The following is a 57,671-nucleotide window of genomic DNA, read 5'->3' on the forward strand; positions in this document are numbered from 1 at the left end:
GCATGCTTCAAACAAGGCGATTCGGTGGTGACGCCGGTGCCCAGCTTCCTCCCTGTGCAGCCTGTCGAACCGAGGGTTACCACCTATCTGAGGGCGGGGGTTTTTGCATCGAAACCGAGATCACCCCCAGGTGCGCCGCAGCAGCTTGGCGGTAAAGCCTTCATAGCGGTGCGTGACGCTGACGAAACGGCGGTTGAACCAGCCGAAGAAGCCCTTGCGCTCATGGTGGCCGGGGTCGACCGGCTTGAGCATCGTGGCGCACAGCGCCGGCGTGAGGCTCAGCGCCAGGAAGGCCGAGAACAGGATGGACACGGCCATCGACAGCGAGAACTGGCGGTAGATGTTGCCCACCGAGCCGCTGAAGAAGGCCATCGGCAGGAACACCGACACCAGCACCACGGTGATGCCGATCACGGCGCCACTGATCTGCTTCATGGCCTTGCGGGTGGCCTCCAGCGGCGACAGTCCTTCAGTCGCCATCAGGCGCTCGACGTTCTCCACGACCACGATGGCATCGTCCACCAGGATGCCGATGGCCAGCACCAGGCCGAACATGGTCAGCACGTTGATGGAGAAGCCCGCCACCAGCATCACGCCGAAGGTGCCCATCAGCGCCACCGGCACCACCAGCGTGGGAATCAGCGTGTAGCGAATGTTCTGGAGGAACAGGTACATCACCAGGAACACCAGCACCATGGCTTCGAGCAACGTGCGCACCACCTGCTCGATGGACAGCTTGACGAAGTCCGAGGTGTCATAGGGCACGGAGTAGCTCACGCCCTCAGGGAAGTAGCGCTTGAGATCATCCATACGGGCACGCACGGCCGTGGCCGCGGCCATGGCATTGCCGGAGGGCGACAGCTGCAGGCCGATGCCCAGCGCCGGCTCACCGTTCAGACGCGCGTAGGTGCCGTAGGTCTGGGCGCCCAGCTCGATGCGGGCCACGTCCTTGAGGCGCACGGTCGAGCCATCGGCCTTGGCGCGCAGCACGATGTTGCCGAACTCCTCCACCGAAGTCATCTGGCCACGCACCACCACCGTGGCGCTCATGGTCTGCTCGGGGCCGTTCGGCCGGTCACCCAGGCCACCGGCGGGGATCAGCGCGTTCTGCGCCGTGATGGCAGCATTCACCTCGGAGGCCGACATGCTGTAGGCCACCAGCTTGGCCGGGTCCAGCCACACACGCATGGCGCGCTCGGTGCCGAACATCTGGGCCTGGCCGATGCCGTTCAGGCGCTGCAGCTCGGGCAGCACGTTGCGCGACACGTAGTCGCCCAGGGCCACCGGGTCGTACTGCGGGTTCGTCGATGACAGCATCACGAACATCAGGAAGTTGCTGCGCGACTTGTCCACGCGCACGCCCTGCTGCGTCACAGCCGAGGGCAGGCGCGGCGTGGCCCGCGACAGGCGGTTCTGCACTTCCACCTGGGCCAGGTCGATGTTGGTGCCGGGCTCGAAGGTCACGGTGATCGAGCCAGTGCCGTTGGCCTGGCTGACCGATTCCATGTAGGCCAGGCCGGGCGCACCGTTGAGCTCCAGCTCAATCACGCTGATGACGGATTCGTCCAGCGTCTTGGCCGAGGCGCCAGGGTAGGTCGCGCTGATGACCACGGCGGGCGGCGCCACGTTGGGGTATTGCGCGATCGGCAGCTTGGTGATCGCGGCGCCCCCCAGCACCAGGATGAACAGGGCGATCACCCACGCAAAGATGGGGCGATCAATGAAAAACTGGGCCATGGAAGCTCTCCGGCAGGCGGGATGTCTGGGTCAGCAGGGACGACGTCGGCAGCACGCCATCACTTGGCAGCTGCGGCGGGCGCGGACGCAGAAGCCGAGGCTTGCGGGGCTGCCCCCTTGGGCGCAGGCGGTGTCCACGGCACCGCCTTCACGGGAGCGTTGGGGCGCACCTTCTGGAAGCCATCGACCATGACCTGCTCGCCGGCCTTCAGGCCATCGGTCACCAGCCACTGGCTGCCCTGGGCACCACTGAGCTTGACCGGCCGCGTGGCCACACGCCCTTCGGCATCAACCAGCATCACGGTGTCGCCCTGCGCGGCGCGGGTCACGGCCTGCTGCGGGATCAGGATGCCGCCCTGCACCTGGGCCTGCTCCAGCCGCACGCGCACGTACAGGCCAGGCAGCAGCGCGCCCTGCGGGTTGGGCAGCTCGGCACGCAGGCTGACCTGGCCGGAGGTGCTGTCCACCGTCAGGTCCGTGAACAGCAGCTTGCCAGTGAGCGGGTACGCGGTGCCGTCGTCCAGCACCACCTTGACGGTGGCGCCTTCGGCCCCGGCCTTGCCCAGCTTGCCGGCCTGCATGGCGCGCTGCAGGCGCAGCGCCTCGGTGGCCGACTGGGTGAAGTTCACGTACAGCGGGTTGATCTGCTGCACGGTGGCCAGTTGGGTGGTCTCGCCCTGCCCCACCAGCGCGCCTTCAGTCACCAGCGCCCGGCCGATGCGACCGCTGATGGGCGAGGTGACCGTGGCATAGCCCAGATTGATCTGGGCGGTCTGCACGGCGGCCTTGGCGGTGGCCACGTCGGCCTGGGCCTGACGCTGCGCGACTTGCGCGTTCAGGTACTCCTGCGGGCTGACGGCCTTGGCCTCCTGCAGGGGCTTGTAACGCTCGGCCAGGGCGGTGGCCTGGTTCAGGTTGGCCTCCGCCTTGGCCAGGGTGGCGCGGGCGCTGTCGTACGAAGCCTGGTAGGTGCTCGGGTCGATCTGGAACAGCACCTGGCCGGCCTTCACATCCGAGCCTTCGACGAAGGTGCGCTTCTGCACAACCCCGGCCACGCGGGCACGGACTTGCGCAATGCGGGAAGCTTCCAGGCGGCCGGGCAGTTCGGTCACCAACGGAACGGTCTGCGGCTTGACGGTGACCACGCCCACCTGGGGCGGCGGCGGTGTCTGGCCGGCGCCCTGCTGCGCGCCCTTGTCACCGCAGGCGCTCAGGAGCGCACCGAGGGCGACGACGCCTACCGCGACGCCACTCCAGCGCCATGCGGGGTGGGCCCGCAGGCCTGCGTGTTGTTGTTGCTGTTGTCGCATGGCCATGGAACACACCTCGTCAAAAAGGAAAATTGCTTAGTCAACCAATGAGCACGGAATATACATACATTCTTGTATGTATGCATGAATGTGCCTGACAATACCTGTGAAGCCGAGGACTTTGCCCACATCCCAAACCATGAGACGGACCAAGGAAGACGCCCAACTGACCCGCGAGAAGTTGCTGGACACCGCCGAGTTGGTGTTCGGCAACAAGGGTGTGGCGCGCACCTCCCTGCAGGACATCGCCCAAGCCGCCGGCCTGACGCGGGGCGCCATTTACTGGCACTTCCAGGACAAGGCCGCATTGTTCAGCGCGATGATGGACCGCATCGTGACACCCATGGAAGAGGCCCTCAAAGCCCTCACGGAACACCCGGGCAAGGATCCGATGGCCGACCTGCGCGAGGCCATGCTGGTGTCGCTCAGGCTCATCACCGACGACGAACGCACCCGCCGGGTGATGCAGATCGCCGTGCGCCAGGCGCCTTTTGTCGGCGAGATGGCCGGAGCGCTGGAACGCCGGCTGGAAGTGCACCTGCGTTGCCGCGGGCACATCGAGAGCGCCGTGCGATCGGCCCAGGCCCTGGGGCTGGCACAACAGGCCTTGGCGCCACGCGCCGTGGCCACGTCGATCATGGCCATCATCGCCGGCCTGATCGACCTGTGGGTGCTCGAACCCAGTCTGTTTCCACTGGTGGAGGCAGGTCAGCAGGCATTGGACGTCTACCTGGCCGGGCTCAAATCGGTGGCATGAACGAAGGGGCCGGGCGCACTGCCAGTGGTGGCGCCGTCGGTGGCTTCGTCCAGGCCCTCGCCGCCTGGCTCGTCGAGGTGGCGCGTGTCGGCCCAGCCCACCAGGCCGAAGCCTTCCGGTGAGTGGATCAGGCGGTTGATGCTGGCGTTGGCGATCTTCCAGGAGCGTGGCGCCGACATACCCACGTGCGTGGCCGCGCGGTAGAAGCAATCGAGCACGCCGCCATGGGCCACCAGGGCGATGGTCTGCCCGGGGTGGGCCAGCGCCAATCGGCGGGCCGCGCCCACGGTGCGCTCATAGAAGTCGGTCAGCGTCTCGCCACCCTCGGGGCCGTAGGCCGGATCACGCTGGCGCCAGCGGCGGCCCTCCTCGGGCCATTGCGCGACGATCTCGTCATGCGTGAACCCTTCGAAGCGGCCGAAGTGGCGCTCACGCAGGCTCGGATCGAGATGGACCGTCAGGCCGCAGGCCTCGGCGATGGCATCGGCCGTCTGGGCGGCACGCTGCAGGTCGCTGCTGTAGATGACGTCGATGCCTTCGTCGCGCAGGGCCAGGCCGGCCTGGCGGGCCTGCCATTGGCCGCGCTCGTTCAGGGGGATGTCGGTGTGGCCCTGGATGCGGGTGCCCAGGTTCCAGGCGGTTTCGCCATGGCGGACGATGACCAGGCGGGTGACGTCATGCTGCATCGCAACATGATGCCTGATTTCAGGCAGCCCCGCAGACGCACGGGCCATGCAGGCAGGTGGCTCAGACGCCCCAGACCACGGGCACGTCGGCGTCCTTCGAACGCTGGATCATCTGCACCAGCGGCCAGGCACGGGTGCGCGGGGGCACGCGGTCTTCCAGCGGTTCGTCATCGTCCGGGTCCGCCTCTTCATCGGCGCGCTTGCGCACAGGTTCGTCGGGCAGGCCTTGCAACACACTCAGGGCACGTGCCATGTCCTGCGGCTCGATGATGCCTGGCTGCGTGGCAGTCTTGCCCAGTGTCTTGAGCAGAGCTTCAGCGTGGGCGCTGACCATGACCAGATCGGCGGCGGCTTTGCTTTTGAACGTGACGGGCATGAAGACTCCTTGGCAACGGCCCATTGTGCCAAGCGCCTCCTGGCCGGCTGACGGTTCCGGCCAAAACCTCACAGCGCATGGGCCTGCGCCAGCAACCGCGCCTGGCGCAGGCCATCCTGCACCTGGGCCAGGTGGGCCTCACGCTGCTTGAGCCGTGCAGGGTGTTCGTAGGCCACCATGCAGCGATCAGCCTCGCGGCTCAGGCGCACCAGCGTGCCATCGGGCATCGGCCACACGGCCTGCTGACCACGCTGCAAGGCGCCCGGCTGGCCATACCGGCTCGACAGGCTGTCGAACAGCTCATGCCAGCGGGTCATGCTGCCTTGCGGGCCCGCATCGAATACATAGCGCATGCGCGCCAGACGCGGCAGCTGCTCTTGCGGATCCACATCGAACTGCAGATCGACCGATGCCGCGTTGATGGCATCACCAGGGGTGAGCTCGTCGCGCCACTCCCCTTCATGGTGAAGCCGGTGCCGCATGCCACGGCTTTGCAACTGCTGCAGCACTTCGGCGCGCGCGCCACAGAACAGCGGCACCTCCATCGGCTTGAGCGAGGCCTGGCCTGAGCAGCCACGCTCCAACGCCAGCGTCTGCAGGTAACGCTCTGCGGCGGCCACGCCTTGACGTTGTGCACGCTCCAGCAGCTGCTGCGCCTGCTCGACACTCCAGTGGTCCACATGGCCAGAGAGCATGAACAACGCCAGGATCAACTCTCCGCGCGCATCCCCCAGCGCCGTGGCCTTCTGCGCATGCGCCACCGCCGCATCCAGATCCTGAAGCGGCGGCGCGGCCAGCAAGGCCGCCAGCACCGCATGCGCCTGCCCGGCCAGTGCCGGATCGGCCGTGAAGCGTTGGCAGTTCTTGCGGGCCTGCTGGTACAGACGGCGCGCCGCCATGGTCTCGCACTCCTGGCGGAACAGGGCCAGCGCTTCCGCCGTTGCTTGCGCTGGCACAGGCGCAACCGTTGTCGTGGCGGCACGCCACGCTGGTGCATCCGCTGCGGGAGCCACGCGCTTGTCGCCCCACACGGACCAGCCCGCCACCGCCACGCTGCTGATCACCGCCAAGCCCAGCCACAACAGCCGCTTGCGATGACGGTACAGGCCACTGAACACAACCCCTTGGGCCGCCTTGAACTGCGCTGACATGGACACCCCTTCCCTGGTGCCCAACAGTATGGTCATGCTGTCTGACAAGGCCGTGTCCATCACCGGCACAAAGCCCGCCGTTCGGACCAGCATTGGGAACGCCTTGCAGGCATGACCCATACCGATCGGCCCATCACATAGTCCGGAAGGACCAAAGACAGCACGCCCGCGAAGCATGTGATGTCACACCCACTGCCTACAGTGGCTTATGCGGCCAATCGTGCGCCTGATACCAGAAAGATCCTATGCCTTACCCCCGGCACAAGCGGCTTCGGGCCTTCATCTTCACCCTTGCGCCAAGCCTGTATCTGGCGTCGACCGCCATCGCCCAGATCGAGCCTGTGGCGCAGATGGCTGCCCAGGCACAGGGCGATGCCCATGAGTTCAGCAGCTTCATGCGCCCAGCGCCGGAGCCCGCGCGCCTGGGCAAGCCAGACGACGCGCCCTTCACGGTGCTGCGTCAAGGCGGCCCGTGGTCAGAGGCGGATGTGGCTGCCGTGCCGGCCAACGTGAGCGCGCTGATGGCCATGGCCCGCGAAGGCCGTTGGGCCGAGGTGATCGAGCTCGTCAAGAAGGATCAACTTCCACCCGACGCGCGCGACTACGATGGCGCCACGCTGCTGACACTGGCCGCCCGCGCGGGCCACTTGCCCACCGTTCAGGAACTGCTACGCCGTGGCGCAGACCCTGATCGGCGCGGCCTGGCCGGCTACACCCCGCTGGCGGCCGCTGCCGTCGGCGGACACGACCTGGTCACGCTGGAGCTGCTGCGTGGCCAGGCCCAGGTGGACCTGCCATCGGCCAACAGCCAGACCCCGCTGCACCTGGCCGCGCGCGCAGGGCACGCCCGCGTCGTGCAACGGCTGCTCAAAGCCCATGCGGACCCGGTGCGCTGGAACCGCGATGGCCGCCACGCCCTGTCAGAGGCCGCCCTGGGCGGACACATCGCCGTGATGGACATGCTGGTGCGCTCAGGCCTGTCGGCCGACACCCCCGATCACAACGGGCTCAACGCCCTGCATGCTGCCGCGCTGGGCCGCCGCTTCGAGGCGGCGGCCTGGCTGCAGGCCCGTGGCGTACAGATCGCCCACCCCATCACCCAGGTGCTGCTGGAACGCCCGGCTGATGTGGTGATGGCCATACCCTGAGCGCCCCCGCATTCAAAGGGGGTGCACAACGGCCCGAATGATCCGAACGGACTACGCAATGGCCTGAATGCGGTCCGAACGGCGCATGCCAAACAGTCACTTGGTTCGAGATCATCCGAACGGACTAGGGCGCGCCCCGAACAAACCCTGAGGCTTGTCACATCGCCTGCCGACACTGCGGTCTGCTCTGGGCCACCATGAATGCCAGGGCTTCAAACACACGTTCCTTCCTTCCACGGAGATCCAGCAATGAAACTGCAACACATCGCCGCCGCCCTGGCACTCGTCGCCACCGGCGCCGCCAACGCCGCCGTCCAAGGCGGCACCAATGGTGACGGCTCCCTGTTCCTGATCGCCTTCGACAACCAGAACGGCACCACCACGTCGGCCTTCTTCGACCTGGGCTACACCCTGAACAGCTTCGCCAGCGCCGCTGGCAACGGCAGCTCTTCGGCCCTGGGTGTGCTGGCTGCGCCCAACACCACCGTGGTCTGGAACTTCAACACCAACACCGTCAGCCTGAACGGCGGCCAGGTCACGACCCTGGGCACCAACAGCTGGAACGCCGCCTTCACCACCCTGCTGGCCAACGCCGACCAAGGCGAGATCCAGTGGGTTGTCGGTGCCAACGACACCGTGGGCTTCGGCGCCAACAAGCGCTCGCTGATCAGCGGCAACGTCAACGCCACAGCCCAGCAGCGCGAAGCTCAGAACGCCGGCAACAACTCGAACCTGGCCCTGATCACCAACCCCCAGAACAACGACATCTTCTACCCGCTCACCAACAAGGGCACCATCGGTTCGGCTGACAACGGCGCCTATACCTTCACCGCCGCCGACGGCCCCACCACCCGCTCCAACGGCTACGTGATGGCCGGCGACGGCTTCGGCAACAACTGGCGCAACGCCAACAAGATGGGCGGCACCGTGTACGCCGGCCAAGAAAACGGCCTGTGGCTGGCTGATGGCCTGGGCAACGAGCAGTTGGTGGGCCGCCTGGTCTTCAGCGCCGAAGCCGGCACCCTGACCTTCGTCACGACCCCCGTGCCCGAGCCCTCGACCTACGCCATGGCCCTGCTGGGCCTGGGCGTGGTCGGCCTGATGGCTCGCCGCCGTCGCGCCTGAGCCCCCTCAAAGGCTCCTCCTCTTCCCACGTCTGACATGACAGGCGAGGCCCCAACCAGGGGCCTCGCCGGGCTGAGTGCCGCCTCCTGTTTTTCGCTCCACCTCTCTTTTCACCGTCCGGAGATTCCATGACCTTCACCAAGATCGCCCTGGCCGCCGCCGCTACCCTGGCCGTCGCCGCCCAAGCCCAAGCCGCCACCGTCAACCTGACGGGCGCCTCGGCCACCTCCATCGCCTACGTCAAGGCCCTGAAGGGTCTGTGCGGCGGCACCTTCACCGTGTACAAGACGGATGCCACGGCCACGGCCCTGGGCAACTTCTTCACGGCCAAGTGCAGCGCCAACTTCACGGGCCTGAGCAACGCCGGTGGCGTGGCCGTCGATGCCGTCGCCTTCAACGTGAGCGGCGGCTCCTTCACCGCCGTGTCCGGCTCGGCTGGCAACGCCTCTTTCGCGTTCGCGCCCACCACCGGCGGTACCGCCACGGCCGGTAGCGGCAACCTGGCTGGCATCTCCCTGCAAACCGGCGTGGCAGCCTCCCTGGCTGGCCAGAAGTCGCGCGGCGGCTTCCTGGACATCGAGCCCATCTCCTTCCCCGAGTCCGAACTGGTGAGCGCTGGCGTGTCGGCTTCCGACCTGGCTGCCAAGACCACGCCCGCCAGCTTCAGCCAGCTCTTCGGCGTGGCCGTGAGCAACGACCTGTACCGCGCCCTGCAGGCCGTCCAAGGCATCACCGTGCCGGCCAATGCCGACCACCGTCTGCCCGCCTACCAGCCCAGCATCAGCCGCGCCCAGTACACTTCCATCGTCTATGACGCCTTCAACTCGGCCAAGCAAGACATCAACGCCCTGCTGGGCGTCGGTGCCGCCGGCGACAAGCTGACCCTGTGCCGCCGTGTGTCCACCTCGGGCACCCAGGCTGCCTCGAACCAGTACTTCCTGAATGGCTTCATCGGTTCCGACGGTGCCAACGCCGGTGCCTACGGCGTTGCCGACCTGGCCACCTACGGTGCCGGTTCGGGCCTGGACAGCTTCGAAGTGCAAGAAGGCGGCGGCACCTCCGACGCCCGCAACTGCCTGAACGCCAATGGCTACGCTGTCGGCGTGCTCTCGCTGGAAAACAGCCCCGCCGCCACCACGACCACGGGTGAACTGGGTGGCTACCGCTTCGTCAAGCTCAACGGCGTCGCCGCCTATGACGGCTCTGGCAGCGTGGCTTCCGCCAAGAACGGCTCCTACGAGTTCTGGTACCAGTCTCAGAAGTTCGCCAACGACGCTACCGCCACCGCTGTGCTGGACGCCATCGATGCGGAGCTGACCGACCTGACCGGCATGACTGGCCTGTTCCCCAACGCGCAGAACGAGTTCACGCGCAACGGCAGCAACACCAACGCCATCACCAAGCAGTAATCGACGGGTTCACTCCCCCCTTCCAAGGGGGGAGCCCAGGGGCTGCCACGCCCCTGACACGACAGTCCCCAAACATTGGGGACTGTTCCTTTTTTGGTCCGAAGTAGATATGAAAAAAGCGCTCGCCCTCGCTCTGGGACTGTCCATGGCCCTGGGCATGTCCGTGCAGGCCCAGGTGCCAGCCACCGCCCCCCAGGCCGCGGCGGACGAGCCGACCTTCGATGTGTACGAGTACGTGATCGAAGGCAACACGATGCTGCCTGCCGCGATGGTCGAGCAGGCGGTGTCGCCTTTCATGGGCCCGGGCCGGCGCTTCGCCGATCTGGAGCAGGCACGCTCGGCCCTGGAGAAGGCCTACCAGAACGCCGGCTACCTGTCGGTACTGGTGAGCCTGCCCAACCAGCGCGTGGACGAAGGCGAAGTGCGCCTGGAGGTGGTCGAGGCCCCCCTGGAAAAGCTGAAGGTGACGGGCTCGCAATACCACCTGCCCAGCCGCATCAAGGACGCCGTGCCCAGCCTGGCCACCGGCGAGGTGCCGCACTTCCCGCAGGTGCAGAAGGAGCTGGCCGCGCTGCAGTCGGCCGACCTGCAGGTCACGCCGCTGGTGAACGCGAGCGAATCTGGCCAGGGCATCGAGGTGGACCTGAAGGTCGAGGACAAGGCCCCTTTCAGCGGCAGCATTGAGATCAACAACGGCCAGAGCTTCAACACCACACGCGGCCGCATCGCCGCATCCGTCAGCACAACCAACCTCTTCCAACTGGGCCACACCCTGGGCCTGAGCTGGCAGTACGCACCCAACCGCCCCAAGGACAGCAACTCGCTGTCGCTGATCTATGGCGTGCCGCTGAGCGGCCGAGACGATCTGCTCGCTTCGATCACCGACAGCCGCAGCGACACGCTCACGCGCGTGTCCGGCACCGGCCCGGCCTCGACGCTGACCAAGGGCACTTTCGTGGGCCTGCGCTGGTCGCGCCGCCTGGACGGGCTGAACTGGCCCATCCGCCACAGCTTCTACACGGCGCTGGACTACAAGCACAACCGCGACTTCAACACCTTCCTGGACGGCGCCATCGTGCAGCGCCCGCCCACGCGCTACCCGTTGCTGTCCGCAGGCTACAACCTCACGCACAACGGCGCGGGCGACACGCTCACCACCTTGAGCACTTCGCTCAAGGGCAGCACCCATTCGCTGGCTGGCCGCGAGGTCGATTGCAACGGCGTCCGGCTGGAGCAGTTCGACTGCAAGCGCGCCGGCTCCAGTGCCGATTTCCTGGCCTGGCAGATCGGCGTGGGCCATGGCCGCCCGATATTTGGCAACTGGCGGCTGAACGTCAGCGCCGATGCCCAATTGGCCACCGGCGCACTGCCCAGCGGCGAGCAATACAGCCTGGGTGGTGCGGCCACAGTGCGCGGCTACTTCGATTACGAGCAAACCGGTGACCAGGGCTGGAGCACCCGCGCCGAACTGGTCAGCCCAGTGTGGCTGGAAGTGGCCGGCATCCAGGCCACGGCCCTGGCTTTCTCCGACCGCGGTTTCGTCCACCTGATCAACCCGCAGCTCACGCAGGTGTCACGCACCCACATGGGCAGCTATGGCCTGGGCCTGCGCCTGGGCAACGGCGCCAGCGGCCTGCAGGCCAGCATCGACGTGGCCCGCGTGGTCTTCGACACCCTGCGCCCGGTCGACAACGGCCGCTCCGAATACGCCAGCGGCGACAAGGCTGATCGCCGCTACCGCGTGGACGTCAGCATCCGCCAATCGTTCTGACCCTGCTTGAACCCATCGCCATAGGAAGTCCATCATGAACAAGCACGTCCACCGCCTCGTGTTCGACCGTCACCGCGGCATGCGTGTGCCCGCACACGAGCACGCCCGGTCAGCCCGTAAGGCAGCGGGCGGGCAGACACGTGCGGTGGCCCTGGGGGCGCTGGCCCTGATCGCCTCCCTGGGTGATGCGCAGGCGCAGATGCGCAGTGACGGAGCGGTAAGCGGCGTGGCGGTATCCCGGGCCCAAGGCGCCATATCCGTCGCACCGGCAGCGCGGCCCGTGTCCGCCCTGGTGCGCGATGCCCTGGCCAACCCGCGCGCCAACCTGCCCACCTACTCGGCGGGCAACTGGGCGCGCAACACCGGCAACTACCAAGACCCTGCCCTGTCGCCTGACGGCAAGGTCATGACCCTGGTGCAAAAGGGCGGCACCATCGTCCTGAACTGGGACAGCTTCGACATCGGCCAGGGCTACACGATGCGCTTCGAGCAGCCCACCGGCGGGCGGGCGCTCAACCGGGTCGCGAACCTCACGCCCTCTGTGATCGATGGCGTGCTGTCGGCCAATGGCGAGGTGATGCTCGAGAACACCGCCGGCGTGATCTTCGGCAGCAACGCGCGGGTCAACACGCACAGCTTCGTGGCCACAGCCTTGAAGATCACCAGCGAGGTCTTCGAATCCGGCATCCGCGGCTTCCGCAAGGGCGAGGCCTCCTTCGGCGGCGACAACAGCGCTGTCAACGGTTTCATCTCGGTCGAGAAGGGCGCAGAGATCCGCACCATCGGCGCGGGTGGCGATGTGATACTGGTGGCTCCCCGCGTGGTCAACCAGGGTCTGATCGAAACGCCGCAGGGCCAGGCCATCATGGCCGCCGGCAAGACCGTCTACCTCTACGCACCGCTGGACGCGGCCCAGCGTGGCCTGCTGGTGTCCATCGACAACTTCGACGAGGCCGCGCTGGCCGAGGCGCCTGACTTGGGCTCGGTGGAGAACGTGCGCCTGGATGGCGATGCGCGCAGTGGCACGGTGCGCGCCGACAAGGGCACGATCAATCTGGTGGGTGCGGCGATCCGCCAGAAGGGCCAGCTCACGGCCACCACGGCCATCAAGGGGCAGAACGGCGCGATCTTTCTGACGGCAATGAAGGACACCGTGAGCGTGTCAGCCCGCAGCGTGTTCACGGGCTCGAACAACTCAGGCTACGGCTCCGACAATGTGCGCATTGCCAGCAACACCGGCACGGTGGAGCTGGGCCAGGGCAGCATCACCGAGGTTCTGCCTTCGGTCGACGGCCTGGTGCTTACCCCGGAGCAAATCGCCGCCGGCAAGATCGGCGTCAGCCCTGAGGATCTCTTGCGGGTGATGGACAAACCCGTCGCACCCAAGACGCTGTCGGCCAACGCAAGCGATGAGGAAAAGGCCGCCCGCAAGGCAGCCCAGTCCAAGTACGAGGCCGACCTGAAGGTCTACGAGAGCCTGCTGCAGCTGTCGAGCGATGTGTTCTACCGCTCGCGCATCGACATCATCGGCAAGGAGATCACCCTGCGCTCTGGCTCGGTCGTGCAGGCACCGGCCGGTGAAGTCAACATCATGGCCACCAGCAACTGGGCCAACTCGCCGCTGTACAGCGGCCAGGGCACGGTCACGCAGGATGGCAGCCGCATCGTGATGGAAGCAGGGGCCAAGGTGGATGTGTCCGGCCTGGACAACCTGATCCTGCCGGCCTCCCGCAATCAACTGCAGGGCCGCCTGTTCTCGATCGAACTGGCCGATTCGCCGCTGCAGCGCGATGGCGTGGTCTACCGCGCGGAGCTCTTCGCCGATGCGCGTCGCCGCATCACCATCGGCGATGCCAGCGGCCTGTACAACAACATCCGCTACAGCGCGGCGGAGTACTCGACAGCCGGCGGTATCGTGCGCATGCAGGCCGAGGGCGCCATGCTGCTGGACAAGGATGCACTGATCGACTTCAGCGGTGGCCAGGTGACCTACGAGAAGGGCTCGCTCAAGTCATCACTGCTGCTGCGCGACGGCACCATCACGCGCATCGAAGAGGGCAGCAAGGCGCTGCGCTATGACGGTTTGATCTCAGACCCGACGCAGGCCAGTGCAGATGAGATCGCGCGTCTGGGCCTGGCGGCCTTGAACGTCACCGCCCCACTGGTTCTTGAGGAACAGCAGGTCGGCATGAGTGCCGGCGTGGCATTCCTGGCTGCACCCGTGATGTCGCTGGGCGCCACCCTGAAGGGCCAGGTGACGATGAGCGAGGTCCAGCGCCTGTCGACCGACGTGGCAGAGCGGGATCGCGCCTTCAGCGTCGGAGGTGCATTCTCGCAGTTGAACGATGCCTCTCGTGAGGTGAACCGCCCCCTGGCCCTGGAGACCCAGCCCCATCTGTATGCATCGCTGCGCCCCACGGCCGGCTTGCTGGTGCTGGGCAACCACTATGGCACCCTATCCAACGACGTGCCGGAACAAACCGTGCAGGCCTCCATCACGGTCACGGACCAGGCCATTGCCCTGCCCACCATCGCGCAGCACTGGACCAGTGCGCGCTGGCAGCAGACGCTGGACCAGGTCGGCACCGACCTCAAGGTATCCAGCAGCCTGATCAACGCAGCAGGCCTGGCTGGCCTGAGCCTGCAGGCGGGCCAGATCACCATCGGTACAGCTTCCAGCGCCGACCTGCCCGTGATCCAGTTGGCGGCGGGCGGCAGTTTCGAAGCCAATGCATTCTCGGGCGTGCGAGTGGACGGCAGCATCCGCACAGCAGGCGGCGACATTTCGTTGCTGGCTCGCAAGGAAGGCGCCGATGTGGTGCTGGGCCGCTCAGCCTCGCTGGACGCCGCCGGAACCGTGCGCGATGAACGCGTGAGCAGCGCACCAGCCAACCAGGGCGTTGAGCGCCAGGGGGGCAGCGTGAGCTTGTCAGCCGCCCGCAGTGTGGTGGCTGAAGCAGGCAGCGAGATCAACGTGTCCGGCGCCGCATGGCGCTCGGGCAGCGGCACGCTGGTGCAGGGCACCGCGGGCAGCGTGACGATCGCCATCAACCAGCAGTACCTGGACAAGACACTGGCGCCCGCGGGCGAGCTGGTGCTCGATGGCACCCTCAGCGCCTACGATTTCAGCGCTGGCGGCACACTCACCCTGTCGGGGCTGCCTTCCGTATCGATCGGGAGCGTTCAACAAGGCGGCTTCCAGATCGCCAACACCCTGTTCGCTGATCGCGGTTTCGGCAAGCTGGACGTGAGCGCCATCGGCCACATCACCGTGGCACCAGGCACCGTGGTCCAGCCCACCTTGGTCAACATGGTTGCCACGGCCGCACGCCTGGTCAGCCCGGACACCCTGCCCTATGCATTGACAGTGCTGGAAAGTGGCCGCAGGCAGCCCTTCAGCCTGAGCCTGAGCGCCACCACCCTACCGGGCACCCCCAACAACACCACCGTCGGCCTGGCGCAGGGCGCGAACCTGAACATCGGCGAAGGCGCCCTGCTGGACATGGGCATCGGCGGGCGCATCAACCTCAGTGCCGGTGGCAGCATCGAGATGGCCGGCACGCTCAAGGCCCAGGCCGGCCAGGTGAGCCTGCGCGTGCTGGGCACCCGGGGTGCCTCTGCCACCGATCCCATCGCCATTGAAGTACTGGGCTATCAGGCCGGCCAAGGCATCTACCTGGCTGCGGGCTCGCTGATCGATGTCTCCGGCGCGGTCAAAAGCTACCGCATCAATGCTGCCATCCCAGGCATGGCAGCGCTGGACGTGGGCGAAGTGCTGGCCGGCGGCACCGTGACGCTGGGCGGCACGGACGGCACCGCAGTGCGCGGCCAGCTCGTCATGGACGAGCAAGCCACCATTGACCTGCGCGGCGCCACCGGCCAGCTCGACCGCGGTACGCTGCCGGGCAAGAGCACCCTGAGCGCCGGCGCCGGCACGCTCAACATCATGTCCACCGATGGCTTCCAATTGCTGGGCACGGTGCACGCCAGTGCCCCCAATGCGGCCGTCGCGGGCGGCACCATCAACATCGCCCTGAGCCAGGAAGGCCTGGTCGACCGGACGAACAGCAATGTGCCATCGGCCACCTACCCATCTGGCGAAGACGCTGGCCTGCGCACCATCCGCATCACCGGCACGGACAGCGAAGCGCGCCAACTGGCCGCTTCTGGCCTGAAGTTCGGCGAAGGCGTGGTGTCGGCCACGCTGCTCAATGGTTCCGGCTTCGACCGCATCCAGCTGCGCGCCGATGAAAGCGTGCAGCTCAATGCCGGCGCCCATCTGATCGCAGCTGATGGACGCACACGCCTGCAGTCCGTGGTGCTCAACACCTCGGTGGTCGATGTGGCCGATGGCGCCGCGCACATCATCCAGGCCCACCATGTCAGCATCGGCCCCAAGGCCAAGGTGGGCGACAGCCTGCCTCTGGCGCTGCCGCAGGTCACGGCCGCCAGCCAGCGCGCCACGCAAGGCCGCCTGGGTGGCAGCGGTGCGCTGGAGGTCCAGGCCGGGCTGATCGAGGTCGTCGGTGACACGGCCGTGCTCGGTGCCAACACCCTGACACTCAACGCCACGCTTTCGCCCTCGGCTTCGGCCGCCTTCGGGCGGACCAATGGCGAGATCAGATTCGCCGGGCAACCGTCGGCCAGCAGCGCCGCCCTGAAGGGACAGCTCAGCTTCACCGGCACCTTGAACATGCTGGCCGGCCAGGTCTATGCCACCACGCTGAGCAACTTCAGCGTCAAGGGCTTCGACGCACAAGGGGCTGCCATGGGCGGCATCCTGAATGTGCTCGCACCGGCCACGGGCAGCAACAGCCAGACACCTCTTTCTGCCTTGGCAGCACTGTACTTGCAGGCCGATCAGGTGAACCTGGATGGCACGGTGCGCCAGCCATTCGGCACCATCGATGTCAAGGCCAACACGCTGGCACTGACTGATCGCGCCCATCTGTCCATCTCGGGCGACGGCACCAAGGTGCCGGTGGGCACCACGGTCAATCAGAGCGGCTGGTTCTACGGCACGCAAGGCACCGTGACCGCCACGGGCCAGGCGGCCAACCTCACCCCGTCGGACAACAACACCGTGATCGACCTGAGCCAGTTGCCGGTCGACAAGCAGATCACGCTCAATGGCAAGGTGCTGACGCTGAGCAGCCAGTCATCCGTGGACGCACGCGCAGGCGGCGACATCCTGGCCTGGGAATTCAAGCCCGGCGTGGGCGGCAGCACCGACACCTACCTGCGCAAGGACGTCTTCGCGATCCTGCCCAACTACAGCTATGACTTCGCGCCACTGGACGCCGAGATCAACGCCACCACGCAGAAGGTCGGCTCCACCCTCAAGAAGGGTGACCAGGTCACCATCACCACGGACAACGGCGTGCTCAAGGCGGGCACCTACACGCTGCTGGATGCGCGCTACGGCATCCTGCCGGGCGCCGTGCTCGTCAGCGCCACCTCGCTGAACGTGACGACGGCCTTGCCCGTGGCCGTCCGCAACGACGATGGCTCGGTCATCGTGTCCGGCCACCGCACCAACACAGGCACCGCCCAGAACGGCGGGGGTGACCAGCGTCTGGCACTCATCCTCGAACCGGAACAGACCTTCCGCAAGAAGTCCGAGATCCTGCTGACATCGGGCAACGCCTACCAGCTGGCTGAATCAGCCCGCAGCGGTGACACCTTGTTCAAGCCGGGCGATGCCGGCCGCATCTCGCTGCTGTCGGACAACGCCTTCGACTGGGCCGCCCGCTTCAACCTGTCGGGCAAGGCCGAAGAAGGGCTGAGCGCCGGCCAGTTCGATCTGGCCATGCCCGACATGGTGGTGCAGAGCGACACCACGCAGGCCCTGCCCGATGGCACCCAGCGTGTGAGCCTGGCGCAGCTCAATGCCCTGGGCGCCGAGAGCATCCTGCTGGGTGGCACCCGCAAGACCAATGCAGATGGCAGCATCAGCGTGACACGTTATGCCAACAACGTGACATTCCGGGCTGACGAGGCCGGCACGGCGATGAGCACCGCCGGTGAACTCATGGCCGTGGCCCATCAGACGATCACGGTCGACAACGGCGTGACATTGGCATCGACCGGTGCAGACACCGGCGCCACCCGCAACTACCGCGTGAAAGACAATGGCGCGGTGCTGCAGGTCGGCAACCTGGCCAAGACCACGCTCAGTGTCACGGGCGCCACGGACTCGGCGCAAGGCAATCTGATCGTGGGTCAGGAAGGCGCAGCCAGCCAGGTGGTGCTCAAGGGCAACTCCGTCCAACTGGACGCCACCAACAAGCTGGCCATGGCCTCGTCCACCGAACTGGCCACCCGCTCGCTGGGCCTGGGCGGACGCCGCGTGGCCATCGGGGCGGATGACACCACCGGCCTGGACAACACCACACTGTCGATCAGCGGGAAGCTGCTCGATGCGGCCAACAAGGCTGATCGCCTGGCGCTGCGCTCCTACACCAGCATCGACTTCCACGGTTCTGTGCAACTGGGTTCGGCACAGATGAGCCAGCTCACGCTGGATGCACCTCAACTGCTCGGTCGTGGTCAGGCCACGGACACGGCACAAATCACAGCGCGCGACGTAGTGCTGGCCAACAGTTCAGGCCGCTCGGCCCCTGCACAGACAGAACGTGAAACGGGAACGTCTTCACTGCTCATCAAGGCCGCCCCGGTGCTCAAGGATGGCCACACCGGCGGACTGACCATCGCAGCCTCGGCCGCCGAGCAGCAGCAAGGCACACCGGCCGGCCAACGCCTGGGCTTCACCAGGAGCACCCTCGCAAGCACCGGCGACATCGTCTTCGAAGGCAAGGGCCAGACCACGGCCCAAGGCGACCTGACCCTGGACGCCGCCCGTGTCACTGCCACCAGCAATGCGGACCAGCAGGTAGATGCCAACGGCGCACTGGTGATCACGCGTGCGGCCGGTGGCAAGACCTTGGGCGAATCGGTAGGCGCCGGCGGCAAGCTGGGCCTGTCCGGCACAACGGTCACGCAGAACGGACTGATCGACATCGAAGCGGGCCGGCTGAACCTGCTGGGCCGTGGCTCGGCCACGCAGGCCGATACCGTGGTGTTCAGCGCGGGCTCCGAGACCCGCGTGGATGGCCGCTTGCGCAAGGTGTCAGACACCTACGCCGTGGCGTCGGGCGGCGGGCAGATCACGGCCCAGGCCCAGACCGGCCGGCTGGTGGTCGATGGGCTGCTGTCTGCCGCCGCGCCGGTGATGCCCACCGGCTACACCGGCGACAACCCCTATGCAGGTAGCATCACGCTGAAGGCCACGGGTGCACCCAGCGCCGGCTCTACCCAGGCCGGTGGCACGGTGGTGATCGGCACCCATGCCGACATCAACCTGGAAGCCGCCAGCGGCAAGGGCGGATCATTGACGGTTGACGCCCGCCGCCTGGCCCTGGACGCCGCGGCGCAAGCTGCGGCCAATGACAACGCCCAAGTGGCACAAACTGGGCTGGACAAGCTGCTGGACATCAGCCGCAACGCCAGCGGCACCGCGCACCGTGAAGTTGGCGTGCGCGTGCGAGGCGAAGACATGGCCCTGAACACCAGCGTGAAAGCGGCCATGGTGGCGCTGACCACCGATGCCGGATCACTCACCCTGGGCCAGCAAGCCAAGATCGACGCCACCGTGCCGCAAGGCGGCGTGGTGCAACTGCAGGCTCAGGGCAATCTGGTGCTGCAGACGGGCGCACAGGTGCTGGCCCAATCGACACGTGAAGGCGCCAATGGCGGCGACATCCTGCTCTCGTCCACCGAAGGCAAGGTGCAATTGGGCAAGGCCACGGTCAAGGCTGACAGCGAGGGCGACACCGCCGATGGCCGCATCGTCATCCGCGCGGGCCAGACCCGCACCCAGGCTGGCGCCTACACGGGCGACGTGAATGTCGAACTGCTGCCCGGCAATGCCAGTGATCCGGCCGATGCCCAGTTGACGCTGCAAGCCGGCCAGATCGAGATCGAAGCCGTGCGGGTCTACAAGGACAACCCTGCGGCAGCCCCCGGCACCTGGCACACCAGCCTGGTCAGCGGCGCCAGCACCAGCACGGCCTGGGGCCTGAGCACCCTGGCCAGTGACGCTGCCACCTTTGCCACAGCCACCAACAAGGCCGGAATCCTGAGCAAGCTGGGCCTCACGGGCCGCAGCGAAGCCCATGTGAAGGCAGGCGTCGAAATACAGACCCTGGGCAATCTGACCATCGGCAACGGCACGGACATCAACCTGAGCACCGTGCGCGCGGGCGGTGAGCCCCTGACGCTGACCGTCCGCTCGGCGGGTGACATCAATGTCAAGAGCACTGTGAGCGACGGCTTCACGCTCTCTGGCACCACCTTGAACATCGCAGCGGGCGATGCCACCTCCATGCGCTTCGTGTCGGGTGCGGACACCTCGTCGGCCAAGCTGTCGGCCACGCAGACCGACACGAGCAAGGGGCACTTCACGCTGGATGGCGGCAAGATCATCCGCACCACGGCGGGCTCCATCGACGTGAACGCCGCAGGCGATGTCCGCCTGATGGCGCCAACGCTGACCACCGCATCGGCTATCTACGTGGCAGGGCGTACCTCTGCGCTGGACAGCGACGAGCGATTCACGACCACACCGTTCGCCACCACCGCCTACACCAATGCCCGCTTCACCGAACGCGGCGGCCGACTGACCATCGCCGCCGGCGGCAATGTGGGCAGCTATGCCAGCGTGAGCACGGTCAACGGCGTGACGACGCTCACCCCTCAGCAGGTCACGCAGATGACCGGCAACTACTTCTACCACGGCGGCAACCCCAACGCGGCACTCGCGACCCAGCGCGTGCCCGTGGCCTGGTGGACCGGGATCAACGCCTTCCGCCAAGGCTTCGGCTCATTCGGCGGCGGCAACATCAGCGTGACGGCGGGCAACGACATCAGCAACATCGCGGTGGTGGCCCCCACCAACGCCCGTGTGGTGCAGGTGGTCAACGACGCTGGCGAAGTGGTGCAAACCAGGCTCAAAGAACTCAATGGCGGCGATATCGACGTGCTGGCCGGCCGCAATGTCGACGGCGGCGTGTACTTCCTGGGCCGCGGGCGTGGCCGCATCGCCGCGGGTGGCGCGATCAATCGCGGCGCCGATGCCGTGGCAGATGGCGATCTACCCAACAGCCTGACGGTGTACGAGCCCGGAGCCATGCTGGGGCTGATGGATGGACAGTGGGATGTCAGCGCATTGCAGGATCTGAACCTGTCCTACGTGTTCAACCCGACGGTGCTGCCCTTCCGAACCAACGGCACCAGCAACTTCAATGCAGGGTCGGTCAGCAATGCGGCATCGGGCCTCAATGCGCAAACCGGTGCGGTCTATTTCACCTATGCCGAAGATGCGGGCGTTTCACTGGCATCGACACAAGGCAACGTCAACTGGGAAAGCAATTCGCAATCGCTGAACCGCATGCACGCCACCTCGGCCACGGAGACCATGAACATCACCGGCTCGGTGCTGTCCAACGCGTCTTACCTGGCCAGCGTCGCACCGCCTGTCGTCAGTGTCGTCAGCCTGGAAGGCAATGCGACCTTCAACACGACCGGCCGTGCCATCGCCGACGGCAACAGCACCAACACACAGGCCTCCCCCCTGTATGTGCTGCCCTCCGCGCTCTCCGACTTCAACGTCTATGCGGGCAATGACGTCGTGTTGCAGGCGAATATTCAGTTGCTCGACATGGCCCAGGCTCAATTGGGACTACCTAGCATCTCGAATCCAGCCTCGATTGCTGGCAACGCAGAAACAATCCCGACAAGTTTCAACATCTCTGGGCTCAACACAAGCCTCTCACCCGCCGGCGCGGCCAGCGCGGCCAAAGCCAACGGCTTGCGCGTCTCGTCTCAGCTCGATACCTTGCAAAACACCACCATCTCGGACCTGTCTCAACAAGGCAATGACCGGGTGGTGCGTGTTCATGCAAATGGTGACATTGTCTTTGATACGGCCACCGATGACGGACTGACCGTCAGCGCCTTCCTGCGCAGCAACCGGCCCGCCGAAATCGTGGCCGGTGGTGACCTGGTCAACCCTGCCTTCATCGGCCAGAACTTCACCGAAGACGACGTGACCCGTCTTTCCGCAGGTCGGGACATCATCGGCAGCACCACCACGACGGGCCAGATCGTGATCGGCGGCCCAGGGGCGCTGCGCATTGAGGCCGGGCGCGACATCGAGCTCAACCAGTCGCTGGGCGTGGTGGCCGTTGGCAACCTGATCAACACAGCCTTGCCTGGTGAGTCTGCCAAGATCACGCTGTCAGCAGGCAACGCGCGGTCCGTGGACCTTGAGCCCCTGATGGACAAACATGGTGCTGACCCGGCCCTGCGCAACGCGGTCTACCAGGCTCTCATCGACAGCCAGTTGCCTGCGCCTGAAGGCATGGCGAACTGGCTGGACGTTGACTTCGCCACAGCTCTGGCCAGCTTCAGTCAGTTGACCAACACGCGCCAGGTCGCAACAGTCAACCGCTACCTCAACGCAGCGTTCGTCGATCGGTACTTGCCGGACCATGCAGGGCAGTCAGATGCCTACTACCGCTCCGAGGCCTTCGTACGACTCAAGTACGAGACCATGTGGCAGCAAATCGTCGCGCTGGCCGGCCAGGCGGGCGCCATTGCCACGTCCAGCAACGAGCAGGAAGAGGCACGGCGAGCCGCCCAACGCCAGGTCCTGTTCGACCAAGCCGCCCAGGTGGCTGATCTCGCGAGCCTTGGCGTGAGCTTCAAACGCGAAGGCAACATCAATCTGTCCAAGGCCAAGGTGCACAACCTGGGCCTGGGTGGCGGTGGGTCGGCGGTGGCCGACAACAGCCTGGGCGGTATCGACGTGATAGCACCGGGGCAAGTGACAGCAGGCCTGCCCAGCGCAGCCAACCAACCAGCAGGCTTCATCAACTTCCGCGGCGGCAGCTTCCGGTCCATCACCAGCGGAGACTTCCTGGCTGGCGATCAGAAGGTGATCGTGGTCGGAGGCGACAACACGAACGGCGGCAACATCTACATCTACACCACCGATGGCGATATCGACTCCGGGATCGGTTCGAACACCAGCGTGGCCAAGCCGACACCCACGCGTGTCTTCGATCCGAGCGCGGGCCGCGTCGTCTCTCTGGGCCAGCCACCTACGTCAGGCAGCGGCCTGCAGATCGTGAACTTCCCGATTGGCGTCATCGGTCTGTATACGCCGAATGGTGAGATCAGGGCCCTGGATGCCTACATCCAGGGCGGCAAGGTCGAGCTGGTCGCCAGGGCCGTGATCGGCGCCGACAACATCGCCAACGCCACCGGCACCACCCCGCCGCCACCGCCGACGGTGTCTCTGAGCCTCACACCCAAGGTGGCCGACACTGCGACCGGCGTGGCCCAGGTCGCGGCTTCGGCAGACATGCGCGGCGAAAGCACCTCCTCCGTGCTGACGGTGGAATTGCTGGGCTTCGGCGGCGAGGTGCCCGAGCCCGTGCCGATGAGCACGCCGCTCGACGCGCAAGGTGAAAGCAAGTCCGAGCAGGAACGCAAGGCCCGCAAGGACAGGAACGCCTCCTGAGCGCCTCATCACCTGTATGACGCTTTTGTGTCCCGCGCGGCGCCTGGGCATGGCCCCTTCGGCTCAGGCGCCCGCCCTACGCAGGACATATGCCCTCGAAATAATCGATCACTTTGAAAGACGGACGTTTTCCATGAATTTCCCGCGCATCCTCTCGTCTGCCCTGCTGGCGTCGGCCATGGCCCTGCCTTCCCTGGCACACGCTTGGTGGAACGGCGACTTCACGCACCGCACCAAGGTCGTGCTGAACACCTCGGCCCAAGGCGTGGAAACGAAAGAAGCCCTGTCTGGCGTGGTGGTGCCGGTGCGCCTGCACTCCGGCAACTTCGACTTCCTGGGTGCCAAGCCCGATGGCGCTGATCTGCGCGTGATCGCCGCCGATGACAAGACCCCGCTCAAGCACTGGGTGGAACGTTTCGATGGCGTCAACGAACTGGCGGTGGTGTGGGTGCAGTTGCCCAACACCCTGCCGGGCACCGACAAGAACATCGTCTACGTGTACGCCGGCAACGAAGCCGCTGCAGCCGAGGCACCCAACGCCGCGCTGTTCGACGGCGCGATGGCCGCCGCCTTCCCCTTCTCGGGCCAGAACAGCGAGCCGGTGGCCGACGCCACCAACACCATCCAGTCCGCCGCACCACTGGCCCGTGAGACCACCGGCCTGATCGGCCCCTCCGGCAAGCTCGATGGCCAGGCCGTGACCTGGACGAACGACAAGCTCAAGGCCGGCGCCAATGCGCCCTACAGCATCAGCCTGTGGTTCAAGCCCGAGGCTGTGACAGGCACCCTGGTCTCGCAGGGCCCCGTGAGCCTGAAGCTCGATGCCGGCAAGCCCAGCGCGGCGCTGGGCACCGCCACGGCCGCTGGGGGCGAGCTGCCCACCGGCGCCTGGGCCCATCTGGCTGTGACCATCGGCAACGGCAAGCTCACGCTCTATGTCAACGGTGCACAGGCCGCCCAGGCTGATCTGCCCGCTGCCGGCGCCCCCATCGAAGGCCCGTTCCAACTGGGCCAGGGCATCACCGGCCTGGTCGACCAGCTCGAAGTGGCCACCACCGTGCGCAGCGCCGACTGGGTCAAGCTGGCCCACGCCGCGCAAAGTGCCGATGCCAAGCTGGTGGCCACCACCACCGAGACACCCGAAACAGCCGGCCATGCCGAAGGCGGCGGCGAGGCCGGCCACTTCGCCATCCTGGTCGACAACCTGACGGTCGATGCCTGGGTGGTGATCGTGATCCTGGCCGTGATGTTCGCCATCGCCCTCTGGGTGATGTACGACAAGGCCGTGCTGGTGAGCCGCGCCGACAAGGACAACTCGCGCTTCCTGGTGGGCTTCCGTGAAGCACGCGATGTGCTGACCGTGTCCTCCAAGGACCTCAAGCACTCGCAGCTGGCCCGCCTGTACGAAGCCGGCCTGCGCGAACTGCACAAGCGCGATGTGGGCAAGGAAGGCTCCGCCCCCCTGAGCGGCGCGTCGATCGACGCCGTCAAGGCCGCCATCGACGCCGACCTGATCCGCGAGAGCCACACGCTCAACAGCAAGATCGTGCTGCTGACCATCGCCATCTCGGGCGGCCCCTTCCTGGGCCTGCTGGGCACCGTCGTGGGCGTGATGATCACCTTTGCGGCCATCGCCGCCGCCGGTGATGTCAACGTCAACGCCATCGCCCCGGGCATCGCGGCCGCGCTGCTGGCCACCGTGGCCGGCCTGGCCGTCGCCATCCCCGCGCTGTTCGGCTACAACTATCTGGCCGCCCGCATCAAGAACATCTCGTCGGACATGGGCATCTTCGTCGATGAGTTCGTGACCCGCGTGGCCGAAACCTACGGCGCCCGCTGAGCTGGAGCACGACATGGCGGGTGATGTCAAAGGTGATCTGCAGGCGTATGACGACATCAACGTCACGCCCATGCTGGACCTGGCCTATGTGCTGCTGGTGGTGTTCATCATCATGACCACGGCCTCGGTGCAGGGCGTGCGCGTCACCGAGCCCAAGACGATGGCGGCCAACAACCTGGCCAAGCCCCAGACACGCGGCATCACCATCACGGCCGATGGCCAGGTCTACCTGGATGCCTACCCGGTGAGCATGGACCAGCTTCGCGACAACCTGGCCCAGTACAAAGCGGCCAACCCCGCGCTGCCCGTGGTGCTCAAGGCCGATGCAGCCGCCCAGTACGACAAGGTGATGCAGGTGCTGGAGATCGCCAAGCAGCTGGACATCACCGAGATCGGCCTGGCCACCAAGCGCCTGCAATGAGGCGCCCCGCGCGAACCACGCCATGCAAGTCCAGAACGAAACCAAACCTTACGACAGCATCAACGTCACGCCGATGCTGGACCTGGCCTATGTGCTGCTGGTCGTCTTCATCCTGATGACCACGGCCTCGGTGCAGGGGCTGAGCGTGTCCATGCCCAAGCCGAGCAACAAGCCCACCACCGAGAAGCACGAGCTCAAGGTGGTGCAGGTGATGCCCGGTGGTTCGGTGCTGCTCAATGGCGTGCCTGTGTCGCTGCAGCAGCTCGAATCCGAGCTGGCCCAGGCCAAGGCCCGTGACCCGAAGATGAGCGTCGCGATCAAGGGCGATGCGCAGGCCCAGTACGCACAGGTGGTGACCATCATCGACCTGTGCAACAAGCTGGAAGTGCCCATGGGCCTGGTCACCTCGCGGATCGGAACCTGACATGGCCATTGCCGAATCCCCTTCTGGCGCTGGCCCGTCGCGCTTCGTCGTTCCGGGCGTGATCGTTCTGGCCCTGGTGCTGGGCGCCTGGTGGATCTACCAGAGCCTGGGCAGCAGCCCCAAGGGCCCGCGCACGCAGACCGTGAAGATCGCGGTGCTGCCCGACACGCCCCCGCCGCCTCCGCCCCCCAAGGAAGAGAAGAAGCCCGAGCCCAAGCCGGAAGAGAACAAGCCTCAGCCGCAAGAGCAGCCCAAGATCGAGGCGCCGCCCGAGCCGCAACAGCTCAAGATGGAAGGCGCGGCAGGCGATGGCCCCAGCGCCTTCAGCGCCGGCTCGGTCAGCAGCGACTACAAGGGAGGCGCCGTGATGACCGGCGGCAGCGGCGGCACGCTGTCCGACAAGCTCGCCTCCAACAGTTTCGGCAACGCAGCGCGCCGCGAACTCAACGAGTACCTCAACCGCGACCAGAACCTGCGCCGCGGCGGCGACTACAAGCTGCCCGTGAGCCTGTGGGTGCGCGCCGACGGCAGCATTGAGCGCTTCCAGCTCGATGACAGCTCCGGCAACCAAGAGGTCGACGCCCGCCTGCGCCAGATCCTGGGCCAGTTTCGCGGCTTTCGCAACGCACCGCCCGCCGGCCTGCCCCAGCCCATCCGACTGCAGGTGAGCAACCGCATGACAGGGTGAGGCCTCCAGCAGCCTGCACCCCGAACAACGATCCCAGACGCTGTACACCATGACCATAAAGACACTGCAACGCTGGCCCGCCCTCACGGCCCTGGCCTTGGCCCTGACGGCACCGGCCGCCCACGCCGACGACCGCGCGGCCCTGGAAACCCTGCGCCAGACCACGCGCAACCTGATCGACGCCCTGGTTGAAAGCGGCGTGCTCAGCCGCGAAAAGGCCGATGCGCTGCTGAAATCGGCCGAGCAACGCGCCGCCGCCACGGTGGCCAGCCAGCCCGCTCCTCAACCCGGGACCACGACCACCACCACCGCCAACGGCAAGCCCGTGCTGCGCGTGCCCTATGTGCCCGAGAGCATGCGCAACCAGATCCGCGACGAGGTCAAGGAAGAAGTGCTGGCCCAGGCCAAGGCGGAGCGCTGGGGCGTGCCCAACGCCACGCCGTCGTGGGTGGACCGCATCCGCATCGAAGGCGATATGCGCGTGCGCTACCAGCAGGACAACGCCAGCAACAACAACACACCCGCCCTCACCTACCTGGCGGCAGAAGTCAACAACGCCAACGGCATCAGCCGCATCCCCGATTTCGCGGCCTACCGCCTGACCAGCACCAACCTGCCGCTGCCCGTGACGGACACCGCCGCAGACCGTGCACGCGAGCGCCTGCGATTGCGCCTGGGCCTGACCGCCAAGGTGTCCGACGAGATCGGCGTGGGCGTGCGCCTGGCCACGGGCAACGCCACGGACCGGGTCTCGACCAACCAGACCATGGGCCAGAACTTCAACAAGTACCAGTTGTTCGTCGATCGGGCCTTCGTGCGCATCGACCCGGCGGAGTGGGTGACGATCCAGGGCGGGCGCATCCCCAACCCCTGGTTCAGCAGCGAGATGACCTGGAACGAGAACCTCAACTTCGAGGGCTTCGCCGCCACCTTCCGCCATGTCGACCCCATCGCCAGCGTCGCACCTTTCCTGACCCTGGGCTACTTCCCCCTGCGTGAGGCCTCGCCGCCCAGCCGCAACTCGCGCTCGCTGTGGGGCGCACAGGTCGGCGCGAACTGGGAGGTGAGCGCGCGCACCCGCGTCAAGCTGGGCCTGGCCTACTACCAGTACAACAACCTTGCAGGCCGCTCCGACAACGACTACACCATCACGGGCACCAGCGTGCCCACCGGCTCGACCTACGGCCAGTACGAGTACCCGGTGGGCCTGCGCCAGAAGGGCAACACCGTCTTTGAGACCAACCCGCTGCTGTCGGGCGCGCTGGACACGGCACCGGTCTGGGGCCTGGCCTACCAGTTCAAGCCCTTGGTGCTGACGGCCGCAGCCGAGTTCACGCACTTCGCGCCGTTCAACATCATGCTGTCGGGCGAGTACGCCAACAACACGGCGTTCAGTGCCTCGAACTTCCGCAGCCGCGCCACCTTCCCGGCCTATGCCGGCGTGGACCCGGGCGGCAAGCGCGATGGCTACCAGGTCAAACTGGCCCTGGGCGCCACCGATGTGCGCGAAGCCCACGATTGGCAGGTGCAGGCCACCTACCGCTACCTGGGCTCGGACGCCGTTTTGGACGCCTTCACCGACACCGATTTGGGCCTGGGCGGCACCAACCTGCGCGGCTACATCCTGGGCATGACCTACGGGCTGTACCGCAACAGCACGCTCGCCGTGCGCTACCTGGCGGCGGAGAACATCAACTCCACCATCAACGGCAACTTCCCCAACGCGACCTTCAAGGTCAACACGCTGCAGGTGGACCTCAATGTGCGCTTCTGACCGCCCCATGCCATCCCAGCCTGCACGCCGCCACTTAGGCGGGCTATCTTATGCCAGCATCCTTTCCGCCCTGATGATCGGTTTGCTCAGCATGCCCGCCCATGCCCAGCCCGACAAGGAGCAGGAGCAGATCAAGCGCCTGCGCCTGCAGCTGCGCCAGGTTCAGCAGCAACAGGCCGAGGCGCAGGATGCGCACACCAAGGCCGACCAGGCACGCCAGCAGTCCGAGAAATCACTGGACGATGCCCAGGGCGAACTCAAGCGCTTGCGCACATCGTCCGGCGCAGCATCGGCTCGCGCCACGGCCTTGGGCAAGGAAGCCGAAGCCCTGAAGGAAGAGCGCGCCAAACTGGTAGCCCAGGTGCAGGCCTTGACAGCGCAGCTGTCAGACACCAAAGCCCAGGCGCAGGCTGCCCAAGCGAAGGCCCAGGCCAGCGAGACAGAACTGCAAACCCGCAACCAGGCGCTGACCGACGCCAAGGCCCAGTGCACGCGCCACAACGCGGAGCTCGCGCAGATCGGACAGGAACTGATCGCCAGCTACGAGCGCAAGGGCATCGCGCAAGTGGTGGGCGAAGGTGATCCCTTCATCCAGACCAGCCGCGTTCGCCTGGAAAACTTCAAGGCCCAGTACCAGGACCGGATCGATGCGGCCCGCCTGAAGCCCGCGACCACTGAACGCTAGAGGTTGCGGTCGCCGTGGGGGCCGCCCGACGGCAGCGACAAGGCCTGAAGGCTCATGGCCTTGGCCACGGCCTGGGCCCTGTTGGCCGCGCCCAGCTTGCGCAGGATTTTCTGCACATGGTTCTTCACCGTGAGCGCGCTGATGCCCAGCTTCTCGCCGATCTGCTGGTTGCTCAGGCCGTCACGCACCCACAACAGGATCTCGCGCTCACGCTCGGTGATACACCCGCTTCGGGCCGTTCTGCCCATGGCAGCACCTGCCACATGGGAGCCTGCGGCGTTGCCCATGCCAATCATCTGGCGCTCCATGGTGTGCACACGCACGTAGGTCGTGTGCAGGCAAGGCAATAGCATCTCGATGTGCGTCAGAACCTGATCCTCGCGCACATGGTCGACCGAGCCGAACAGGAAAATGCTCTCGATCTCTTCAGGGCGCCCCGGCCGGCTCATGCCATGCACCAGCAGTTGCTGGTAACCGGCATCACGCATCATGTCAGCCACCGGATCACCGGCAGGCAGTTCATCACGGTGCAGCCAGCAGGGCTGCTGCCGGCGCAAATGCCATCGCTTGATGGCCGCCACGATGGCCGGCTCCCGGGCCGACTGCAGGCCCCGCAGCGCAGCCTCAGGGATGGGTACGCTGTTGAACACATCGAACACCAGATCACGGTACTCGCGATGGTAAGCCCCGCACACCAACAGTTTGTGCGGTAACCAGCGCTGAAGATCGGCCTGGCTCCACAGGAAGAACTGATAGCGCCGACTCACCTGCGGCGCCGCCTCCACGATGCGCAGCAGGCACTCGGAGGGCTCTGACGTGGTGGCGTTTGTTTGCATGAAAATGAACAACCCTGTGGACGCGCCATTGTCAGGACACCGCGTGACGGTTTGTTGACGGATGTAAAGCTGCGGAACTTGCGCCGTGTGCGCACTACTTCGCCGTGGACAGGGGCCCCTGCCCTGCACCAGGAGAAGCGGACAAGGGCCCACTTGGCGAAGGTTGTGCCGCTGGCCCCGCCGACGAGGCAGCATCGGCCGGCGGAAGCGCGATCTCGGCCACATCGAACAGCCACTCTCGATAGGCCTGAACGCCCTCCGGAGCCGTCAATGGCGAGCGTGCCGACTCGCTGTAGACGCCCCGTATGCGCCCATCCTGGGTGCGCAGCAGGCCCCAGGGGCGACTGGTGACAGGGTCAGCCCAGGCGCGGCGCAGATGACGCTTGGCTGGGCCCTGCCGCTCGTCGTCAAGCAACTCCGTCAGGGTCAGCGGCAGGTTAGGCTGGCCCGCCGGGGTGTTGGCTTGATAAGCCGCCAAAGCCGCCTGGATCTGCCCGCCACGAAACACCAGTTCGGCCTCTCGCTGACGCGTGGCCTCCAGTTTCCACTGCGTGCCCAATGCAGCCAGCATCACCCCGCTGATGGCCACCCACCATAGCAGGGCCAGGTAGGTGAACCCACGCGACGTGCCTGGATCACCAGTTCGCATAGGGCGAGCCATCCAGCCCCCGGCCCGACGCCCCACTGCGCACATCACCCATGGCGCCCTCCATGCTGCTGTTAGGCAAGGGCGGCAACATCACCCAACTGTCGCGTCGGCCGGTGAGCGGGTCTTCCGGCAGGGTACGCAGGTAGCCCATCTGCACCATCTCGTCGAGCGAGGCCGGGTAGCGCCCCCGGTCGCCCGCGAACTTGTCGATGGCATCGCGCATCACGGCCAGCGATGTCTTGAGCGAGGCTTCACGCGCGCGTTCGACACTGCGCGTGTAGCGTGGTGCCACGATGCTGGCCAGCAGGCCGATGATGGCCAGCACCACGATCAGCTCGATCAGGGTGAAGCCTCGCCGACGATGACTGGCAGGCGGGTGGGCGCTGGCGATGGATTTCACAGGCACCTCACCATTGCCGGTAGGGCGTGCCGTCCAGCCCGGTGCCATCGGCACGTGAGAAGACATCGAACACATCGGCGCCAGCCTGTGGCTGCTCGGACGAGCTGGCATAACTGCGCAGGCCCCAGGTGGCCGCGGCCGGCAAGGAGGGCATGGCAAAGGGGTCGCGCGGCAGACGGCGCAGGAAGTAAATGCGTTTGGGCGTGCTCTGGCGGATGTCCGTGACGCCGGTGACCAGCACATCGAGCGTGGGCGGGTAGCCGGTCTCGTCTGCCTTCTTCTCGATCATGCCCTGGTCCCAAGCCTTCTTGTAGGCATCCAGCGCCAGGCGGATGGTGCGCAGCCCCTGGCGCAGATCAGCTTCGTTCTGGCGCCGCTGGTGCAGCGCCGCCAGGGGTACGGCGGCACTGGCCAGGATGCCAACGATCATCACCACGATGACCATCTCCAACAAGGTGAAGCCGCGCGTGCGCATGGGAGCCATGTCCTGCTCAGAGAGGCTCAGGTACAGGATCACCCGGCGCAGCAGGCGCACTGGCATCCGGCGCACCCAGGATGCGCACTGTCCAGCCGGCGGTGGCACCGTTGTCCAGGCTCAGGCTGGTCTCGCCAGCACCTGTGCCCTGTCGGGCCTGGAAGGTGAAGGCGCGGCTGCCCAGCGCCGGCACATCCACCTGCACGCGGCCATTGTCAGGCGCCCCCCCTGGTGTCGTGACAGCGCTCAAGCTACCCAGGTCGTACAGCAGGCCAGCACTCAGCGGCTCCTTGCCCGGGTTGGTCACCGTGATCTGGAAACTCGCGCCAGGAGGCACTTCTTCCGGACCGCTCAGTTGCACACCTTCGGTCGACACGCCCGCCATGGGCCGGGAGGATGGTGCTGCACCACCACGAGGGAACGCACCCGCGCCCCCACGGCCCACTGATCCACCAGCCTCACCGCTGGTGAGCATCCAGGCCGGTGCCCCCGGCTGCGCCTCCGTACCCGAAGCCATGGGCAGCGAGGACATCAGCCCCTGGCTGATGTTGCGCACCACGCGCGGCGTGACCAGCATCACCACCTCGGTCTTGTTGCGCTGGTCCTGCGTCTTGCCGAACAGGCGTCCCACACCAGGCAGCTCATGCAGCCAGGGCAGGCCGGCTGCGTTGCGGATCTCTTCGTCGTTGATCAGGCCTGCGAGGATCTGCGTCTCGCCGTCCTTCAGGCGCAGCGAGGTGGTGGCCTGGCGCGTGCCCACCTGGTAGGCCAGCGAATCCTGAGGGCCGGTCACGCGACCGGTCACGCTGCTCACTTCCAACGCCACCTTGATGGTGACCTCGTTGTCCAGCTGCACCTGCGGTTCGAGCTCGACTTTCAGGCCCACATCCAGGTAGCTCACGGAGGCTGATACACCGACATTGGCCGTGGACGTGGTGGTGAACACCGGCAGCTTCTCACCCAGCAGGATCTTGGCCTTCTCGCGGTTGCGCGCCCGGATCTTCGGGTTGGCCAGCAGATTGGTGCCATCGGATGTGCCCCGGAGCGTGGCCACGGCCAGGGGGTTGGATGCACTCCAGCGCAAACCAGAGGTGCTGGTGATGGCCGCCGTGGAGTTGGGCACGCCGTAGTTCGCGGAGGTCGGCCAGGTCAGGCCCATGTCGACCATCTTCTTGCTCGACACCTCCATCACCTCGATCTCCAGCACCACCTCCGGATCGGGCAGGTCGATGCCGGCGATCAGGCGCTCGATCAGGCGCATCACCTCGGGCGTCTCGCGCACCACCAGCATGTTCAAACGCTCGTCGATGAAGATGTCGCGCGTTTTGGCCACCGTGCGGATCAGGGCCTGGGCCTGCTTGGGATCGGCGTTGACCAAGTAGAAGCTGCGCGAGACCGTGTCCAGCAGGTCGCGCTGCTTCTGCACGGTGTTGGGGAACACCAGCACGGTGTTGCCATTGAGCAGACGCGAGCCGAGCTGCTGCGTATTGAGGATCACGCGCAGGGCCTCGGCCACGGAGGTGTTGCGCAGGAAGAGCGTGACCTTGGCATCACCGCGCACATCCTTGTCGAACACGAAGTTCACGTTGGCCGCACGGGCCAGCGTCTCGAACACGGTGCGCAGGGCGGCTTCCCGGAACTCCAGGGTGATGGGCTTGGCACCAGCCGCCAACTGCAACGAGCTTTGCTGGCGAGTCTGCTCGGCACGCTGCTCATCGAGCTGGGTGACCAGCCAGCGGGCCTCCGTGTGGCTGGGGGACTCGGCCAGCACAGCACGCAAGGCGGCATCGGCGTTGGGCCAGCGCTTGGCATCCAGCGCGTGCTTGGCCTCGGTGATCAACCGCTGCTGACGATCACTGCGCGCCAGCTCATCCCTCAGCCACACGGCACGGGGATGCCCGGGCGCGACGGCCTCGATGCGGTCGAGCAAGGCCATCACCTCGCCGCGCTGATCGGCCGCACGGGCCGACTCGGCCTGGTACAGCAGGTAGGCCACAGTGCTGTCGCGCTGCTTGAGATAGGCGGTACGCAAGGCCAGGTCATCGGGCTGGGCCTGAGAGGCCTGTTTCAGCTTGAGCAGAGCGGCCTCGTGCTGGCCTGCCTGGGACAAGGTCTGGGCCTGCTTGAGTTCTGGCGCGGCGCACCCTGCCAGCAAGGCGGCAGCAGACACGCACAGCGTCAGCAGGAGGGGTGAAAAAACACGGTGAATCATGGTCACTTCAAGGCCACGGTCTGGTCCTGGTTCAAGGGCAGGTAGGTCACTGTCAAATGGCGCTCGGCCACGGCGCCTACGCGCCATTGCCCTTCGAGCTCGTCGCCCTGGCGCAGCACCCAGGTACGGTTGGGCCCGGCGATCACCGCCCGGGGCGTTTCATCGACATAGCGGCCCACCCACGCGTAAGGAAAGGCCGGCGCCATGGGGGCAACGACTTCTTGCACTGGCGGCGGAGGGGGCGGTGGCGGTGGCAGTTGCTGCGAGGCCCAACTCCAGCGGGCATCGGCAGGTGCGGCTGGCCAGGGTTCGGCCGAGCGCCGTTGCCAAGCTGCAGCCCACAAGGTCAGCTCACGTGCCTGCTGCGGTGTCGGCGTGCTCGCTGATCGGCTGGCAGGCTGTGCGCGTTGCGGTGCAGGTAAACCGGTGCGATCCTGGCGAACCTGTGGCGGCATCTGCCCAGGCGCGGACCGCTCCGGGCGATCAGGGCGCGCAACGCTGAGATCGTCATCCGGCGCGGGTTGCAGCGCGAGGAAGCCCGCGAGCGCCAGCACGGCCAGCAACACCCAGCCCAGACGAGGATTGAGGCGGGCGCTCATCGGGCCTCCTCGCGCCACCAGACGGACAGCGCCACGCGCGCCTTGATCTGGTCGCTCATGGGATCGGCCCGGACCACGTCGAGCGCGTCAAGGCTGATGGCTTTGTCCTGCAGCACGGTGCCCAGCCAGGCCCGCAGCGCGGGATAGCTCGCCTCGACCGGCAACACCATCTGCTGGCGCCACACCGAGGGTAGTGATGTCAACGCGCCACCGCGGTACTGCACGGTCGGCACGGTCACGCCCAGCGTGCCGGCCTGCGCAAGCACCGCCCCTTGACGGGCCACGGCATCGGTCTTGGGCGGCAGCGAGGCCCAGGTCCGGCCCCAGATTTCACGCAGCAAGGCAGGCGTCAACTCGTCGATCACCGGCGTGCGGCTGACAGGCTCCTTGGACACGGCCCGTGTCTTGGCGGCAGCCTGCAACTGCCCTCGCAAATGCAGGGCCTGCGCATCGCGCTCGTCCAGTTCCGCCTGCATCGCCGGCATCACCTGCCAGGATGTCCAGGCCGCGATGCCCAACATCAGCAGGCCTACAAGGCCCGGCCAGCCCAGCTTTTCCAGCCAGGTCCGCAGGTGCTGCAACGTATCGGCCTTCATGGTGAGGTCTCCATCAAGGCCATCCAGGTGCTTTGCGCCTGCACCTCGACCTTCAAGCCATAAGCGCCCTGAGCGGTCATGAAGGGTGCCGCCAGCGAGGCTCGGCTGATCAGCTTTCCCGCAGGCAGGCTGTCGGCCCAGCCCAGTGCGGCCGCATCATCACGCACCGCTGCCTGCAGGCGCCAGGTAGGCCCCGCGGACCGCCCCACGTCATCCAGCGAGGTGCTCATGGACAACATCACCGCGCCGGCGTTGGATGCTGATCGCTCCATCTGCGCCAGCATGTCCGGCCAAGGGAAGGCCAGTGCGCGGACCATGCTCACAGCCTCGTCAGCTGCGGCAGATTCCAGGGTGGGGGCGCTGGCAGCCGCCTGCGGCACCTGAGCCTGCTCGCTTCGGGCCAGTGCAGCGCGCTCGACACGGGCCATGCGGTCGGCGCGCCCAAGCCGCTTGAGCTGTTCCTGTGCCTCCAGTTGGCGTGTCTGCAGGGCATCGACCTGGTCGGCCATCCACAGTACAGAGGCCAGCCCAGCCAGCAGAAGTGCCCATGCCCACGGGGCAGGTCGCGGGCTGGGGTTCTTGAAGTCCAGCGCTGAAGACCATGCCTCAGCCTTCCTCGGCAAGCAGCGCGCAAGCCACGAAGGCCGATGCTTGGCACCAAGCAGCACACCAGGCTCTTGCGCCATGCTCAGTTGGAGCACATCACTACCCACCGTTGGCGACTGCGCGTCATCACGCACAGGTTCGGCCCACAGCCCCGTCAACTTGTCCGCCTGGGCCTGCACGTGCACCACCCAGCCTGTCTCATGCAGGGCCAAGGTGCGCGGCTGGGTAGCATCCTCACCACGCGCCAACCAGGCCTTCACGCCGTTCGCCCACCAGGGGCCGATCCACAAGGCTCTCACGTGGTGATGCCGTGCCACGGCGCCCATGTCGTCCAGCAGAGCCCGAGGTGCCGCACACACCAGCATGCCCTGGGGCAACACCACGGCCCGGGTGGCCCAGCGTTCCCGCCAGGCCGAGGTATCCAACCCCAGCAGGTGCGCCCAGCGAGACTCAGCCTCCCCCATGGCCTCACGTCGCGCTGATGCCCCCCGCCCCGCTATTGGCACCACCGCGCTCAGCAACCACCGTGCGGACAGGCCCAGGCGCACACGCTGGCCCGGGTGAACCTCGCACCACTGTCGCCACTGCAACAGGGCCTGGTCGTGCACAGGCACGCCCATGGGCGAACTGGCGGCATCCACTGCGGGCACCAGGCACACCCATGCAGGCTCACGCCAGGCACTGCGCCACTGGCCCAGCCTCGGCCAGGCACGCAAGCCGGGCATCACCGGCCAGCGCAACGCCATCAACTCACTCCGCCAGCGTGACACGGTTGAGTTCCTCCAGCGTTGATTCGCCTCGCAGCACACAGGCCAGGGCCGATTCGCGCAACAAGCGTGTGCCGCTGGCCCGTGCATGCGCCTTGATCTTGATCAGCGAGGCGCGAGACACGATCAGGTCACGCAGCGTGTCGTCCATCAGCAGCACTTCAGAAATGGCCTTGCGCCCGCGGTAGCCGGTGTGCCGGCAGTGCACGCACCCCACCGCACGCTGGAACTCGCCACGCGTGTCCAGCGGCAGCATGGCCGATCGCAGCTCACTCACCTCAGGCTGCCAGGGCTGACGACAGTGTGTGCACAGCTTGCGCATCAGGCGCTGGGCCACCACGCCATTGAGCGCAGAAACCATGTTGTAGAGGTCCACCCCCATGTGCATGAAGCGGCCCACCACGTCGAACACGTTGTTGGCATGGATGGTGGACAGCACCAGGTGGCCCGTCAGTGCCGCCTGTGAGGCGATCTGGGCGGTCTCGGCATCGCGGATCTCGCCCACCATCACCCGGTCCGGATCGTGGCGCAGGATGCTGCGCAGGCCGCGTGCAAAAGTGAGGCCCTTCTTGTCGTTGACCGGGATCTGCACCACGCCAGGCAGTTGGTACTCCACCGGATCCTCGATGGTGATGATCTTGTCGCGGCCATCGTTGATCTCCTGCACGACGGCGTACAGCGTGGTGGTCTTGCCGCTGCCCGTGGGGCCGGTGACCAGCAACATGCCATAGGGCTTGGCGGCCAGGCGGCGCACCACGTTGGCATCGTCGGCATCGAAGCCCAGGCCTTCCAGCGTCATGGCCGAAGCGTCGGCCGACAGGCGCGAGCGGTCCAGGATGCGAAGCACGGCATCCTCACCGAAGCTCGACGGCATGATGGACACGCGGAAATCCACATCCCTGCTGGCACTGCCTTCGCTGCCCGCTGCCTGGCCCAGGCGAGCACGCAGCTTGAAGCGGCCGTCCTGTGGCAGGCGGCGCTCACCGATGTCCAGCTCGGCCATCACCTTCAGGCGCGACACCAGCTGTTCGGCCACCTCGCGCGAGCCGACCTCACCCACCTCCACCATCACGCCGTCCAGACGGTGGCGAATGGTCATGCCTGTGGCGGTGGACTCCAGGTGCAGATCGCTGGCCTGGGCCTTGAGGGCATCGAACAAGGTGGCATCGAGCAAGCGCACCACCGGGCTGGTCTGCCGGTTGATCGCATCGACCGACAGTTCATGCACCGCGGCTTCGTCAACAACATCGCCTTCGATGGCATGGGCCTGCAGCGCGTCACGGGCCTCGTAGCCGGCCTCGCCTTGCGCCAGCAGGGCATCGAGCGCTTCATTGGGCAGGGTCTGCCAGCGCAAAGGGTGCGGCACGCGCCGTGCCACCATTTCACGCAGCATGTGGTCAGATGCATCGGGCGTCCAGGCTGTCCAGCAGCCCTGGCCGTCCAACCCCACCACCACGCGCAGCCGCAAGGCTTGCACCAGGGGCCAGATGGACCAATCGGGCACGGCATCAGGCAAGGCCACAGCCTCATGCACCGGGGACTGCACGGACAGCACCGCGTTCATTGGATCTGCTCCGCCACCTGAAAGATGGGCAAGTACATCAGCACCACGATGCCGCCGATCAGCACGCCCATCACCAGCATCAGCACCGGGCTCACCACACGCCCCACCCAGTCGGTGAAACGGGCCAGCTCTTCGTCGTAGAAGGTGGCTGCACGCTCCAGCATCGAGCCCAGCTCGCCCGTGTGCTCGCCCACGCGCATCATGCGCAAGGACACCGGCGTGGTCAGCGCGTGCTGCTGGAAGCTGTCCGACAGGCGCGTGCCCTCACGCACCCGCTGCGCCGCCTCTGCCAGCGCCGGCCTCAGCGAGGGCTTGACCAGCTCGCTGGAGGCCTGCAAGGCAGCCACCACCGGCACCCCGGCCTGCAGCAGCAAGCCCAGCGTGCGGTACAGCGTGGCCAGTTCGACCAGGCGCAGGCGCTCACCCACCACAGGCATGCGCCACACCCACTCAGCCACCGCGGCCCGCACGGACGGTGATCGCCAGGCCACCACGCCCAGACCCACCAGGCCCAGGATCCCGGCCAGCACGCCCCAGGGGTGCGCGCCGACGGCCTGCCCGGTCTTGAGCAGCAAGCCCGACAACCAGGGCAGCTCGCCCCCCATGCCCTCGTAGATGTCCGCGAAGCGCGGCACCACGAACACGGTCAGGAAGGTAATCACCAGCAGGCTCGCACTGATCAGGATGCCCGGATAGATGGCCGCGCCCACCAGCTTGTCACGCAGGCCATCGACCCAGGCCAGGTAGGCCGCATGCTGGCGCAGCGCCTGCGGCGTGTGCCCCGTGCGCTGGCTGGCCTCGATGGAGGCGATCAGCAAGGTGCTGAAAGCTTGCGGCTGCACACGCATGGCCTGTGCCAAGGTCTGCCCCTGGCCCAGCGCCTCGACCAAGGCCGACAGCACCGCCGACACACCTGCCGACGATTCCTTCTCGCGCAGCGTGATCAGCGATTCGTACAACGGGATACCGGCATCGAGCAGCACAGCCAGTTCCTGGCAGAACAGGCGCCGGGGAAAGTCACCGCCCGCTGATCGCACCGGTGCCATTGCAGACGTACGCCCCGGCGCCGCGCGGCCAGCAAGGCCTTGCCCAGGCCCCAGCGCCTGCACCTGCAGCAGGTCGCCCGTCTCCACCGGCTTGCCCAGCAGGCGCGACAGGGCCTCGGCCACACCACGCGCATGGCCAGCATCGACCTCATGCTCGGCGATGGCACCCAGGGCCATGTGGCGGACGCGGTAGCGGTTCATGGTGATGTCACAGCCCGTGCGTCGGCCCATCACCAACTGGTGATGTCCTGGTCCTCGCCATCGCCGCCTTCGCGCCCGTCCTTGCCCAGTGAGAACACGTCGAAATCACCATGCTCGCCAGGCGCTCGGTACTGGTACTCACGGCCCCACGGATCCTTGGGCGGCGCCTTGCGCAGGTAGGGCCCCCACCAGCGTGTCTCATCGCCAGGCTTGACCCACAAGGCCCCCAACCCCTGCTCGGTGCTGGGGTAGTGCCCGGTGTCCAGCCGATACTGGTCCAGCGCCTTGGTCAAGGCATCGAGTTGCGCCGTGGCCGTCTTGACCTCGGACTTGCCGATCTGCGAAAAAAAGCGGGGCCCGACATAACCGGCCAGCAGGCCGATGATGACCAGGACAACCAGCAGTTCGAGCAGGGTGAAGCCGCGTGAGCGTTGCATAGAGACGAGTTCAAGCGCACCGCCTCACAAGAGGCCGTGTCAATGGAAAGGCAAGACAGGAACAGGCCACCGGGATCCACCGCCGATCAAAGCTGCGATGATCACCACTGGTGACGGACCATGATCCTATGGAGCTATTGCTGACAGCTTGATGACAACATCCGGCCACGCCCGGCCAGGCCCCTGATCCGGGCGGGTGACGCCAGGCATCACGGTACGGACACATCGGCCTTCTATCGTTCAGCGCAGACCGGATTGCCCACGATTGCCCAGAACTCGTGCCAGGGCGATGCCTCACCTCAGGAGACCTCCATGCCCCGCCTTCTCGCTGCCCTGACGAGCTCCCTGACCTTGGCCGCCGCCCTGTCGATGACAGCCATGACACCCGCCTGCGCCACCGGCATCGGCGCCCGTGATGCCCAGCCCCTGCTCATCGCCCACCGCGGCGCCAGCGGCTACGTGCCCGAGCACACCCTGGCCGCCTACTGGATGGCCATCGAGCAAGGCGCCGACTACATCGAGCCCGATCTGGTGAGCACGAAGGACGGCGTACTGGTGGCCCGCCACGAGAACGCCATCGCCATCGTCAACGCCGACGGCAGCATCCTCGAAGCCACCACCGATGTGGCCAACCGCCCCGAGTTCGCCAGCCGCAAGACCACCCGCACCATCGATGGCCTGCCCATCACCGGCTGGTTCACCGAAGACTTCACGCTGGCCGAACTCAAGACCCTGCGCGCCCGCGAACGCCTGCCCGCCCTGCGCACGGCCAACACCCGTTTCGACAACATGTTCGAGGTGCCCACGCTCGACGAAGTGCTGGAACTGGTCGCCCAGGCCAACGAGCGCCGCCGCGCCCAGGCCCTGCGTGAAGGCGGCCTGCGCGCCGTGGTCAAGCTCAAGCCCATCGGCGTCTACCCAGAAACCAAGCACCCCAGCTACTTCCAGAGCATCAAGCTGCCGCTGGAGGCCCCGCTGCTGCGCACGCTGGCCAGGCACGGCTACACGCGCAAGAGCGATCCGGTCTTCATCCAGTCCTTCGAGGTGGCCAACCTCAAGGCCTTGTCACGCAAGACCTCGCTTCGCCTGGTGCAGTTGCTGAGCAACAGCGGCCAGCCCTATGACTTCACCCTGGCCGGCGACAAGCGCACCTATGCCGACCTCGTCAAGCCCCAGGGCCTGAAGGAAATCGCCAGCTATGCCGACGGCATCGGCGCCCACACCGCCCTGATGATCCCGCTGAGCGACGGTGTGCTGGGCACCCCCACCACCCTCGTGAAGGACGCACACGCCGCCGGCCTGATCGTGCACGGCTGGACCTTCCGTGCCGAAAACCAGTTCCTGCCCAACAAGTTCGACAGCAGCGCCAACCCGGGCGACCTGGGCGATTTGGCCGGCCAGATCGAGGCCTTCCTCAAGCTGGGCATGGACGGCCTGTTCACCGACCACCCCTTCCTGGGCCGCCAGGCGATCGACCAGTTCACGGCCGACTGACCCTGCCACGCGGGCGCTGCAGGGTGTGACAATCCCTGCATGATCCATGCGCCCGCCCACCTGCTCTACCTGCACGGCTTCCGCTCTTCGCCCCGTTCGGCGAAGGCCCAGCAAGTAGGGGCCGTGGTCCAGGCCCTGCAGCAACAGGGCCTGGACATCACCTGGGCCTGCCCGCAACTGCCACCATCCCCCCGCCAGGCCGTGGCCGAGATGGAGGCCCTGGTGGCGCTGTGGCCGCGCGACACCATGGTGGTGATCGGCTCCTCCCTGGGGGGCTTCTACGCCACGGTGCTGGCCGAGCGCCTGGGCTGCCGCGCCGCGGTGATCAACCCTGCCGTGGCCCCCGCGCGCGACCTGGCCCGCCACATCGGCGAGCAGACGGCCTTTCACAACCCCGCCGATCGCTTCTTCTTCCGCCCCGAGTTCATCACCGAATTCGAGGCGCTGGCGCCCTACCCGGTGCGCCACCCCGAGCGCTACTGGGCCCTGATCGCCCAAGGCGACGAGGTGCTGGACTGGCGTGAAATGGTCTCGCACTACGAAGGCGCCCGGATCAGGCTGCTCGACGGCAGCGACCATGCCGTGAGCGATTTCCCGCAGCATCTGCCGGAACTGCTGGCCTTCCTGGGGCTCCCAGACCCAACGGCGGCGCCCACGGCCTGAAACAAACGGACGCCATGAAACAGCATCCGAACGTGCTGTGGCGCCCGCAGCCCGCCGAAATGGGACAATCACGTCCTGACAAGAACCGAACTCCCCCCGTCTGATGTTTGCCCTTTTCGATGACGCCAGCAAATTCCTCGCCGGCCGCGTGATGTCCGAAGCCGACAGTTCGATGCAGATCGAGCTGGATTCGGGCAAGCGCGTCAAGGTGAAAGCCGCCAACGTGCTGATCAAGTTCGCCAAGCCTTCGCCCGCCGAGGTGCTGGGGCAGGCGCCCGCCCTGGCGGCCGAGATCGACCTGGACCTGATCTGGGAGGTCGCCCCGGAAGAGGATTTCGGCTTCGACGAACTGGCCAACGAATACTTCGGCGACACCGCCACGCCCGTGCAGCAGGCCGCCATGCTGATGCGCCTGTTCGACACGCCGCACTACTTCCATCGCCGGGGCAAGGGCCGTTTCCGCAAGGCCCCTGAAGACATCCTCAAGCAGGCGCTGGTCGCCATCGAGCGCAAAAAACAAATCGCTCTGCAGATCGAACAATGGGCCCGCGAGCTGGGCGAGGGCACCTGCCCGCCCGCCATCAAGGAACAGCTCTACAAGATCCTGTTCAAGCCCGACAAGAACGGCCCCGAATACAAGGCCGTGGTCGAGGCCGCCAAGGCCACGCAGCGCGCCCCGCTCGACCTGCTCAAGGATGCCGGCGCCATCGACAGCCCCTACCAGTTCCACTGGAAGCGCTTCCTGTTCGAACACTTCCCCAAGGGCACGGGCTTCCCGGCGCTGGACGCGCCCCCGATCAAGGACGAACTGCCCCTGGCGCCCGTGCAGGCCTTCTCCATCGACGATTCGGCCACCACCGAGATCGACGATGCGCTGTCCGTGCAGGGCCTGGGCACCGGCACCGTCACCTACGGCATCCACATCGCCGCGCCCAGCCTGGCCATCGCACCGGGCACGCCGGTCGATGGCGTGGCGCGCAACCGGCTGTCCACCGTGTACATGCCGGGCCACAAGATCACCATGCTGCCCGACGAGGTGGTGCAGACCTACACCCTGCAGGAAGGGCGCGACTGCCCCGCCGTGTCGCTGTACGTCACCTATGACGAAGCCACGCTGGAGCGCAAAGGCAGCGAAACCAAGCTGGAGCGCGTGCCCATCGCCGCCAACCTGCGCCACGATCAGCTCGACGACACCATCACCGAGGCCAGCCTGACCGGCGAGGCCCCGGCCGACTACAGGTTCGCCCCCGAGCTGGCCTTCGCCTTCCGCCTGGCCAAGCATTTGAAAGCCCAGCGCGAGGTGGTGCGCGGCAAGCCCGAGACCTTCAACCGCCCGGACTACACCTTCAAGCTGGTCGAGCCCGACGGCAGCGAGAACACCACGGAAGACCGCCTGGAGCCCTCCGGCCGCGAGCACGTGGCGATCGGCACCCGCAAGCGCGGCGCCCCGCTGGACCTGATCGTGGCCGAAGCCATGATCCTGGCCAACAGCACCTGGGGCGGCTGGCTGCACGAGTGCGGCGTGCCCGGCATCTACCGCAGCCAGGCCAGCCTGCAGCCCGGCATCAAGGTGCGCATGGGCACCAAGGCCGCACCGCACGCCGGCATGGGCGTGGCGCAGTACACCTGGGCCACCTCGCCGCTGCGCCGCTATGTGGACCTGGTCAACCAGTGGCAGATCGTGGCCTGCGCCCGCCATGGCCGCACCGCCGCGCTGGCCGCGCCCTTCAAGCCCAAGGACGCCGAACTCTTCGCCATCATCTCCAACTTCGATGCGGCCTACAGCGCCTACAACGGCTTCCAGTCCAGCCTGGAGCGCTACTGGACGCTGAAGTACCTGCAACAAAACAGCATCACCGAGCTGGACTGCGCCGTGATGATGAACGGCCTGGTGCGCGCCGACACCTTGCCCCTGGTCTTCAAGGCCCTGGGCTGCGACGGCCTGCCGCGCCACGCCAAGGTGCGCGTGCGCGTCACCGGCATCGATGAGCTCACGCTGGATGTGCACGCCAGCCTGCTGACCCGCCTGGACGATGCCGCCGCCACAGCCCAGGGTGATCCCGAAGCCGAAGGCGAGGATGAGGTGCTGGACAATGCAGGGCCATTGACCCTGGCCATTGATGTGACGGATGCCGACGCCCCCGCAGGCGACGCGCCGGCACCATCGGCCTGATCCTTCCAAGCCCTCCAGCAGCTCTTTTCCGGACACCATGCCCAACAAGCTCCTGTCTGCCCTCGGCCAGCTCAGCCTGCTGCAAAAGACGCTGGCGGTGTCCGTGGCCCTGCATGCGGGCCTGCTGACGGTGCGTTTCGTGGATCCGGAAGGCTTCAACCGTGTCTTCAAGGACACGCCGCTGGAGGTGATCCTGGTCAACGCGGCCAGCGAGCAAAAGCCCGACAAGGCCCAGGCGCTGGCCCAGGCCAATCTGGCCGGCGGCGGCGATGCCGACAAGGGCCGTGCCACCTCGCCACTGCCGCCCTCGCCGCAAAGCGAGCTGGGCGATTCGCTGGACGCCGAGCGCCGCATGATCGAGAACATGCAGATCGAGCAGCAGCGCCTGCTCACCCAGATCCGCGACGAGCTGGCTGCGCTGCCCCCACCCCAGCCCCGCGCCCCCCAGGAAGCCAACGACAACCGCGCCGACCGTGAAAAGCGTCGCCAGCTGACCGAACTGCTGGCCGAGATCGACAAGCGCATCCACGAAGAAAACGCCCGCCCCAAGAAGCGCTACCTGAGCCCGGCCACGCTCAAATCGGCCGATGCGCTGTACTACAGCCAGTTCCGCACCCTGGTCGAACGCGCCGGCACCACCAACTTTCCCAGCGAGAACGGCCGCAAGCTCTATGGCGACCTGGTGATGGAAGTCTGGCTGGACCGCCAGGGCCGGGTCGTCGATGCCATCGTCACGCGCAGCTCGGGCAACAAGCGGCTGGACCGCCGCGCCGCCGCCATCGTGCGCAACGCCGGCCCCTTCGGCGTGGTGCCGGAAGATGTCCGCGCCGGCCATGACCTGCTGCTGATCTCCTCGCGCTTCCGCTTCACCCGCGAAGCCGGCATGGAAGCCACCACCACCGCCTCCCCATGAACGCTCCCGTCAGCACATCGCCTGCCGCGCAGGTGGATCACTATGCCGTGGCCGGCAACCCCGTTGCCCACAGCCGCTCGCCGCGTATCCATGCCCTGTTCGCAGCCCAGACCGGCCAGGCCATCGACTACAGCCGCCTGCTGTGCCCGCTGGCGTCCTTCAAGCCGACGCTGACCGAGTTCGTCACCCAGGGCGCACGAGGCTGCAACGTGACGGTGCCGTTCAAGTTCGAAGCCTTCGAGATGGCCACGCGCCACACGCCACGCGCCGTGCTGGCCCAGGCCGCCAACACCCTGCGCTTTGACGCCCAGGCCGAAGGCGGCTGGCTGGCCGACAACACCGATGGCGTCGGCCTGGTCCGCGACATCACCGTCAACGCCGGTGTCCCCCTGCAGGGCCGGCGCGTGCTGCTGCTGGGCGCCGGCGGCGCCAGCGCCGGCGTGCTCGGGCCCCTGATCGAACAACGCCCATTGGAACTGGTGCTGGCCAACCGCACCGTGGACAAGGCCCACGCCCTGGTCGACCGGCACCAGGCCTGGGCCGCCCAACACGGCGTGCCTCTGCGTGCGTGCGCCCTGGCCGACGTGGGCGAGCACTTCGATGTGCTGATCAATGGCACGGCCGCCAGCCTGGGTGGCGGCGAGGTGCCCGTGGGCGCCCAGGCCCTCAAGCCCGGCGCCCTGGCCCTGGACATGATGTACGGCCCCGCCGCACGCCCCTTCCTGGATTGGGCCACGGCCCAAGGCGCCACTGGGCGCGACGGGCTGGGCATGCTGGTCGAGCAGGCGGCCGAGAGCTTTCTGCTGTGGCGCGGCGTGCGCCCGGACACTGCCCCGGTGCTGGCCCTGCTGCGCGCCGAAGTGGACGCGCCCGTGCAAGCCAAGCCAGAGGCCGCGACGTGAAGGGCGCCGTCTGGCGCAAGCAGGCCTGGCGCATCCTGGCCCTGCTGGTGTTGTCGGGCCTGTGCCTGCAGTTCTTCTTCGCGGCACGCATCGGCCTGATGGCCGTGGTCGCCCCCCAATCCACGGCCTTCCAGCGCAGCGAGATGGTGCGCCTGCTGCGTGACAAGGGCCAGATCCTGTGGTCGCAGAGCTGGCGGCCGTATGGCGAGATCAGCCCCTGGATCAAGCGTGCCGTGATCGCCTCGGAAGACGCCGGTTTCGTCGACCACAGCGGCGTGGAATGGGAAGCGCTGGAAAAGGCCTGGAAAAAGAACAGCAAGGCCCAGCAGCGCCTGGACAGCCAGAAGCAAAAGGCGATGGAGCGCCACCAGCGGGCAGTGCAGCGTGCCCAGGCCCGCGGCCGCCCCGCACCCGAGATGCCCTCGGCCCTGAGCGCCACGCCCAAGGTGATCGGTGGCTCCACCATCACGCAGCAACTGGCCAAGAACCTGTTCCTTTCCAGCGAGCGCAGCTTCCTGCGCAAGGGGCAGGAGTTCGCCCTCACCTTCATGCTCGAAGGCCTGCTCGGCAAGGAGCGCATCCTCGAGATCTACCTCAACAACGTGGAATGGGGTGAAGGTGTGTTCGGTGTGGAGGCGGCCTCACACCACTACTTCCACATCCCGTCCTCACAGCTCAGCCCGATTCAAGGCGCCCGCCTGGCAGTGATGCTGCCTGCGCCCAAGCGCTTCGAGAAGACACCCGCCTCAGGCTACCTGCGCCTGCGATCCAATATGATCGCCGCGCGCCTGCGCGCTGTCGAACTGCCCTGAGGCAACCCTCAGCGCCTTCAATGCCCTCAGCGGTAGGCCAGGTTCAGCGAGGGCTCGATGTCCGACGACAGGCTGGGCAGCTCGGCCTGCTGCTGTGAGCCTGCCAGTGCCGCACGGCATTCGTTGCGGGCCTGGCTGCCGATCTTCCAGTCGCAACGGCTGAAGGCCACCTCCCGCTCGCTGGCATCGCGCAAGCGCTTCTCGGCGCTGTGCACCGCGTCCTGCATCACGCCGTAGAACACGGTCAGCAGCACGATCCAGACGGCCAGCAGCACGGTGTAGAACAAGTACGGCATGAGCGACGCATCGTCGTCCTGCGTGCTGGCTGCTGTCTTCAGGCTCCAGGTGGGTGCGCTCATGGTGGTGTCCTTCCTACTCGGCTCTCGACGTTGCTCTGCGGCTCATCGGCATTGGGCTGAATCGTGCGCCAAAGCCGCACGCTTGCGCAGAGGGCTGTTGCCGAAAGCGATGTCAGCCACATCTGACGCGCCGCCCCCAAGTTGACGCACCACGGCCATCGCGTAACAGCACGTCAGCGCTTGCTGACGACAGCTTCATCACTTGACTACAGACGCTGCGAAGGGCTGTTCCTACAGTCCGATCAAACGCTCGCCTGACCTCGCCGGCACCAAGACCGGCACGCAGCGGGCGCCCTCCCCTGACATCCAGCCCCACATCCATCCATCGAAAGGACTCGCCATGAACTGGGATCGCGTGCAAGGCAATTGGAAGCAACTCAAGGGCAAGCTGCAAGAGCAATGGGGCCAACTGACCGACGACGACTTCGACCAGATCGAAGGCCGCCGTGAACAGCTGGTCGGCCGCCTGCAGGAGCGCTACGGCATCGCCAAGGAAGAAGCCGAGCGCCAGGTCGACGACTGGACCTCCACCTACCACTGAGCCCCCGGGCAGATGCGCGGGCGACCGTCCCCCGCCACCGCATCCACCCGTCCGCCGGCCCGCCGGCACAGAGCAGACAACCTTCAGGAGTGTGAGATGTCTCACCCAGCCCCCCGAACGAGCAGCGCCCCGCGTGGCCGCCCCAACGCCAACGATGCACTGCATTCCCTGTCCCTCGACGAAGACGCCATCGAAGCGGCCCGCAAGGGCCTGGACGATGGCGCCGTGACGCCCAGCTACGGCCCCTGGCGCGACGAGATCGTGCGCCTGCTCAACGGCGCCCTGGCCACCGAACTGGTATGCGTGCTGCGCTACAAGCGCCACCACTTCACCGCGCACGGCATGGCCTCGCCCAAGATCGCCGAGGAGTTCATGGTGCATGCCAATGAAGAGGCCGCCCATGCGGACCAGATCGCCGAACGCATCATCCAGCTCGGCGGCGAGCCCGACTTCAACCCCGTCGGCATCCTGGAGCGCAGCCACGCCGAGTACGACACCTCCAAGGACCTGAAGGCCATGGTGCGCGCCAACCTGGTGGCCGAACGCGTCGCCATCGAAAGCTACCGCCAGATGATCGCCCTGATCGGCGACAAGGATCCCACCACCCGACGCATGCTGGAGGCCATCCTCAGCGTCGAGGAGGAACACGCAGACGAACTCAAGGACATGCTCGAATGAGGCCTACCGTGAACAAAAATCAGAAATTCATCTTCACCACCGCTGTCATCGCCGCCACGGCCATGTGGAGCCTGGCGCCCCGCGTCGCGCGCGCCGAGCCTTCGCCAGCGCTTGACCGCGTCAGCATCTGGCTGGGCGGCTTCCAGGCCGACATCAAGGGATACACCTCGGTGCGTGACCCGGGCAACAACGTCGACACGGGTGATCAGCAGATCCTGTCCGGCAACAAGACGGTACAGCGCGCCAAGCTGGACTGGCTGATCATGGAGAGCCAGGGCTTCTCGGTGGACTACTTCCGCATCAACGACAAGAGTTCGCGCGCCATCACGCAGCCCTTCACGTTCGAAGGCGTGAACTACACCGCCGCCGGCCGCATCGCTTCCGACACCACGCTGGACGTCGGCAACTTCTCGTACCGCTGGTGGTTCGGCGATGCCAGCAACAACCACGTGTTCGGCCTGGGCCTGGGTGCCGCCTACTACAAGCTCGATGCCACGCTCAACGCCTCTGTCGGCGTGGGCCCGCTCAGCTACACCACCATCCAGCGCTACGACGATTCCGGCTGGGCACCGTTGGTGACCCTGGGCTGGCGCAGCAAGATCTCCGAGCAGGTGCGCATCTATGCCGACCTGTCGGGCGTGCGCAAGAACGGCAGCGACCTGTCGGGCACCATCACCAATGCCGCCATCGGCGCCGAATGGTTCCCCTGGAAGAACCTGGGTATCGGTGCGGAATACGCCTCCACCCGCATCCGCCTCAAGCAGAGGGACGATGCCTCTACCGCCCGCGTGCGCCTCGAGTTCGACGGCCCCGCCGTGTACATGCGCCTGCGGTTCTAGAATAGGTTCATGCCAGGACCGGGGGCCTCACCTTCCATCAAGCAACGATTGCAGTCACGCCTGAGCGCGTGGCTGCAGCCCGTGGCCTTCCTGGGAGAGGTGCTGCTGGCCACGGGGCGGGCCTTCAAGGGCTGGCAGTTCCGCAAGCCTGACCTGGTTCGCGTGCTCAACGAGGCCAGCGCCCAGGCCCTGCCCATCGTGATGATCGTCAACGCCCTGGTGGGGGCCATCCTGGCCTTCGTCGGGGCGGTGCAGCTCGTCAAGTTCGGGGCAGGCATCTATGTGGCCGATCTGGTCAGCATCGCCGTCACCCGTGAGATGGCGGCCGTGATCACCGCGGTGGTCATCTCGGGCCGCACGGCGGCTTCCTTCGCGGCCGAACTGGCCACCATGCAGGCCAATGAAGAGATCGATGCCCTGCGCGTGCTGGGCCTGGACCCGATCGGCTACCTGGTGCTGCCCCGCGTGCTGGCCCTGCTGGTGATGATGCCCCTGCTGTACGTGTATGGCTGCGTGGCCAGCCTGCTGGGCGGCATGGCCGTGGGCACCACCATGCTCGACCTCAATTCCCAGGCCTACTTTGATCGTGCGCTGCTGGCCAGCCCGCTGAGCTATGTGGCGCTCGGCATGAGCAAGACCGTCGTCTTCGGCGTGCTGATCGCCATCGGCGGCTGCTTTGCCGGCATGTCCGCCAGCCGCGATGCTGCCGGCGTGGGCCGCGCCACCACCAAGGCCGTGGTCACCGGCATCGTCGGCGTGATCGCGCTGGACGCCATCTTCGCCGTGTGCGCCAACGCGCTGGACATCTGAGCCCATGAGCCGCCTGGACGTCAAACACCTCACCATGCGCTTCGGCGACAAGCTCATCCAGAAGGACATCGACTTCTCGGTGGAATCCGGCACCATCTTCGCCATCATGGGCGGCAGCGGCTGCGGCAAGAGCACCCTGCTCAAGCACATGATCGGCCTGCTGACACCGGCCGAAGGACAGGTCTGCGTGGACGACGAGGACTACTGGGCCGCCACCGAGGACGCACAGCGCCGCATTCGCCAACGCTTCGGCGTGCTGTTTCAGAGCGCGGCCCTGTGGACCTCCATGACCGTGCTGGACAACGTGCTGGTGCCGCTGGGGCTCAAGGCACCTGAGCTGAGCACTGCCGAGCGCCGCGACCGTGCGATGGAGCTGCTGTCCTGGGTGGACATGGAGGCGTCTGCCGCCAAGCAGCCCTCCGACCTGAGCGGCGGCATGAAAAAGCGCGCCGGCCTGGCCCGCGCCATCGCCGGCGAGCCCGACTTCCTGTTCCTGGACGAGCCCTCGGCCGGTTTGGACCCGATCAGCTCCGTGCGGCTGGACAAGCTCATCACCGACCTGCGTGACCGCACCGGCGCGGCCGTGATGATCGTGAGCCATGAACTGGAAAGCCTGCTGTCCATCGCCGACGACGGCATCTTCCTGGATGCCGAGAGCAAACAACCCATCGCGCGTGGCAAGCCGGCCGACCTCAAGGCTACCGGCGACACCCATCCCACCGTGCGCGCCTTTCTGAACCGACAGGAGCCTTCGTCATGAAACGCAACGCCCTGATGATCGGCCTGTTCGTGCTGATCGCCCTGGCCCTGGCGGCCGTGGCCATCACCCTGCTGGGCGGCAACCGGCTGTTCGAGCAGCGCACCCGCGCCGTCGTCTACTTCACCAACAGCGTCAAGGGCCTGTACATCGGTGCGCCCGTCACCTTCCGTGGCGTGCCCATCGGCCAGGTCGACACCATCGGCATCGAACTCGACCCCAACACCCTGGTCACGCGCGTGCCCGTGCAATTGTTCATCACCTCCAAGCTGCTGCAGATGAGCGGCGGCAACGACACCATGGACCTGCGCGATCTGGTGCAGCGCGGCCTGCGCGCGCGCTTGGCGCAGCAGAGCATGGTCACCGGTCAGGCCCTGATCGACCTGGACTTCGACCCCAAGACGCCCCTGGCGATGATGGGAGATCCCAACAGCAAGAGCGTCGAGATCCCCGTCGTCAAGGGCGCCTTCGATGATCTGGTCGCGCAGATCACCGAGCTGCCCTTGAAGGATACCGTGGGCGACCTGCGGCGTACCTTGTCCGAACTGCAGAAAACCTCGGCCGCCGCGCAATCGGTGATGAAGCAGGCCGGCGAAGACTGGCGCCAGGCCTCGCTGGCCGCGCAGGCGACCATGAAGAGCACCGACCGCACGCTGCAATCCGTCGGTCAGCAGGCCAATGCCACCTTGCTGTCGGTGCAGAACCTGTCGGACACCACCCGCGGCCTGGTGGCCACCACCCAGCCGGACATCACCCGCACGCTGGCCTCCACGCGCGATGCGGCACGCTCCATCGAGGTCGGCATGCAATCGTTCGCAGAGCTGTCCGCCCCCGGTGGCGCCCCCCGTGAAGACCTTGAATCCACCCTGCGCGATCTGTCCCAGACCGCACGCAGCCTGCGCCAGGTGGCCGAGCTGCTGGAGAACCAGCCCAATGCCCTGATCTTCGGGCGCCGTTGAGGAGACACCGCGCATGCGCACACAGCACCATCAGCAGGCCACCAAGCCCGTGGCATCCTCCCGGACGCCTGAGCATCGCCGTGGCCGGACCATCCTGTGGCCACTGCTGGCCGCCGCCTGCATCGCCGGTTGCGCCACCAATGCGCCCGAACAGCATCTGCTGGCCCTGACGACACCCGCCCTGCCCAATGCGGCGTCCGTGCCTGCCCAGTCCAGCAGTGCGCGCTGGCTGCAGGTCGGCCGCCTGGAGATCCCAGAGTACTGGCAATCACACGCGGTGCGCTACCGCGAGGGCAATGAGGTCAAGACCTGGGACAACACCGTGTGGGCCGAGCGCGTGGAAGTGGGCCTGACCCGCAACCTGGGCATCGAGCTGGAACACGCCCTGCCCGCCCCGTGGCGCCTGTGCCCGCAACGCTGCGATGGCCGCGCACGCCGCCCGGTGCGGCTGCTGATCAGCCTGTCGCCCATGGACTACGACCGCGGCACCCAGACCTTGAGTGCCTGGGCCCAGTGGACCCTGATCGGCGCGGAAGGCCAGGCGCTGCACACCAGCAACCAGGCCCTGCAAAGCAAAGGCAGCGGCACTCAGGCCGCTGCCCAGACCGACGCGATGGCCGGCATGATGAAAGCTGTCGCGGACCTGGTGGCCCGCGACGTGGCCCAGGTTCCAGCGTCAGCGACTGAACACCTTGACGCCAAGCACGGCCAGTAGCAGCACCACCAGCGCCAGCACCAGGAAGATCCCGAAGAGCAGCTTGGCGATGGAGGCGGCGCCTGCCGCCACGCCGGTGAAGCCCAGCAGACCGGCCACGACGGCGATCAGCGCGAAGATCAAGGCCCATTTCAGCATGATGATTCCTTTCAGTGTTCTGTGTTCTGGGGCACCTGAATTGCGCATCACTGGATTCACATCCATGCACCCCTCAGTCACCCATAACGCCATGCTCCCGCATCGGCAGGCCACCTGCCGTCGGCACCACGCCCCAGCGCGGGACAGCGCCCGCTGATCCGCCTGTCGGCGCCCACTGACGCACGCACGAGCCTCGCAAATCACCCCTCAGATGTCCGAAACCCCTGAAACACGGGGTCGGCCATCGCCTACATGGCAACCAGTCCACGACGACAGACGCCTCGATGCCGCCTGCCTAACATCACCGGCATGCTGCAAACACATCACAAGAACGATAACGAGGTACCCCAGATGAAGATCGTGAACATCAAGGAACTGGACCAGGTCCTGAGCACCGTGCACCTCGACGAGGCCCACGACCCGCTCCACGACGTGGAAGTGAGCCTGGCCAACCACAAGGTGGTGGTCGTGCCCTGCATGCTGGCCGTGGCCGACCGCCCCCAGGTGCCCCAGGAGATCGCGCTGGTCATCCCCCGCGACCTGTGCCGCAAGGGTCAGCCCACCCGCCATGGCCTGATGCACGCTGCCGCCGAGGCCGTGCGCCGCCACCTGGCCCACCGCAAGCACCCCTGGCTGGAAGTGCGCGCCCGCGTCAACGGCGTGCTGACGCCCCTGATGCGCGTGCACACGGCCTGACACCCGCGCCAACGCCTAAACAACGTCAAAAGCAAAGGCCGCCCAAGGGCGGCCTTTGTGTTCTTTGTGTTGTGCACTCACCATCGTGCCTGGAACGAACGGTGACTCAACTGGCGGCCTCGCAAGCCTGGTCGGCCTGGCGGGCAATGTCCTTGTTGCCCGGATCGATCAGCGGCACCACCGCCGCCACCGGGTTCAGGAAGCCCAGGGCCACAGCGCCAGCCACCCGCGGCAACAAGGCCGAGGCCTTGATCGACACCTTGGGGTCATTGAGCGGGCCATTGACCAGCACCGGCGTGCGCAAGGTCAGCAGACTGAAATCCTTGGGTGCCACGCGGGCCTGCAGTGCCATGCGCTCTTCCTTGAGCGACAGGCTGCCCTGCACCCACACGCTGGAATCCTTGGTATTGACCACGAACAGCTCCGGCGTGAGCGTGCCATTGAAGGCCTTGATGTCGGCGCGAGCGCAGGGTACGTTGAGCGATTCATCACCCTTGATCCACACGCCCAGCAACTGGGCCACGTCGATGCCGGCAGCCTCGACAGCCAGGTGCGAGAGCGTGCCATCACGCAGGCGCACCTGCACCGGCCCCGTCAGCGAGCCCAGAATGGCGGCGGTGGACTGCCCTTCGCCCTTGACCAAGGCCCGGCCATTGATGCGGCCCGTCAGATAAGGCGGGCGGCCTGCCGGCTTGAGCGCCTTGATCCAGTTCTCGATCACCACGTTGTTCACGCTCAGATCGGCATTCCACAGGGCCTTGCTCTGCTGACGGCCATCGAGCGCCAGGCGCCCTGACAGTTCACCCTGGGCCGTGCGGGCCTGCAGATCACTGATGGTCAGCACGGATTGGTCGAGCACCAGATGGCCCTTGAGGGGCTCCAGCGGCGCCAGCGTGTCCGAGCCCAGGTCCATCTGCGCGATGTCGATCACCACATTGGCGTTCATCACGGCCAGCGAGGGCAAATCGAAACGGCGATCTGGCAGCACACGTTCGTCTTCACTGCGGCTGGAGGTGGGCTGGCCATTGGTGGGCACGCCCACGGCCGGCCCCAGGTCGGCCAGGGCCAGGCGCGAGCCCCCCAGCCGGCCCAGCAGCATCGGCACCCGCAGGCTGCGGTCGAAGGCGAACTCACCGCGCAGGCGGCTCGAGCCGATCTCCGCGCCCTTGACGACCACGAAAGTGCGCAACCCCCGATGCCGCACGGTGCCGTGCATGTCGAAATTGCCCGTGGTCGGCAAGGTCACGCCCAGGGGCTCGCCCATGGCGGCCAGCGAGGGGCCACGCGCCTTGAAGGTGCCCAGCACATCGGCCTGCGCGCTGAGCTGGTCCACCGAGCCGTTGAAATCGACCCGGGCCCGCCCGACGTTCAAGTGAAAATCAATGGGCCAGGCCGTGCGGCCGTCCCCACCCAGCAACCACGGCGCCAGTTGCCCGGAGGTCAGCAATGCTTTCAAGGGCAGGCGCTGGTAGCTGCCCAGGGTCTGGGCGCGCAGCCCCTCGGCCACGTCGCCGTCGACCTTGGCGGGCGCCCGGCGCGCATCGCGCACGCTCATGGACACCTCGGTCTTGGATTGCAGCGCGAGCGGCGTATCCTGGTAATGGATCTCGCCACGGGCCAGTTGGAGCACATCAAAGTGCAGGCCATCGAGCAGCGACGGCGCACCGGGCTGGCTGGGCCTCGGGGGTCCGAACTGCCACGAGGCCTTGTTGTCGGCGGTGCGCTCCAGCCAGGCCACCAGCTCCCGCGCCTTAAGCTGCTCCACCAGCACGGGCTTGCCCCGGTAGGCGCGCCACAAGTCGTGGTAGGCCACCTGCAGATACGCCCCTTCGGCCGAGACCATGAAAGGCGTCTTGCTCCACTCGGGCGCACCAATGCGCAATTGATCGGCCCACACACGGATGCCGCCGATCAATTGCACGCGCGCCTGCCCCTGGCCCCGGGCTTCACCGAAGCTCACATCCCGGCGCAGTGTCTGTGACAGCATGCGCTCGACCGGGGCAGACAGCCACGGCCAGCCCCGGTGCTCGCCATAGGCCACAGCGCCGACCGCCCCCACCACCAGCACCCCGCCCAACCACCAGCCCACGCGGGGGCCAGTGCGGCGCGGTGACGATGGTGGCGGCGCGGGCGTCACCGGTGGCTGAACCTGCTCGTCGCTCATCGAGCCCCCAGTGCCACGTGCCCGTGTTCACCCAGGCCCACAGGCTTGCCGACGATCACCGAGGCGGCCACCGCGAACAGGCGGATCACCTTGCTGGAGGGCGAATCCCAGAAATCCACCGTGCGCGGCACGAACTTCAGTGCGCGCAGATCAGGGCTGTCCGGGCCATCGGGGAACCAGGGCTTGGCAAACGCTGACCACAGGTGTTCCTTGGTCGGCGTGTCATCGAGCAGGTAGGCATGGCCTTCCATCGACACATAGCTGGCATCGGATTCATTGGAGAAGGCCGCTGTGATCGACTCCAGCCGCACGCCCTGCATGGCGGAGGCGCTGGTCAGGAACCACAGGGCGCCATCCTTGTCGAGCAGGATGGGGCTCATGGGGCGGCTGGCAAGGTGATGCTCATCGACCGCGGTGATCATGCACACCTTCATGTCTTCGATCAGGTCGGCCACCTTCTTCATGGCGGGATGGGTCTGGTCATGCACTTTCATGGCATTGCTCCTCGCAGGGTGGGAAAACACAGCCCCAGATTGCCTTCCACGATGGCGCAGGGCCATCAGCGCATGGCGCAAGCGCGCGTCAGCAGTGTCTGACAGCCACGATGCGCCGTATGCAGTGCCTCAAGGCCTCAATGCCGCTTCTTGCGCTTGAGCGCATCCTGATGGCGGTAGAACTGGTAAGTCAGCTCCACGCCGAACAAGATCACCATCGACACGTAGTTCAGCCACACCAGCAGCACCGCCAGCGTGCCCGCCGCACCGAACACCGAGCCCACCACGCCCTGCCCCAGGTAGAGCCCCAGCCCCCACTTGCCGATCTCGAACAGCACCGAGGTGGTCAGCGCGCCAGCCGCCACCGTCATCGGCTTGAGGCGCACCGGCGCCATCAGGCGCAGCATCATCCCGAACAGCAGGGACAGCATCAGCAGCGACACACCCGCCTGCAGCAGGCTCAGCAACACCGCCTCGGCCTGCGACCAGCGCGCCACCCACTCGCCCACCACCACCAGGCCCGCGCTGACCAGCAGCGACACCACGAGCAGAAAGCCGATGCCGATCACCAGCGTGAGCCCCTTGAGCCGCTCCATGACGGCGCTGAGCCAGGCATAGCGGTAAGTGCGCTGCGTGCCGAAGATGCGCCCGAATGCGGCCGACAGCTCGCCGAAGAGCGCCGTGGCGCCGATCAGGGTGCCCCCCAGGCCGATCAGGCCGGCCTGCCAGCTGGCCGTGGACAGGTAGCTGGCCTGGATCATGCGCTGCAACAGCTCCGCCCCCGACTGGCCCAGCAGATCCTTGAACTGCTCCACCACATGGCCCTCGACACTGGCGCGGCCATAGAACACGCCCGACAAGGTCACGGCGATCACCAGCACCGGCGCCAGTGAGAACGCCGCGTAGTAGGCCAGCGCCGCAGCCGTGCCGATGTTGCGGTGCTCGATCCAGGCCAGCGCGGCATCTCGCAGGACGATCCATACTGTAGGCAGCCGGCTTGTCGAGCCGGCTGCCTCGTTCACGTCTGCTGCCTGGCCATGAAGTCCACGATCCGCAAGGTCTTCCATTCCTACACGCCTCCGCCTCGTTGGCTGTCCGGCCACGCCCCGGGCCGACTACTGTGGACCCGCCGCCGCCTCTGGCTCTCGGTGGCCATGGGCGCCGTGGCCTGGGTCACCGCGCCCGCCACTGTCGATGCCGTGCACCGGGGGCTGGCCGTCTGGTGCGCCTTCGGCCTGGTGTACCTGCTGCAGGGGCTGGCCCTGATGCTCACAGCCGACACCGATTCCATCGAGCAGCGGGCCCGCCATGAAGACGAAGGCGCCGACATCATTCTGCTGCTGATCGTGCTGGCCGCCGCAGCCAGTTTCGCCGCCGTGGTGATGACACTGGCCGGTGCCGCCGGCAAGGGCCCCGACAGCCTGGGCGTGGCCCTGACAGGCGGCAGCATTGCCATCGCCTGGTTGCTGATCCACACGGCCTTCGCGCTGCACTACGCCCATCGCTACTACATCGTGGCCCATGGGCGGCACAACGCGCAAGATGCCCCCCTGGACTTCCCCGGCCGGCAGACGCCGGTGTATGTGGATTTTCTGTACTTCTCGTTCACGGTGGGCGCCACCTCCCAGACCTCCGACGTGGCCTTGCTGACCACGGAGATGCGCGGGCTGGTGCTGCTGCACGGCGTGGTGTCCTTCCTGTTCAACACCACCTTGCTGGCACTGACGGTGAACATCTCCGCCTCCCTGCTGCGCCCTTGAGGGGGTCGAGGGCGCACGGCCGGGGCCACACAGGTTCTGGCAGGATCCCTTGCACATCAGGACACCTCCGCCAGCACGGCCGCGTGATCGGACAGGCGGTTCCACGGCGCCTGTGACAGCACACGCACGGACACCGGCTCCAGATGGCGCACGTAGATGCGGTCCAGCGGCAGCACGGGCATGCGCGCCGGGAAGGTACGGGCCAGGCGCCCCCGCAGGCTGTGGTGCACCTCGCGCAGGCCGGCCTGCAGCAAGGCGGGGTGGCCGCGCTGGCGCCAGTCGTTCAGGTCGCCCGCCACGACCAGCGGGGCATCGGCAGGCACCTGCTCGTTGATCAAGGTGACCAGGCGCCGGATCTGCTCCTGGCGCTGGCTTTCCAGCAGGCCCAGGTGGGCGCAGACCACGTGCAGCGTCTTGCCCCGGGGCTTCCAGTCCAGTTGCCCATGCAGCAGGCCGCGCTTTTCAATGGTGTGCACGGACACGTCCTGGTTGCGCCAGGCCACGATCGGGAACTTGGACAACACCGCGTT

The 57,671-nt window shown here is 66.7% G+C and carries 48 protein-coding genes and 1 pseudogene (1 of these 49 running past the window's edge); 27 read left to right on the forward strand and 22 right to left on the reverse strand.

Annotated features, from left to right (window positions below):
* Positions 1 to 132: 132 nt before the first annotated feature.
* Together WAQ08_RS11995 and WAQ08_RS12000 are read right to left on the reverse strand one after the other, a co-directional pair.
* Positions 133 to 1,737: pseudogene (locus WAQ08_RS11995) on the reverse strand (efflux RND transporter permease subunit); the annotation flags it as partial.
* 59 nt (positions 1,738 to 1,796) lie between these two features.
* On the reverse strand, positions 1,797 to 3,047 hold the full coding sequence (locus WAQ08_RS12000) for an efflux RND transporter periplasmic adaptor subunit (RefSeq protein WP_422191897.1): 1,251 nt from the start codon (positions 3,045 to 3,047) through the stop codon (positions 1,797 to 1,799).
* A gap of 139 nt (positions 3,048 to 3,186) precedes the next feature.
* Between WAQ08_RS12000 and WAQ08_RS12005 the strand changes: the two genes are divergently transcribed.
* Positions 3,187 to 3,804 (forward strand): TetR family transcriptional regulator, encoded by a 618-nt coding sequence (locus tag WAQ08_RS12005; protein ID WP_422191805.1) that lies wholly within the window; start codon positions 3,187 to 3,189, stop codon positions 3,802 to 3,804.
* On the opposite strand, the gene WAQ08_RS12010 is transcribed toward WAQ08_RS12005, so the two are convergent.
* The 3 genes from WAQ08_RS12010 to WAQ08_RS12020 form a co-directional block, all read right to left on the reverse strand.
* A complete protein-coding gene (locus tag WAQ08_RS12010) occupies positions 3,774 to 4,490 on the reverse strand; it encodes a histidine phosphatase family protein (protein ID WP_422191806.1) in 717 nt (238 codons plus the stop codon). The two genes, WAQ08_RS12005 and WAQ08_RS12010, sit on opposite strands and share 31 nt — an antisense overlap.
* A gap of 61 nt (positions 4,491 to 4,551) precedes the next feature.
* Positions 4,552 to 4,866 (reverse strand): DUF1840 family protein, encoded by a 315-nt coding sequence (locus tag WAQ08_RS12015; protein ID WP_422191807.1) that lies wholly within the window; start codon positions 4,864 to 4,866, stop codon positions 4,552 to 4,554.
* A 68-nt stretch (positions 4,867 to 4,934) separates the two neighbouring features.
* Positions 4,935 to 6,017: a hypothetical protein gene (locus WAQ08_RS12020; protein WP_422191808.1), complete on the reverse strand. Its 1,083-nt coding sequence runs from the start codon at positions 6,015 to 6,017 to the stop codon at positions 4,935 to 4,937.
* A gap of 245 nt (positions 6,018 to 6,262) precedes the next feature.
* Between WAQ08_RS12020 and WAQ08_RS12025 the strand changes: the two genes are divergently transcribed.
* The 11 genes from WAQ08_RS12025 to WAQ08_RS12075 all read left to right on the forward strand — a co-directional run bounded on the left by WAQ08_RS12025 (position 6,263) and on the right by WAQ08_RS12075 (position 28,886).
* A complete protein-coding gene (locus WAQ08_RS12025; RefSeq protein WP_422191809.1) occupies positions 6,263 to 7,165 on the forward strand; it encodes an ankyrin repeat domain-containing protein in 903 nt (300 codons plus the stop codon).
* Between the two features lie 249 nt (positions 7,166 to 7,414).
* Positions 7,415 to 8,290 carry a PEP-CTERM sorting domain-containing protein gene (locus WAQ08_RS12030; RefSeq protein ID WP_422191810.1) on the forward strand — a complete coding sequence of 292 codons (876 nt, stop codon included), beginning with the start codon at positions 7,415 to 7,417 and terminating at the stop codon, positions 8,288 to 8,290.
* A gap of 128 nt (positions 8,291 to 8,418) precedes the next feature.
* Positions 8,419 to 9,699, forward strand: coding sequence for a hypothetical protein (locus tag WAQ08_RS12035; protein ID WP_422191811.1), 1,281 nt, complete (start codon positions 8,419 to 8,421; stop codon positions 9,697 to 9,699).
* 109 nt (positions 9,700 to 9,808) lie between these two features.
* Positions 9,809 to 11,470, forward strand: coding sequence for a ShlB/FhaC/HecB family hemolysin secretion/activation protein (locus WAQ08_RS12040; RefSeq protein ID WP_422191812.1), 1,662 nt, complete (start codon positions 9,809 to 9,811; stop codon positions 11,468 to 11,470).
* A gap of 34 nt (positions 11,471 to 11,504) precedes the next feature.
* Positions 11,505 to 23,054, forward strand: coding sequence for a filamentous hemagglutinin N-terminal domain-containing protein (locus WAQ08_RS12045; RefSeq protein WP_422191813.1), 11,550 nt, complete (start codon positions 11,505 to 11,507; stop codon positions 23,052 to 23,054).
* 133 nt (positions 23,055 to 23,187) lie between these two features.
* Entirely contained in the window at positions 23,188 to 24,894 is a 1,707-nt protein-coding gene (locus tag WAQ08_RS12050; protein WP_422191814.1) for a DUF2341 domain-containing protein, read from the forward strand.
* A 13-nt stretch (positions 24,895 to 24,907) separates the two neighbouring features.
* Positions 24,908 to 25,315: an ExbD/TolR family protein gene (locus WAQ08_RS12055; RefSeq protein ID WP_422191815.1), complete on the forward strand. Its 408-nt coding sequence runs from the start codon at positions 24,908 to 24,910 to the stop codon at positions 25,313 to 25,315.
* 22 nt (positions 25,316 to 25,337) lie between these two features.
* Positions 25,338 to 25,739, forward strand: a complete 402-nt coding sequence (locus WAQ08_RS12060; protein WP_422191816.1) for an ExbD/TolR family protein — start codon at positions 25,338 to 25,340, stop codon at positions 25,737 to 25,739.
* A gap of 1 nt (position 25,740) precedes the next feature.
* Positions 25,741 to 26,427 (forward strand): hypothetical protein, encoded by a 687-nt coding sequence (locus tag WAQ08_RS12065; RefSeq protein ID WP_422191817.1) that lies wholly within the window; start codon positions 25,741 to 25,743, stop codon positions 26,425 to 26,427.
* A gap of 49 nt (positions 26,428 to 26,476) precedes the next feature.
* The gene (locus WAQ08_RS12070) at positions 26,477 to 28,201 is read left to right on the forward strand and encodes a putative porin (protein WP_422191818.1); all 1,725 of its coding nucleotides are present in this window, start codon (positions 26,477 to 26,479) and stop codon (positions 28,199 to 28,201) included.
* 73 nt (positions 28,202 to 28,274) lie between these two features.
* Positions 28,275 to 28,886, forward strand: coding sequence for a hypothetical protein (locus tag WAQ08_RS12075; protein ID WP_422191819.1), 612 nt, complete (start codon positions 28,275 to 28,277; stop codon positions 28,884 to 28,886).
* Here the strand turns inward: WAQ08_RS12075 and WAQ08_RS12080 are convergent.
* From WAQ08_RS12080 to gspG, 11 genes are all read right to left on the reverse strand, one after another.
* Positions 28,883 to 29,722 carry a LuxR C-terminal-related transcriptional regulator gene (locus tag WAQ08_RS12080; RefSeq protein WP_422191820.1) on the reverse strand — a complete coding sequence of 280 codons (840 nt, stop codon included), beginning with the start codon at positions 29,720 to 29,722 and terminating at the stop codon, positions 28,883 to 28,885. The two genes, WAQ08_RS12075 and WAQ08_RS12080, sit on opposite strands and share 4 nt — an antisense overlap.
* Before the next feature lie 94 nt (positions 29,723 to 29,816).
* A complete protein-coding gene (locus WAQ08_RS12085) occupies positions 29,817 to 30,371 on the reverse strand; it encodes a type II secretion system protein (protein WP_422191821.1) in 555 nt (184 codons plus the stop codon).
* Positions 30,358 to 30,837: a type II secretion system protein gene (locus WAQ08_RS12090; RefSeq protein ID WP_422191822.1), complete on the reverse strand. Its 480-nt coding sequence runs from the start codon at positions 30,835 to 30,837 to the stop codon at positions 30,358 to 30,360. Before WAQ08_RS12090 ends, WAQ08_RS12085 begins: the two co-directional genes overlap by 14 nt.
* On the reverse strand, positions 30,779 to 31,255 hold the full coding sequence (locus tag WAQ08_RS12095; RefSeq protein ID WP_422191823.1) for a type II secretion system protein: 477 nt from the start codon (positions 31,253 to 31,255) through the stop codon (positions 30,779 to 30,781). The genes WAQ08_RS12090 and WAQ08_RS12095 overlap by 59 nt, the downstream gene beginning before the upstream one ends.
* Positions 31,256 to 31,262: 7 nt before the next feature.
* Entirely contained in the window at positions 31,263 to 33,458 is a 2,196-nt protein-coding gene (locus WAQ08_RS12100; RefSeq protein ID WP_422191824.1) for a secretin N-terminal domain-containing protein, read from the reverse strand.
* Positions 33,459 to 33,460: 2 nt separating this feature from the next.
* Positions 33,461 to 34,057: a hypothetical protein gene (locus WAQ08_RS12105; protein WP_422191825.1), complete on the reverse strand. Its 597-nt coding sequence runs from the start codon at positions 34,055 to 34,057 to the stop codon at positions 33,461 to 33,463.
* Positions 34,054 to 34,653, reverse strand: a complete 600-nt coding sequence (locus tag WAQ08_RS12110; RefSeq protein WP_422191826.1) for a hypothetical protein — start codon at positions 34,651 to 34,653, stop codon at positions 34,054 to 34,056. Before WAQ08_RS12110 ends, WAQ08_RS12105 begins: the two co-directional genes overlap by 4 nt.
* On the reverse strand, positions 34,650 to 36,005 hold the full coding sequence (locus WAQ08_RS12115; protein WP_422191827.1) for a hypothetical protein: 1,356 nt from the start codon (positions 36,003 to 36,005) through the stop codon (positions 34,650 to 34,652). The genes WAQ08_RS12110 and WAQ08_RS12115 overlap by 4 nt, the downstream gene beginning before the upstream one ends.
* A 4-nt stretch (positions 36,006 to 36,009) precedes the next feature.
* Positions 36,010 to 37,590 (reverse strand): GspE/PulE family protein, encoded by a 1,581-nt coding sequence (locus WAQ08_RS12120; RefSeq protein ID WP_422191828.1) that lies wholly within the window; start codon positions 37,588 to 37,590, stop codon positions 36,010 to 36,012.
* On the reverse strand, positions 37,587 to 38,837 hold the full coding sequence (locus WAQ08_RS12125) for a type II secretion system F family protein (RefSeq protein WP_422191829.1): 1,251 nt from the start codon (positions 38,835 to 38,837) through the stop codon (positions 37,587 to 37,589). The genes WAQ08_RS12120 and WAQ08_RS12125 overlap by 4 nt, the downstream gene beginning before the upstream one ends.
* 29 nt (positions 38,838 to 38,866) lie before the next feature.
* Complete coding sequence (gene gspG, locus WAQ08_RS12130) at positions 38,867 to 39,274, reverse strand: type II secretion system major pseudopilin GspG (RefSeq protein WP_422191830.1); 408 nt, start codon at positions 39,272 to 39,274, stop codon at positions 38,867 to 38,869.
* 312 nt (positions 39,275 to 39,586) lie between these two features.
* Between gspG and WAQ08_RS12135 the strand changes: the two genes are divergently transcribed.
* From WAQ08_RS12135 to WAQ08_RS12160, 6 genes are all read left to right on the forward strand, one after another.
* The gene (locus WAQ08_RS12135) at positions 39,587 to 40,768 is read left to right on the forward strand and encodes a glycerophosphodiester phosphodiesterase (protein WP_422191831.1); all 1,182 of its coding nucleotides are present in this window, start codon (positions 39,587 to 39,589) and stop codon (positions 40,766 to 40,768) included.
* A 39-nt stretch (positions 40,769 to 40,807) separates the two neighbouring features.
* The gene (locus tag WAQ08_RS12140) at positions 40,808 to 41,431 is read left to right on the forward strand and encodes a YqiA/YcfP family alpha/beta fold hydrolase (protein WP_422191832.1); all 624 of its coding nucleotides are present in this window, start codon (positions 40,808 to 40,810) and stop codon (positions 41,429 to 41,431) included.
* 103 nt (positions 41,432 to 41,534) lie between these two features.
* Positions 41,535 to 43,604, forward strand: a complete 2,070-nt coding sequence (locus WAQ08_RS12145; protein WP_422191833.1) for a ribonuclease catalytic domain-containing protein — start codon at positions 41,535 to 41,537, stop codon at positions 43,602 to 43,604.
* A gap of 37 nt (positions 43,605 to 43,641) precedes the next feature.
* Positions 43,642 to 44,517: an energy transducer TonB gene (locus WAQ08_RS12150; RefSeq protein ID WP_422191834.1), complete on the forward strand. Its 876-nt coding sequence runs from the start codon at positions 43,642 to 43,644 to the stop codon at positions 44,515 to 44,517.
* Complete coding sequence (gene aroE / locus WAQ08_RS12155) at positions 44,514 to 45,419, forward strand: shikimate dehydrogenase (RefSeq protein WP_422191835.1); 906 nt, start codon at positions 44,514 to 44,516, stop codon at positions 45,417 to 45,419. The genes WAQ08_RS12150 and aroE overlap by 4 nt, the downstream gene beginning before the upstream one ends.
* On the forward strand, positions 45,416 to 46,231 hold the full coding sequence (locus WAQ08_RS12160; protein ID WP_422191836.1) for a transglycosylase domain-containing protein: 816 nt from the start codon (positions 45,416 to 45,418) through the stop codon (positions 46,229 to 46,231). Before aroE ends, WAQ08_RS12160 begins: the two co-directional genes overlap by 4 nt.
* 26 nt (positions 46,232 to 46,257) lie before the next feature.
* Here the strand turns inward: WAQ08_RS12160 and WAQ08_RS12165 are convergent, their stop codons facing one another.
* A complete protein-coding gene (locus WAQ08_RS12165) occupies positions 46,258 to 46,590 on the reverse strand; it encodes a hypothetical protein (protein WP_422191837.1) in 333 nt (110 codons plus the stop codon).
* A 340-nt stretch (positions 46,591 to 46,930) separates the two neighbouring features.
* On the opposite strand from WAQ08_RS12165, the gene WAQ08_RS12170 reads away from it, so the two are divergent.
* From WAQ08_RS12170 to WAQ08_RS12200, 7 genes are all read left to right on the forward strand, one after another.
* The gene (locus tag WAQ08_RS12170) at positions 46,931 to 47,131 is read left to right on the forward strand and encodes a CsbD family protein (protein WP_422191838.1); all 201 of its coding nucleotides are present in this window, start codon (positions 46,931 to 46,933) and stop codon (positions 47,129 to 47,131) included.
* Positions 47,132 to 47,227: 96 nt separating this feature from the next.
* A complete protein-coding gene (locus WAQ08_RS12175) occupies positions 47,228 to 47,809 on the forward strand; it encodes a ferritin-like domain-containing protein (RefSeq protein ID WP_422191839.1) in 582 nt (193 codons plus the stop codon).
* Between the two features lie 8 nt (positions 47,810 to 47,817).
* Positions 47,818 to 48,648, forward strand: coding sequence for a hypothetical protein (locus WAQ08_RS12180; RefSeq protein WP_422191840.1), 831 nt, complete (start codon positions 47,818 to 47,820; stop codon positions 48,646 to 48,648).
* A gap of 9 nt (positions 48,649 to 48,657) precedes the next feature.
* Entirely contained in the window at positions 48,658 to 49,458 is an 801-nt protein-coding gene (locus WAQ08_RS12185) for an MlaE family ABC transporter permease (RefSeq protein ID WP_422191841.1), read from the forward strand.
* Positions 49,459 to 49,462: 4 nt separating this feature from the next.
* Complete coding sequence (locus WAQ08_RS12190; protein WP_422191842.1) at positions 49,463 to 50,218, forward strand: ABC transporter ATP-binding protein; 756 nt, start codon at positions 49,463 to 49,465, stop codon at positions 50,216 to 50,218.
* Complete coding sequence (locus tag WAQ08_RS12195) at positions 50,215 to 51,174, forward strand: MlaD family protein (protein ID WP_422191843.1); 960 nt, start codon at positions 50,215 to 50,217, stop codon at positions 51,172 to 51,174. The genes WAQ08_RS12190 and WAQ08_RS12195 overlap by 4 nt, the downstream gene beginning before the upstream one ends.
* Positions 51,175 to 51,187: 13 nt before the next feature.
* The gene (locus tag WAQ08_RS12200) at positions 51,188 to 51,889 is read left to right on the forward strand and encodes a PqiC family protein (RefSeq protein ID WP_422191844.1); all 702 of its coding nucleotides are present in this window, start codon (positions 51,188 to 51,190) and stop codon (positions 51,887 to 51,889) included.
* On the opposite strand, the gene WAQ08_RS12205 is transcribed toward WAQ08_RS12200, so the two are convergent.
* Complete coding sequence (locus WAQ08_RS12205) at positions 51,851 to 52,027, reverse strand: DUF1328 domain-containing protein (protein WP_422191845.1); 177 nt, start codon at positions 52,025 to 52,027, stop codon at positions 51,851 to 51,853. The two genes, WAQ08_RS12200 and WAQ08_RS12205, sit on opposite strands and share 39 nt — an antisense overlap.
* A 309-nt stretch (positions 52,028 to 52,336) precedes the next feature.
* Here WAQ08_RS12205 and WAQ08_RS12210 point away from each other — a divergent pair, with 309 nt between their 5' ends.
* Positions 52,337 to 52,723, forward strand: coding sequence for a hypothetical protein (locus tag WAQ08_RS12210; protein WP_422191846.1), 387 nt, complete (start codon positions 52,337 to 52,339; stop codon positions 52,721 to 52,723).
* Between the two features lie 106 nt (positions 52,724 to 52,829).
* Here WAQ08_RS12210 and WAQ08_RS12215 read toward each other — a convergent pair whose 3' ends face one another.
* From WAQ08_RS12215 to WAQ08_RS12225, 3 genes are all read right to left on the reverse strand, one after another.
* Positions 52,830 to 54,887 (reverse strand): AsmA family protein, encoded by a 2,058-nt coding sequence (locus tag WAQ08_RS12215; RefSeq protein WP_422191847.1) that lies wholly within the window; start codon positions 54,885 to 54,887, stop codon positions 52,830 to 52,832.
* Positions 54,884 to 55,381 (reverse strand): pyridoxamine 5'-phosphate oxidase family protein, encoded by a 498-nt coding sequence (locus WAQ08_RS12220; protein ID WP_422191848.1) that lies wholly within the window; start codon positions 55,379 to 55,381, stop codon positions 54,884 to 54,886. The genes WAQ08_RS12215 and WAQ08_RS12220 overlap by 4 nt, the downstream gene beginning before the upstream one ends.
* 137 nt (positions 55,382 to 55,518) lie before the next feature.
* Positions 55,519 to 56,403, reverse strand: a complete 885-nt coding sequence (locus WAQ08_RS12225) for a YihY/virulence factor BrkB family protein (protein WP_422191849.1) — start codon at positions 56,401 to 56,403, stop codon at positions 55,519 to 55,521.
* Between the two features lie 15 nt (positions 56,404 to 56,418).
* On the opposite strand from WAQ08_RS12225, the gene WAQ08_RS12230 reads away from it, so the two are divergent.
* Positions 56,419 to 57,141, forward strand: a complete 723-nt coding sequence (locus WAQ08_RS12230; protein WP_422191850.1) for a DUF1345 domain-containing protein — start codon at positions 56,419 to 56,421, stop codon at positions 57,139 to 57,141.
* Between the two features lie 56 nt (positions 57,142 to 57,197).
* On the opposite strand, the gene WAQ08_RS12235 is transcribed toward WAQ08_RS12230, so the two are convergent.
* Positions 57,198 to 57,671: the 3' portion of an endonuclease/exonuclease/phosphatase family protein gene (locus WAQ08_RS12235; protein WP_422191851.1), read on the reverse strand. The gene runs 324 nt beyond the window's last position; 474 of the gene's 798 nt are visible here — the last part of the coding sequence; its start codon lies off the right edge, out of view; the stop codon is at positions 57,198 to 57,200.

Origin of the sequence: Aquabacterium sp. (assembly GCF_049274795.1) — a bacterium.
Classification (GTDB): Bacteria; Pseudomonadota; Gammaproteobacteria; order Burkholderiales; family Burkholderiaceae_C; genus Aquabacterium.

Coding starts and splice junctions, on each gene's coding strand:
- WAQ08_RS12000 (WP_422191897.1), bottom strand. CDS start 3,047: ATGCGACAACAGCAACAACAACACGCAGGCCTGCGGGCCCACCCCGCA.
- WAQ08_RS12005 (WP_422191805.1), top strand. CDS start 3,187: ATGAGACGGACCAAGGAAGACGCCCAACTGACCCGCGAGAAGTTGCTG.
- WAQ08_RS12010 (WP_422191806.1), bottom strand. CDS start 4,490: ATGCAGCATGACGTCACCCGCCTGGTCATCGTCCGCCATGGCGAAACC.
- WAQ08_RS12015 (WP_422191807.1), bottom strand. CDS start 4,866: ATGCCCGTCACGTTCAAAAGCAAAGCCGCCGCCGATCTGGTCATGGTC.
- WAQ08_RS12020 (WP_422191808.1), bottom strand. CDS start 6,017: ATGTCAGCGCAGTTCAAGGCGGCCCAAGGGGTTGTGTTCAGTGGCCTG.
- WAQ08_RS12025 (WP_422191809.1), top strand. CDS start 6,263: ATGCCTTACCCCCGGCACAAGCGGCTTCGGGCCTTCATCTTCACCCTT.
- WAQ08_RS12030 (WP_422191810.1), top strand. CDS start 7,415: ATGAAACTGCAACACATCGCCGCCGCCCTGGCACTCGTCGCCACCGGC.
- WAQ08_RS12035 (WP_422191811.1), top strand. CDS start 8,419: ATGACCTTCACCAAGATCGCCCTGGCCGCCGCCGCTACCCTGGCCGTC.
- WAQ08_RS12040 (WP_422191812.1), top strand. CDS start 9,809: ATGAAAAAAGCGCTCGCCCTCGCTCTGGGACTGTCCATGGCCCTGGGC.
- WAQ08_RS12045 (WP_422191813.1), top strand. CDS start 11,505: ATGAACAAGCACGTCCACCGCCTCGTGTTCGACCGTCACCGCGGCATG.
- WAQ08_RS12050 (WP_422191814.1), top strand. CDS start 23,188: ATGAATTTCCCGCGCATCCTCTCGTCTGCCCTGCTGGCGTCGGCCATG.
- WAQ08_RS12055 (WP_422191815.1), top strand. CDS start 24,908: ATGGCGGGTGATGTCAAAGGTGATCTGCAGGCGTATGACGACATCAAC.
- WAQ08_RS12060 (WP_422191816.1), top strand. CDS start 25,338: ATGCAAGTCCAGAACGAAACCAAACCTTACGACAGCATCAACGTCACG.
- WAQ08_RS12065 (WP_422191817.1), top strand. CDS start 25,741: ATGGCCATTGCCGAATCCCCTTCTGGCGCTGGCCCGTCGCGCTTCGTC.
- WAQ08_RS12070 (WP_422191818.1), top strand. CDS start 26,477: ATGACCATAAAGACACTGCAACGCTGGCCCGCCCTCACGGCCCTGGCC.
- WAQ08_RS12075 (WP_422191819.1), top strand. CDS start 28,275: ATGATCGGTTTGCTCAGCATGCCCGCCCATGCCCAGCCCGACAAGGAG.
- WAQ08_RS12080 (WP_422191820.1), bottom strand. CDS start 29,722: ATGCAAACAAACGCCACCACGTCAGAGCCCTCCGAGTGCCTGCTGCGC.
- WAQ08_RS12085 (WP_422191821.1), bottom strand. CDS start 30,371: ATGCGAACTGGTGATCCAGGCACGTCGCGTGGGTTCACCTACCTGGCC.
- WAQ08_RS12090 (WP_422191822.1), bottom strand. CDS start 30,837: ATGTCTTCTCACGTGCCGATGGCACCGGGCTGGACGGCACGCCCTACC.
- WAQ08_RS12095 (WP_422191823.1), bottom strand. CDS start 31,255: ATGGCTCCCATGCGCACGCGCGGCTTCACCTTGTTGGAGATGGTCATC.
- WAQ08_RS12100 (WP_422191824.1), bottom strand. CDS start 33,458: ATGATTCACCGTGTTTTTTCACCCCTCCTGCTGACGCTGTGCGTGTCT.
- WAQ08_RS12105 (WP_422191825.1), bottom strand. CDS start 34,057: ATGAGCGCCCGCCTCAATCCTCGTCTGGGCTGGGTGTTGCTGGCCGTG.
- WAQ08_RS12110 (WP_422191826.1), bottom strand. CDS start 34,653: ATGAAGGCCGATACGTTGCAGCACCTGCGGACCTGGCTGGAAAAGCTG.
- WAQ08_RS12115 (WP_422191827.1), bottom strand. CDS start 36,005: ATGGCGTTGCGCTGGCCGGTGATGCCCGGCTTGCGTGCCTGGCCGAGG.
- WAQ08_RS12120 (WP_422191828.1), bottom strand. CDS start 37,590: ATGAACGCGGTGCTGTCCGTGCAGTCCCCGGTGCATGAGGCTGTGGCC.
- WAQ08_RS12125 (WP_422191829.1), bottom strand. CDS start 38,837: ATGAACCGCTACCGCGTCCGCCACATGGCCCTGGGTGCCATCGCCGAG.
- gspG (WP_422191830.1), bottom strand. CDS start 39,274: ATGCAACGCTCACGCGGCTTCACCCTGCTCGAACTGCTGGTTGTCCTG.
- WAQ08_RS12135 (WP_422191831.1), top strand. CDS start 39,587: ATGCCCCGCCTTCTCGCTGCCCTGACGAGCTCCCTGACCTTGGCCGCC.
- WAQ08_RS12140 (WP_422191832.1), top strand. CDS start 40,808: ATGATCCATGCGCCCGCCCACCTGCTCTACCTGCACGGCTTCCGCTCT.
- WAQ08_RS12145 (WP_422191833.1), top strand. CDS start 41,535: ATGTTTGCCCTTTTCGATGACGCCAGCAAATTCCTCGCCGGCCGCGTG.
- WAQ08_RS12150 (WP_422191834.1), top strand. CDS start 43,642: ATGCCCAACAAGCTCCTGTCTGCCCTCGGCCAGCTCAGCCTGCTGCAA.
- aroE (WP_422191835.1), top strand. CDS start 44,514: ATGAACGCTCCCGTCAGCACATCGCCTGCCGCGCAGGTGGATCACTAT.
- WAQ08_RS12165 (WP_422191837.1), bottom strand. CDS start 46,590: ATGAGCGCACCCACCTGGAGCCTGAAGACAGCAGCCAGCACGCAGGAC.
- WAQ08_RS12170 (WP_422191838.1), top strand. CDS start 46,931: ATGAACTGGGATCGCGTGCAAGGCAATTGGAAGCAACTCAAGGGCAAG.
- WAQ08_RS12175 (WP_422191839.1), top strand. CDS start 47,228: ATGTCTCACCCAGCCCCCCGAACGAGCAGCGCCCCGCGTGGCCGCCCC.
- WAQ08_RS12185 (WP_422191841.1), top strand. CDS start 48,658: ATGCCAGGACCGGGGGCCTCACCTTCCATCAAGCAACGATTGCAGTCA.
- WAQ08_RS12190 (WP_422191842.1), top strand. CDS start 49,463: ATGAGCCGCCTGGACGTCAAACACCTCACCATGCGCTTCGGCGACAAG.
- WAQ08_RS12195 (WP_422191843.1), top strand. CDS start 50,215: ATGAAACGCAACGCCCTGATGATCGGCCTGTTCGTGCTGATCGCCCTG.
- WAQ08_RS12200 (WP_422191844.1), top strand. CDS start 51,188: ATGCGCACACAGCACCATCAGCAGGCCACCAAGCCCGTGGCATCCTCC.
- WAQ08_RS12205 (WP_422191845.1), bottom strand. CDS start 52,027: ATGCTGAAATGGGCCTTGATCTTCGCGCTGATCGCCGTCGTGGCCGGT.
- WAQ08_RS12210 (WP_422191846.1), top strand. CDS start 52,337: ATGCTGCAAACACATCACAAGAACGATAACGAGGTACCCCAGATGAAG.
- WAQ08_RS12215 (WP_422191847.1), bottom strand. CDS start 54,887: ATGAGCGACGAGCAGGTTCAGCCACCGGTGACGCCCGCGCCGCCACCA.
- WAQ08_RS12220 (WP_422191848.1), bottom strand. CDS start 55,381: ATGAAAGTGCATGACCAGACCCATCCCGCCATGAAGAAGGTGGCCGAC.
- WAQ08_RS12230 (WP_422191850.1), top strand. CDS start 56,419: ATGAAGTCCACGATCCGCAAGGTCTTCCATTCCTACACGCCTCCGCCT.